Source organism: Methanosarcina thermophila TM-1 (assembly GCF_000969885.1).
GTDB classification, from domain to species: Archaea; Halobacteriota; Methanosarcinia; order Methanosarcinales; family Methanosarcinaceae; genus Methanosarcina; species Methanosarcina thermophila.
Window position 1 is genome coordinate 2,652,889 of the sequence record NZ_CP009501.1, and the last position, 57,671, is coordinate 2,710,559.

General features: G+C 41.4%; 49 protein-coding genes, 2 tRNA genes and 1 pseudogene (1 of these 52 running past the window's edge). 21 read left to right on the forward strand and 31 right to left on the reverse strand.

Annotated elements, in window-relative coordinates:
* Positions 1–57 precede the first annotated feature (57 nt).
* The gene (locus MSTHT_RS11545) at positions 58–588 is read left to right on the forward strand and encodes a nitroreductase family protein (RefSeq protein ID WP_048167910.1); all 531 of its coding nucleotides are present in this window, start codon (positions 58–60) and stop codon (positions 586–588) included.
* Between the two features lie 217 nt (positions 589–805).
* A complete protein-coding gene (locus tag MSTHT_RS11550) occupies positions 806–1,381 on the forward strand; it encodes a flavodoxin family protein (protein ID WP_048167911.1) in 576 nt (191 codons plus the stop codon).
* Here the strand turns inward: MSTHT_RS11550 and fdhD are convergent, their stop codons facing one another.
* The 5 genes from fdhD to MSTHT_RS11575 form a co-directional block, all read right to left on the reverse strand.
* Positions 1,382–2,149, reverse strand: a complete 768-nt coding sequence (gene fdhD, locus MSTHT_RS11555) for a formate dehydrogenase accessory sulfurtransferase FdhD (RefSeq protein ID WP_048167912.1) — start codon at positions 2,147–2,149, stop codon at positions 1,382–1,384.
* A gap of 86 nt (positions 2,150–2,235) precedes the next feature.
* A complete protein-coding gene (locus tag MSTHT_RS11560) occupies positions 2,236–2,595 on the reverse strand; it encodes a hypothetical protein (RefSeq protein ID WP_048167913.1) in 360 nt (119 codons plus the stop codon).
* 17 nt (positions 2,596–2,612) lie between these two features.
* Entirely contained in the window at positions 2,613–3,767 is a 1,155-nt protein-coding gene (locus MSTHT_RS11565) for a hypothetical protein (RefSeq protein WP_048167914.1), read from the reverse strand.
* Between the two features lie 67 nt (positions 3,768–3,834).
* Positions 3,835–4,839, reverse strand: a complete 1,005-nt coding sequence (locus MSTHT_RS11570) for a hypothetical protein (protein ID WP_231588085.1) — start codon at positions 4,837–4,839, stop codon at positions 3,835–3,837.
* Between the two features lie 40 nt (positions 4,840–4,879).
* Positions 4,880–5,884, reverse strand: coding sequence for a type IV pilin N-terminal domain-containing protein (locus MSTHT_RS11575; protein WP_048167916.1), 1,005 nt, complete (start codon positions 5,882–5,884; stop codon positions 4,880–4,882).
* A gap of 294 nt (positions 5,885–6,178) precedes the next feature.
* On the opposite strand from MSTHT_RS11575, the gene MSTHT_RS11580 reads away from it, so the two are divergent.
* On the forward strand, positions 6,179–6,664 hold the full coding sequence (locus MSTHT_RS11580) for a type IV pilin (RefSeq protein ID WP_048167917.1): 486 nt from the start codon (positions 6,179–6,181) through the stop codon (positions 6,662–6,664).
* A 341-nt stretch (positions 6,665–7,005) separates the two neighbouring features.
* Positions 7,006–7,515, forward strand: coding sequence for a type IV pilin (locus MSTHT_RS11585; protein WP_048167918.1), 510 nt, complete (start codon positions 7,006–7,008; stop codon positions 7,513–7,515).
* A 485-nt stretch (positions 7,516–8,000) separates the two neighbouring features.
* On the opposite strand, the gene MSTHT_RS11590 is transcribed toward MSTHT_RS11585, so the two are convergent.
* The 4 genes from MSTHT_RS11590 to MSTHT_RS11605 form a co-directional block, all read right to left on the reverse strand.
* Positions 8,001–10,850, reverse strand: coding sequence for a PAS domain S-box protein (locus MSTHT_RS11590; protein WP_048167919.1), 2,850 nt, complete (start codon positions 10,848–10,850; stop codon positions 8,001–8,003).
* A gap of 339 nt (positions 10,851–11,189) precedes the next feature.
* A complete protein-coding gene (locus MSTHT_RS11595) occupies positions 11,190–11,690 on the reverse strand; it encodes an inorganic diphosphatase (protein ID WP_048167920.1) in 501 nt (166 codons plus the stop codon).
* A gap of 406 nt (positions 11,691–12,096) precedes the next feature.
* Positions 12,097–12,684, reverse strand: coding sequence for a pentapeptide repeat-containing protein (locus MSTHT_RS11600; RefSeq protein WP_052721885.1), 588 nt, complete (start codon positions 12,682–12,684; stop codon positions 12,097–12,099).
* 173 nt (positions 12,685–12,857) lie between these two features.
* Positions 12,858–13,943, reverse strand: coding sequence for a NosD domain-containing protein (locus tag MSTHT_RS11605; protein WP_181952198.1), 1,086 nt, complete (start codon positions 13,941–13,943; stop codon positions 12,858–12,860).
* A 703-nt stretch (positions 13,944–14,646) separates the two neighbouring features.
* Here MSTHT_RS11605 and MSTHT_RS11610 point away from each other — a divergent pair.
* On the forward strand, positions 14,647–15,054 hold the full coding sequence (locus tag MSTHT_RS11610; protein ID WP_048167921.1) for a DUF1699 family protein: 408 nt from the start codon (positions 14,647–14,649) through the stop codon (positions 15,052–15,054).
* A 234-nt stretch (positions 15,055–15,288) separates the two neighbouring features.
* On the opposite strand, the gene MSTHT_RS11615 is transcribed toward MSTHT_RS11610, so the two are convergent.
* Entirely contained in the window at positions 15,289–16,470 is a 1,182-nt protein-coding gene (locus MSTHT_RS11615) for an AAA family ATPase (RefSeq protein WP_048167922.1), read from the reverse strand.
* 315 nt (positions 16,471–16,785) lie between these two features.
* Between MSTHT_RS11615 and MSTHT_RS11620 the strand changes: the two genes are divergently transcribed.
* The 3 genes from MSTHT_RS11620 (at position 16,786) to MSTHT_RS11630 (ending at position 22,383) form a co-directional block, all read left to right on the forward strand.
* Positions 16,786–18,327, forward strand: coding sequence for an FAD-dependent oxidoreductase (locus tag MSTHT_RS11620; RefSeq protein WP_048168565.1), 1,542 nt, complete (start codon positions 16,786–16,788; stop codon positions 18,325–18,327).
* Between the two features lie 127 nt (positions 18,328–18,454).
* The gene (locus MSTHT_RS11625) at positions 18,455–19,963 is read left to right on the forward strand and encodes an FAD-dependent oxidoreductase (RefSeq protein ID WP_048167923.1); all 1,509 of its coding nucleotides are present in this window, start codon (positions 18,455–18,457) and stop codon (positions 19,961–19,963) included.
* A gap of 416 nt (positions 19,964–20,379) precedes the next feature.
* Complete coding sequence (locus MSTHT_RS11630) at positions 20,380–22,383, forward strand: CHASE4 domain-containing protein (protein WP_082086835.1); 2,004 nt, start codon at positions 20,380–20,382, stop codon at positions 22,381–22,383.
* Positions 22,384–22,699: 316 nt separating this feature from the next.
* Here MSTHT_RS11630 and MSTHT_RS11635 read toward each other — a convergent pair whose 3' ends face one another.
* Together MSTHT_RS11635 and MSTHT_RS11640 are read right to left on the reverse strand one after the other, a co-directional pair.
* On the reverse strand, positions 22,700–23,380 hold the full coding sequence (locus MSTHT_RS11635; protein ID WP_048167925.1) for a dienelactone hydrolase family protein: 681 nt from the start codon (positions 23,378–23,380) through the stop codon (positions 22,700–22,702).
* 67 nt (positions 23,381–23,447) lie between these two features.
* Positions 23,448–24,101, reverse strand: a complete 654-nt coding sequence (locus tag MSTHT_RS11640; protein ID WP_048167926.1) for a phosphoribosyltransferase — start codon at positions 24,099–24,101, stop codon at positions 23,448–23,450.
* Positions 24,102–24,794: 693 nt separating this feature from the next.
* Between MSTHT_RS11640 and MSTHT_RS11645 the strand changes: the two genes are divergently transcribed.
* Entirely contained in the window at positions 24,795–26,888 is a 2,094-nt protein-coding gene (locus tag MSTHT_RS11645) for an MASE3 domain-containing protein (protein WP_231588086.1), read from the forward strand.
* Between the two features lie 285 nt (positions 26,889–27,173).
* On the opposite strand, the gene MSTHT_RS11650 is transcribed toward MSTHT_RS11645, so the two are convergent.
* Positions 27,174–27,989, reverse strand: a complete 816-nt coding sequence (locus tag MSTHT_RS11650) for a hypothetical protein (RefSeq protein WP_181952197.1) — start codon at positions 27,987–27,989, stop codon at positions 27,174–27,176.
* A 518-nt stretch (positions 27,990–28,507) separates the two neighbouring features.
* On the opposite strand from MSTHT_RS11650, the gene MSTHT_RS11655 reads away from it, so the two are divergent.
* The gene (locus tag MSTHT_RS11655) at positions 28,508–29,083 is read left to right on the forward strand and encodes a hypothetical protein (RefSeq protein ID WP_048167927.1); all 576 of its coding nucleotides are present in this window, start codon (positions 28,508–28,510) and stop codon (positions 29,081–29,083) included.
* Positions 29,084–29,175: 92 nt separating this feature from the next.
* Here the strand turns inward: MSTHT_RS11655 and MSTHT_RS11660 are convergent, their stop codons facing one another.
* Positions 29,176–29,394 (reverse strand): transcriptional regulator, encoded by a 219-nt coding sequence (locus MSTHT_RS11660; protein ID WP_048167928.1) that lies wholly within the window; start codon positions 29,392–29,394, stop codon positions 29,176–29,178.
* A 567-nt stretch (positions 29,395–29,961) separates the two neighbouring features.
* Between MSTHT_RS11660 and MSTHT_RS11665 the strand changes: the two genes are divergently transcribed.
* The 3 genes from MSTHT_RS11665 to MSTHT_RS11675 all read left to right on the forward strand — a co-directional run bounded on the left by MSTHT_RS11665 (position 29,962) and on the right by MSTHT_RS11675 (position 33,840).
* Positions 29,962–30,780, forward strand: a complete 819-nt coding sequence (locus MSTHT_RS11665; RefSeq protein ID WP_048167929.1) for a PRC-barrel domain-containing protein — start codon at positions 29,962–29,964, stop codon at positions 30,778–30,780.
* Positions 30,781–30,920: 140 nt separating this feature from the next.
* Positions 30,921–31,715, forward strand: a complete 795-nt coding sequence (locus MSTHT_RS11670) for a PRC-barrel domain-containing protein (RefSeq protein ID WP_048167930.1) — start codon at positions 30,921–30,923, stop codon at positions 31,713–31,715.
* Positions 31,716–31,872: 157 nt separating this feature from the next.
* Positions 31,873–33,840, forward strand: a complete 1,968-nt coding sequence (locus MSTHT_RS11675; RefSeq protein ID WP_048168568.1) for a PRC-barrel domain-containing protein — start codon at positions 31,873–31,875, stop codon at positions 33,838–33,840.
* A 162-nt stretch (positions 33,841–34,002) separates the two neighbouring features.
* On the opposite strand, the pseudogene MSTHT_RS11680 reads toward MSTHT_RS11675, so the two are convergent.
* Both MSTHT_RS11680 and MSTHT_RS11685 read right to left on the reverse strand, forming a co-directional pair.
* Positions 34,003–35,143 (reverse strand): annotated as a pseudogene (locus MSTHT_RS11680) (DUF362 domain-containing protein).
* Positions 35,144–35,244: 101 nt separating this feature from the next.
* Positions 35,245–35,652 carry a helix-turn-helix domain-containing protein gene (locus tag MSTHT_RS11685; RefSeq protein WP_048167931.1) on the reverse strand — a complete coding sequence of 136 codons (408 nt, stop codon included), beginning with the start codon at positions 35,650–35,652 and terminating at the stop codon, positions 35,245–35,247.
* Between the two features lie 239 nt (positions 35,653–35,891).
* Between MSTHT_RS11685 and groES the strand changes: the two genes are divergently transcribed.
* The 5 genes from groES (at position 35,892) to MSTHT_RS11710 (ending at position 41,186) form a co-directional block, all read left to right on the forward strand.
* Positions 35,892–36,170 (forward strand): co-chaperone GroES, encoded by a 279-nt coding sequence (groES, locus tag MSTHT_RS11690; RefSeq protein WP_048167932.1) that lies wholly within the window; start codon positions 35,892–35,894, stop codon positions 36,168–36,170.
* A 122-nt stretch (positions 36,171–36,292) separates the two neighbouring features.
* On the forward strand, positions 36,293–37,903 hold the full coding sequence (groL, locus tag MSTHT_RS11695; protein ID WP_048167933.1) for a chaperonin GroEL: 1,611 nt from the start codon (positions 36,293–36,295) through the stop codon (positions 37,901–37,903).
* 245 nt (positions 37,904–38,148) lie between these two features.
* Positions 38,149–38,976, forward strand: coding sequence for a ribonuclease H family protein (locus tag MSTHT_RS11700; RefSeq protein WP_048167934.1), 828 nt, complete (start codon positions 38,149–38,151; stop codon positions 38,974–38,976).
* A 153-nt stretch (positions 38,977–39,129) separates the two neighbouring features.
* Complete coding sequence (locus MSTHT_RS11705; RefSeq protein ID WP_048167935.1) at positions 39,130–39,756, forward strand: hypothetical protein; 627 nt, start codon at positions 39,130–39,132, stop codon at positions 39,754–39,756.
* A gap of 245 nt (positions 39,757–40,001) precedes the next feature.
* The gene (locus MSTHT_RS11710; protein WP_048167936.1) at positions 40,002–41,186 is read left to right on the forward strand and encodes a pyridoxal phosphate-dependent aminotransferase; all 1,185 of its coding nucleotides are present in this window, start codon (positions 40,002–40,004) and stop codon (positions 41,184–41,186) included.
* Between the two features lie 203 nt (positions 41,187–41,389).
* Here the strand turns inward: MSTHT_RS11710 and MSTHT_RS11715 are convergent, their stop codons facing one another.
* The 14 genes from MSTHT_RS11715 to priS form a co-directional block, all read right to left on the reverse strand.
* The gene (locus MSTHT_RS11715) at positions 41,390–42,154 is read right to left on the reverse strand and encodes a hypothetical protein (RefSeq protein ID WP_048168569.1); all 765 of its coding nucleotides are present in this window, start codon (positions 42,152–42,154) and stop codon (positions 41,390–41,392) included.
* Between the two features lie 313 nt (positions 42,155–42,467).
* A tRNA-Trp gene (locus tag MSTHT_RS14625) sits at positions 42,468–42,658 on the reverse strand.
* A gap of 131 nt (positions 42,659–42,789) precedes the next feature.
* Positions 42,790–43,926, reverse strand: a complete 1,137-nt coding sequence (locus MSTHT_RS11720) for an ABC transporter ATP-binding protein (protein WP_052721888.1) — start codon at positions 43,924–43,926, stop codon at positions 42,790–42,792.
* On the reverse strand, positions 43,923–44,600 hold the full coding sequence (modB, locus tag MSTHT_RS11725) for a molybdate ABC transporter permease subunit (protein WP_048167937.1): 678 nt from the start codon (positions 44,598–44,600) through the stop codon (positions 43,923–43,925). The genes MSTHT_RS11720 and modB overlap by 4 nt, the downstream gene beginning before the upstream one ends.
* Before the next feature lie 25 nt (positions 44,601–44,625).
* A complete protein-coding gene (gene modA / locus MSTHT_RS11730; RefSeq protein WP_048167938.1) occupies positions 44,626–45,444 on the reverse strand; it encodes a molybdate ABC transporter substrate-binding protein in 819 nt (272 codons plus the stop codon).
* Between the two features lie 499 nt (positions 45,445–45,943).
* A tRNA-Ser gene (locus tag MSTHT_RS11735) sits at positions 45,944–46,027 on the reverse strand.
* A 148-nt stretch (positions 46,028–46,175) separates the two neighbouring features.
* On the reverse strand, positions 46,176–47,513 hold the full coding sequence (locus tag MSTHT_RS11740) for a TIGR00375 family protein (protein ID WP_048167939.1): 1,338 nt from the start codon (positions 47,511–47,513) through the stop codon (positions 46,176–46,178).
* Between the two features lie 55 nt (positions 47,514–47,568).
* On the reverse strand, positions 47,569–48,336 hold the full coding sequence (locus MSTHT_RS11745; RefSeq protein WP_048167940.1) for a proteasome assembly chaperone family protein: 768 nt from the start codon (positions 48,334–48,336) through the stop codon (positions 47,569–47,571).
* A gap of 9 nt (positions 48,337–48,345) precedes the next feature.
* Positions 48,346–48,501, reverse strand: a complete 156-nt coding sequence (locus MSTHT_RS14140; RefSeq protein ID WP_082086836.1) for an RNA-protein complex protein Nop10 — start codon at positions 48,499–48,501, stop codon at positions 48,346–48,348.
* 6 nt (positions 48,502–48,507) lie between these two features.
* Positions 48,508–49,314, reverse strand: a complete 807-nt coding sequence (locus MSTHT_RS11750) for a translation initiation factor IF-2 subunit alpha (RefSeq protein ID WP_048167941.1) — start codon at positions 49,312–49,314, stop codon at positions 48,508–48,510.
* Positions 49,315–49,383: 69 nt separating this feature from the next.
* Entirely contained in the window at positions 49,384–49,572 is a 189-nt protein-coding gene (locus MSTHT_RS11755; protein WP_048168571.1) for a 30S ribosomal protein S27e, read from the reverse strand.
* Between the two features lie 9 nt (positions 49,573–49,581).
* The gene (locus tag MSTHT_RS11760; RefSeq protein ID WP_048167942.1) at positions 49,582–49,860 is read right to left on the reverse strand and encodes a 50S ribosomal protein L44e; all 279 of its coding nucleotides are present in this window, start codon (positions 49,858–49,860) and stop codon (positions 49,582–49,584) included.
* 438 nt (positions 49,861–50,298) lie between these two features.
* Positions 50,299–51,024 (reverse strand): DNA replication complex subunit Gins51, encoded by a 726-nt coding sequence (locus MSTHT_RS11765; RefSeq protein ID WP_048167943.1) that lies wholly within the window; start codon positions 51,022–51,024, stop codon positions 50,299–50,301.
* On the reverse strand, positions 50,990–52,252 hold the full coding sequence (gene priS, locus MSTHT_RS11770; RefSeq protein ID WP_048167944.1) for a DNA primase catalytic subunit PriS: 1,263 nt from the start codon (positions 52,250–52,252) through the stop codon (positions 50,990–50,992). Before priS ends, MSTHT_RS11765 begins: the two co-directional genes overlap by 35 nt.
* Before the next feature lie 590 nt (positions 52,253–52,842).
* Here priS and MSTHT_RS11775 point away from each other — a divergent pair.
* From MSTHT_RS11775 to MSTHT_RS11785, 3 genes are all read left to right on the forward strand, one after another.
* Positions 52,843–53,667, forward strand: a complete 825-nt coding sequence (locus tag MSTHT_RS11775; protein ID WP_048167945.1) for a formylglycine-generating enzyme family protein — start codon at positions 52,843–52,845, stop codon at positions 53,665–53,667.
* 361 nt (positions 53,668–54,028) lie between these two features.
* Positions 54,029–56,131 (forward strand): ribosome rescue protein RqcH, encoded by a 2,103-nt coding sequence (rqcH, locus tag MSTHT_RS11780; protein WP_048167946.1) that lies wholly within the window; start codon positions 54,029–54,031, stop codon positions 56,129–56,131.
* Between the two features lie 67 nt (positions 56,132–56,198).
* The gene (locus tag MSTHT_RS11785; protein WP_048167947.1) at positions 56,199–57,251 is read left to right on the forward strand and encodes an mRNA surveillance protein pelota; all 1,053 of its coding nucleotides are present in this window, start codon (positions 56,199–56,201) and stop codon (positions 57,249–57,251) included.
* A gap of 77 nt (positions 57,252–57,328) precedes the next feature.
* On the opposite strand, the gene MSTHT_RS11790 is transcribed toward MSTHT_RS11785, so the two are convergent.
* Positions 57,329–57,671, reverse strand: partial view of a DUF1614 domain-containing protein gene (locus MSTHT_RS11790; protein WP_048167948.1) — the 3' end only. The gene runs 377 nt beyond the window's last position; 343 of the gene's 720 nt are visible here — the last part of the coding sequence; the start codon falls outside the window, past its right edge — the gene reads right to left on this strand; the stop codon is at positions 57,329–57,331.

The following is a 57,671-nucleotide window of genomic DNA, read 5'->3' on the forward strand; positions in this document are numbered from 1 at the left end:
GGAAATTTACGGATTTCTACATACATTTTTTCTGCAAAGAAGAAAGGAGGGGTTTGCATGGATGTTTTTGAAGCAATTCACACTCGGAGAAGTATTCGAAAATACAAGGATAGACCGGTTCCCCAGGAGCTTGTTACCAAAATTCTCAGGGCTGCTATGAGTGCCCCATCCGCTGTTAATGCCCAGCCCTGGGTTTTTATAGTTATCGATGACAGGAAGCTCCTTGATGAAATCCCAACTTTCAGTCCCTATGCGGGCATGTGCAGGGAAGCCCCTCTTGCAATCCTTGTCTGCGGAGATATTACGCTCGAAAAAGCTCCTGGATACTGGGTTCAGGACTGCTCGGCAGCAACCCAGAACCTCCTGCTTGCAGCTCATGCTGCCGGTCTTGGAGCAGTCTGGACAGGGATCTACCCTATGAAGGATCGGATTGAAGGTTTCCGGAAAGCCTTTGAACTGCCTGAACATGTAATTCCTCTGGCTCTTGTACCGATAGGTTATCCTAACCAGAGACCAGAGCATGAGGATCGGTACAGAGAGGAGAAAGTTTACCATAACAAATACGGCAGAAAAAGAATGAATTTGTAAAATCAGTCGAATATAATTTTTCATATTTTTGCAGATAAATTGTAACAGGATAAAACGGTCACTCTTGGAATATTGTAAAAAAGAAGTCAAGTTAACATATATAAAAAAATGTTGTGACTTATTGATAATTTAGTGATAGCTACCTGGAAAACCGGAAAAAGCCTGAAAAGAAATATGGGTGGGAAGAAATAAATGACAGTACAGGAGGAACGAAAAAATGAAAGTTGTCGCATTTAACGGAAGCCCGAGAAAGGAAGGGAATACGGCTGCTCTTATAAAATACGTACTTGCAGAACTTGAGGGAGAAGGGATAGAGACCGAAATCATACAGGTTGGAGGAAAGCCTATTCACGGTTGCATCGCCTGTATGAAATGTTTTGAGAACGCAGACAAAAGATGCGCAATTGACAATGATATAGTCAACGAATGCATTGAGAAAATGCTCGAAGCTGACGGGATAATTCTGGCGTCACCCACCTATTTTGCAGACCTGACTCCTGAACTTAAAGCCCTTATTGACAGAGCAGGCTTCGTTGCTAAAGCTAACAACGAGATGTTCAGGCGTAAAGTAGGAGCAGCAGTCGTTGCAGTGCGAAGGGCAGGATCGATCCACGTTTTTGATTCCATCAACCATTTCTTTACAATCTCCCAGATGATAATCCCTGGATCAAGCTACTGGAATGTGGGGATGGGGCTTGCCGAAGGGGACGTCGAAAAAGATGAAGAAGGCATTCGGACTATGCAAATTTTAGGTCAGAACATGGCGTGGCTTTTAAAGAAACTCAATGCGTGATCACAAGCTTTTTGAAAATGGTTGGAGTTTGACCCGCCATTCGTTGGAAAAAATAAGCATTGATTCTTTTCTTAGCTGACCTACAAGGCATATGTTTGTTTTTTTTGCGGCTTCGACGCCTGAGTCGAAGGGCATGGCTTTGGTTGCGATAAGGGGAATTCCTGCCCTTGCGGCTTTTGTGACCATATAAGCAGGCTGCCTGCCCGTGGAAAGCAGATAATGCTGCGAAAGGTCAAAACCCCTGAGAAAGGCGGCTCCTACTGCTTTATCTAGGGCATTATGCCTTCCTACATCAACAATCTGGATTGCGAGCTTTCCTTTTCTGTCGATCAGGGCTGCCAGATGGGTTCCTCTAGTAAGTCTATAGATAGCGGATTCAAGGTGCTCTGTGCCTGCAAAAAGGGCTTCTGGGTCAAAGACAGAGTCCGATTCGACAATGGTTTCTTTGCTAACCTGTACTTTTTTTCTGGCTTCTCCGGCTGCTTCGGTACTGGGGGTCTGTTTTTCCTTCCGGGTGAGGATACGAACCTCACTTCCTTCCACCTCAATATTTTCAATTTCCCTGAAACTGAGAATTCCTTCTGTAATCAGGTGCCCAACTGCAAGCTCTTTTAGTTCGAGTGGGGAGGCAAAAAGGGTTGTAAAAAGATTACCATCAAGAATGATCTTAACGGCGCATTCCCTGGCAAGCAGTACTTCCGAATTTTCAACCCTGCCGTCGGAATGAACTCTTTTCGCAGGGTAAGAAATTGTGTATTTTTCAGGCATGTTTATCTATTTTTTTCCAGCTTATCCGAGTTTTCGGTGCAAACGGGTATGGGACTTATACGCCTTATATACCTTTTTCTTTTCCGTCAGTTAGGGCGGACTGCAAGATAGTTGATGTTTATATACTTCTTATCCCCATTTTGCTTGTCAATATTTAAATAAAATTTTAGATCTGAAGGATCATTTATTGATGTTTCATTGATATCTTGTTTATATAAATACCACTTTTTCCCACTCCCATCGCTTTGATGTAACGTTCTATCAAGTTCATTGCCTGCTAAAGTAATGTAATAATTACTATTAAGATTACACTGGTACACCATTAAGATTGTAACTGAATTGGGTTGAGATTCAAACTCTGTAAAACTATTAAACCCAAATGTCGATTCTAGCTGATTATTTAAATCATGCTCAAATGCATTATTGCTTGAGTAATCCTTTAACATTGCTCCTGTGCTCTGTGTTAAAAAATCACTTTCTGGATCATAGTCCTCAGCTTAGATAGATCTACATTGGTACCGGAAACGGTTTCAAAACAATACCACTGGTTTAATTTCATTGTATTTTCATTTTCTGATGTATCCTCTTCACTTTCAGATGTGTCATCACCTTCTCCAGACTCTTGAGAACCGAAATCTTCACTGCTCAAGCTGCTTCCAACTCTCAGAGCTGCCTCGATAACAGATTCATTTATACAGAGTCTATCGAGATTTTTGTTATCGGTGTGTATAAATTTAAAATATACACAATCGGGGTTTCGTTTTTCAATTTCATAGTCCCTGCCATACTCAAGTCCTGCGTTTTTTGCAGTTTCGCTGAGATAAGAGGTCCAGGCATCGGGATATTTTGTGGCAATTGTCAAACTAAAGGCTTTGAGATTCGTGTTTTCATTTTCACTGCTATCGTATACTTGCTTGCTACTCAGTCCCGTTAATTCAAGGGGAGTAATGGTATTTGAGGAAACAGAATCGACTTTACCTGAAAGCTGAATTGCACGAATATTGACGGTATAACTATTACTGCCTTTTATTGTTTCATTTATAGTGAATACCGGCGGCTGTCTCATTACAGAACCTGTACCATCTGAAAGAATCAGGGCTCCGTTTTCATACCTGAAAAACTGGTCAGGATACTGCTTATTCTGCAAATAGCAGGTAATTCCACCGCAGCTGAAGTTATAAAATTTCATTACCTCATTAGCGGAATTGTACAGGGTTATACTCATTACACACCTTTCTTTATTTACCTCAAGTTTGCCATCTGACCTCGAAGGCTCGAAAACAGGGATATCCCCTTTCCCCATACGGAAAGGCACAGTTATTGAGAAATCGTTTGCAGGATAGCTGTCTGATTCCATAAGCCTGGAAAGCATATCGATCCTTATTTTTAATTCCTGAAAGTCATTCCAAATCTCATACATATGATCCTGCTCTGCTTCATATTTCCATTCAGGAACATATTCAAGCCTGACTACTGAAACCATTGCAAATATGAGCCCTAAAAGCAGTACTGCCAGGATAATTGTTGCAGCAGCTGACTCAGACTTTGAAAAGCGGGAGAACATCCCCTGATTGGTTTCTCTGGTCTCTTTTCCTATAAAGGAGGCATTCGGAATCATTATCGAACCTTTTTATCTGATTTACTACTCTATCCTTAGATTTCCCTTGTCTTCTCATTTGTCCATTTTAACGCAAGCCAATTCCAGGTTCAGCTTTAATTACAGTTTCACTCAGGCGCACCCTGTTCAAGCGCGTTGAGCTTGATTCTGAAGGTGGTTTTGAAGGGAATGTCAAGCTTACGAAATTCTCGCCATTCTTTTCAGATAATGTTAGGCAATAATCCTCTGATTCTATATCTGCATCGTCGAGCAAACCTTTAAAATATTGTTCCCAGGCTTCGGGATGAGTTGTGCTGATAGTCAGCACGAATTGGTTTACATCTCCAACCTTATCGCTGTCGTAGAGGGATCTGTAATCGAGACCTGTAAGGCGTAGAGAACATTCCTTGTTTGAGGAAATTACCTGGGGAGGGACGTAAGGCTTCTGAAATATTCTTATAGCATTTATTGAAACGTCATACTCATTGGTTGGGGTTCTCGAAAATCGTATAGAAGGGTAGAGCGTCATAACTGACTGCTTTCCCTGATCAAGGATCAAGGCTCCACATTCATAACTGAAATTCTGATTAACGTAATATCTGTTTTGAGAATTGTAAGTGATGGTGCCACAATTAAGAGATTTGATATATGCTTCAGTGCCTGAAGGTTCTTTTACTACTATACCCATTGTGCAGCTGTCTTTGTTTACAGCAAGACTTCCGCTAGATTTTATGGGACCTACAAATGGGATCTCTCCCCCACCCATATGGAAAGGTACAGTCATAATAGGCTGAAGAGCAGAGGAGCCCGGATTCGAAGAACTAATATATGAGGAATCTGGATTTAAAGCCAGGACGACTGTCATCATATCGATTTTCGATTTGAGGTCTGCCATGTCCTCGTATACATTGTTCATATGAGAGTACTCAGCATCATTTTTCCACTCCGGGACGTACCCTATTCGTATAATGGCGAATACTGAAAATATAATCCCCAGAAGTAATACTACCCCAATAACAGTTGATGTTGCAGTTTCTGAATGGGAAAAAGACTTCTTTTCGGGTTTTTCCTTACTTCGATTATTTTTCTTCACCTTTTGTCCCCCTTGCTTCAGCATCCAGGCCTGTAATGAGTTACTCTATATGGATTCCTACGTAATCAACCGAGAACTCTTTTCCACTTTCTGCAGCTGCATTTCCACGAACTGAAAACCTGACCATAAGTTTCTCAAGTTCGTCGGTATTTTTTATGTAAGCTATATTTTTAGTCGGGTCATAGAGAGTATAAATTTTGTTCTCTGCTTCACAAACCTCAAAATTATGATGTTCTTTCAGGTTACCTTCTTTCTTGGAAGCTATTTGTTGCCAGTTATATCCGTCAGTAGATATTTCCAGTTTTAAATCTTCAAAGCTGCTTACTTCCAGTTTTAAATCTTCAAAGCTGCTGTCCCCTGTCTCGTAGATTATTTTTAACTGAATTTTCGAAAAATTTGGAATCCCCATCTCATCCGCATCTACCCCAAATGAATAAGTTTGAGAAGTCCATCCTGAGTCTGTAACCGCAGTGCTTATAGAATGTCCATCAATTTCGCTAACAAGCTCCATGGATGACCAGCCTGAGGTACTGTCATACACACTTCCATATGGATAAGGAGTTATCCAGTCTGGGATTTTTCCCGGGACTCGCTGGAGCGCTGTTCGCTGGAGCACCTGCTGGGAGGGCGTGTGCACAAGAAGCATGTCTATATAGACCCCTCTCTTGATGTTTTCATCATTAATCACTATGCAGTCCCCGAGCGTGAAAATATCATCGGGTTCATTTCCCTCTGGATCTTCAAAGTCGGACTTGCTGAATTCATACTGCTGCCCGTCAGCAACCACGATTATCTTGATCTCATCAAGATCAATAGCTTCTCCTCCGCAGTGTGTGATGTATAGTTTATTGTTACCCGTATCGATTTCCTCGAGCAGATCCGTTCTTGGAGTATGTGGGGGGTCTACAGCTCCCCCGTCAGAAAACACAGTCAGGGCTATTGTGGAAAAGGATAGAACGATTATACCTATCATAAGCAGTTGCCCATACACTTCTGAAACTGCCTGGCAGTTCTTGCCAATTGCCCTGCATTTTTTACCCTCCACTATGAGATCACCTTCTAAATTCAAGAATAACTTCTCAAAATGTTTCTAATAGATTATTAACCTGACTGTTAGAAAATTTTCTATACAATTCAAGTGCAAATAAATTTTTTGATTGAAAAAGGAGTAAGTTAACAGAAATTACCTTTCAGTACTTAATAAGAAAATTTATATAGATAGTGAGAATAAGAATATTTGAAGTTACAAAATTTGAAAAAAGTTCAATTACATTTCAAGTTTTAAAAGTATCCGGCAGGTTTTCCTGTCCGAATAACTTTAACCAGGAGGGAGAAACATATGGATTTCAAGAAATTGTTTATGAATAACAAAGCAGTTTCCCCTGTTATTGGCGTCATCCTGATGGTTGCAATAACCGTCATCCTTGCCGCCGCTATAGGATCTTCAGTGTTTGGACAGGGAACTGCACAACCCGCACCGCAGGCGAACCTCAATATTGAAGCAGATGGCATTACTGATGGACTTGCAACTATAAAAATTGAGCATCTTGGCGGAGACCCGATTAATTTTAGTAAATCAAAAGTTGTAGCATCTGTTAATGGTGGGAACTCTCAAACGGTTGCAGCTGATCTTGGCACAATTAGTATCGGTGATATCAAGAAACTTGCACTGAGAAATGCTGAATCAACTGCTGATCCAAAAGCGCCGATTGTAGATAACTCTGTTAATCCTGCTGATGCTGTGGCTTATGGTGATATTATCAATATCAAAGTTATTGATGAGGCAACTAACCAGCTAATTTGTGATAGAGACATAAGATTCTAAAATTTAGGCACCTGACATGGTGCTTTTTTTCTTTCTTTATTCAACTTGTCTTCTTCCGGATTTACTTCATTGTCTCCATAAATATTTTTTAGAGCAGTTTCTAATTTTCGAAGGCTTATGAAGCCATCAACAATCAGGTTTCTGTCTATACCATGTCCTCTAAGAAGGTTTACTGAGAATTAAAATTATCTTAGAATACATCTTAAAAAAATTTATATAGCAAAGAGGAATAAGATGGTATGAAGTTAAAAAATTGAGGGTTGCTTAACTATCATTTAAAGTGTTAAAAGTATCCGGCAGGCTTTCTTGCCCGAATACTTTTAGCCCGGAGGGAGTAACATATGGATTTCAAGAAATTGTTTATGAACGATAAAGCAGTTTCCCCGGTTATCGGCGTCATCCTGATGGTCGCAATAACTGTCATCCTTGCCGCCGCTATAGGGTCTTCTGTATTTGGACAGGGAACTGCACAGTCCGCACCGCAAGCAAATCTCGACATTCGAGCAGGTGATATCTACGTTAATGGTGGTAATGGGGCAGATACAGCAGCAAGTGTAAAAATCGAACACCTTGGTGGAGACTCGATTAACTTCGAAACCGCTGGAACCACAAAAATTATGGTATCTGTTGATGGTGATAACTCTAAAACACTTGATTCCAGTTCCATTAAGAAAGATCTTGGCGTTTTAAGTGTTGGTGATGTCAAGACCCTTAGATTAATTGAAGAGGACAATGATGCGGGTAAAGATGGACCTTATATCGAGGATGTTGTACGCGGTAGCATTGTCAATATAAAAATTATCGATCTAAAAACTAATCAGCTTATTTGCGACAAGACTGTACGGTTCTAAGTAAGGAAACAAGCACCTTTTATGGTGCTTATTTTCTATTTCTTCCATTCAATCGATTTTAACTGGAATTTTCTCGCTGTCTCTTGAGCAAGTACTTTTTACAGAACTACTTATACCTCTCGAAAGTTTAAATGTAACTTTTTGAAAATCGATTTTTCACTTATACTAAGTCTGCTGAAAAAAGAATTCAGCCAGATAATGCTAAAAAGTCATTTATTAAAAAATTAACAGTTCGAAAAGGAATTTATTAAATCAATGTAGTGGAGTTCTCTTAAATCTACTATTTAATCAAGAACTATTTTTTCATTTTTCTACTAATTAAACCAGAAATATGAGGTGTTCTATCTAAAAGTACTGTTCTCTAAGCTGTACTTTTAGCGGGGATAATTTAAACTACGGGATTAAGGAAAGAAAGGAATTACAAGCCTTCTCGGAATAAGGGGATGAAGAAGGGATTAATAAAGTAATTTTAAAAATAGCACAATTTATTCTCTTTTTTCTGCTACTGTGAACCTTATGGTGAATTCAGTCCCATTATTCCTTTTCAGTTTAAGTTCACCATCTAACTGCTCTACAAGGGAAGTTACCAGCTGTATGCCAAGACTATCAAGGTCTTCAATATCGAGATTTTCAGGAATTCCAACCCCGTTGTCGGAAATAGTTAGAATGAAACTACTGCCTGTACTCTGGCAGCTTTCATTTTCAGGTTCTATGGATTCTTCCCTGCGTAGCTTGATTCTAATTTCTCCTCTATCTCTGTCTATAAATGCATGTTTGAGGGAGTTGGAAACAAGCTCATTAATTATTATCCCCAGCGGGATTGCAGTATCCATATCAAATAAAATTTTCTCTTCCAGATCCATGTTTAAGCTTATGTCCGTATTCCCAAGCCTGTAGGTTTGAAAAAGAGTATCAGCGAGTTCCTGAATATATGGAGAAAAGTTTAGTGTTTCAAATCCTCCACCTTTATACAACTCTTCATGAATAAGAGCCATAGATATAACTCTATTCTGGCTTTCTCTAAAGGCTTCGAGAACTTCGAAATCCTTAATATTTTTCCGGTTTTTAAACTGTTCAGCCTGAAGGTCGAGCAGAGAGGAAATTACTTGAAGATTATTCTTAATGCGGTGATGGATTTCTTTCTTACGGGCAGTTTCGATATTAATAAGAGATTCTTCAGCTTCTTTTCGCTTGGTAATGTCAGTTAACATGCTCATAGCGCCTACATACTTGCTTTCCTTATCAAAAAGAGGTTTAGCGCTCAGAAGTACCCAGAGAGGGGAGCCATCTTTACGTATTAATTCCAATTCATAGCTCTCAATTATTCCCTGCCTCCTTTTTTCCAGATTTCTTTTGACGACAGGTCTACATTCTTCGCTGATAAAACCCCATATTTGTTTGCCAATAAAATCTTGCAAAGTGTATCCGAGCATGTCTGTCATTTTCTCATTAGCGTAAATGATTGTATTTTCGCTATTAGTTATGACTATACCTTCGCTCGCTGTCTCTACGATATTTCGGTACTTTTCTTCGCTTTCTTTAAGTTTTTCTGCTGCAATCTTGCTTTCGGTTATATCTCTGGCAATTATCAAGATTGCTGCAAGCTTTCCAGATAGGTCAAAAACCGGGGAAAGGGTTATTGAAACATTTATTATCGTACCATCCTTTCTTAACCTTGAAGTCTCATAATTGCGGATATTTTCTCCCCGTTTAATCCTTTCACTTAATTTTTCGGTTTCTCCAGTTAATATGGATGGTTCCAGGATGGTTATGGCTTTCCCCAGTACTTCTTCGGGTGAGTAACCATAAACTTGCTCTGCTCCTTTATTCCAGCTTGTAATAGTACCATCAAGGGACTTAGTTATGATAGCATCATTTGACGATTCCACAGCATTTGCCAGTATTCGAATTTTCTCCTCAGCTTTCCTATGCTCTGTTATATCCTGAGTTGTCCCTATAGCCCGGACAGGATTATTTTCCTCATCGAAAATAATTTCAAATTTTACATTGACTATGCGCTCTTTTCCATTAGCTAGAATTATCCTTAAATTAATGTCAGAAGGTTTTCCTTTTAATGCCTCTTTAGCAGCATTATCTATTTGTTTTCGATCTTCGGGATGCACATAATTTAAAAACATATCATAATTTACTTTCAATTCTTGAGGTTTAAGTCCAAAAATACGATATGTTTCATCAGACCAATGGAATTCCTTGCTTGCAAAATCCAGTTCCCAACTTCCAAGGTGAGCTATTTCTTGAGCCTCAGCAAGATTTTTTTCACTCTTTTTCAATGAATCATAAGCCTTCTGAAGCTCTTCTGTACGTTCTTTAACTAACTTATCTAAATTTCCTAGAATCTTTTTCCGTTCAGCTTCAACTTTTTTGCGCTCTGTAATGTCACTGGCAGTACCGAGCCATTCAATAATTTCTCTATTTTCATCCAGAATGGGAACAGCACGTGAAATTATCCATCCTATGTTGCCATCGGCTAACCAAACCAGATGTTCAAGTTCGTAAATACTCTTCGTCCTGATAGCCTCGTTAATGGCGGCAATTACATGCGACCGATCTTCAGGAGGGACATATTCCTGAAGCCAGGTATGGCTTGGGCTCTCTGTATTTGCAAGAAGACCTTGACCATAGAGATAATACATCTCACTCCAATCCGGGCTCATACGATATACCGCTTCCGAACTAGCCGTTATCAAAGCACGAATGCGCTTCTCACTTACACTCTGTGCCTCCTCAGCCTGCTTGCGTTCCATGAAACTTTTCTGGCAGGAACTTTCTATTATTTCCCATTTGCCTTCTCTTTTTATCAAAGCAAGCTGGTGATTCGAAACGATATCAAAAATTGTAGTGACATTACATATGTCAAGGAAATAAGTGCAAAGGGCAATTACCGGGTGTTTACCAGTGACAGATTCCAGTATTCCCTCTTGACCGCAGAAATCGCTTCCACTATACCTCAAGCCGTCATATCCGCTGGCAAGTGCCTTACTGATTTTTTCAATCAAATGCTTTAATGCCATCTGCGGATCTAAAGCATCCTCTTCTACTTGCTTGCAAGTATATGGGATAATCTCTATTTGCCCTTTCTCTAGATAAACATGAATGTCTGGAATAGCCACTTTTAAGGCTTCTTTTGCCTTTTCTTCGTCTAACTCAACTGGCAAAGCCCACAGGCAAAATTCGTTATTTTCCAGTCCTGCCTTGAAGTAGGGAATAAGTATATCCGTTAAATCTTCTTTTGTCCGGTAGAACTGGCAGAAATGTATCCCCCACGGTACATTCCCAATAATATCAATGCCCGAAATTCTGTTATTGTTTTTCATAAATATTCTCTTATCAGATGAAAGTCAAACTATCTTTTCCAGCATCATTTCTGTATCTAATGTTTTATTTATTCTATTGTATTTAATTACTTTTATAGGGAGTATTTTTATAATTTAGATATATAAGAGTTGTTTATGCGAATATAGTTACAATAAATAACTGTTCTTCGTGTCTATCTCAAAAAGTTTTTACTTTAATTTTGGATAATTTATGCATTATCTTTAACAAGGTATAGTTCCATACAGCATACTTTTTATATCGTCTCAAAAGAGTATATTTTATGTCATCCAGCCGTAAAAGCAAGATGATGATTTCTCAATCTCAATGATTTGATAATTTCATTGTTTTTTTTGTTCAATATAACGGGCTTTAGCTTCCTTGAGTGTTTCAACGGCTGTTTCGAGACCTCTCCAGCCGAAAACAGTCACTTGTTTGCCCTCTAATTTTTTGTAATTCTGGAAGAAATGAGTAATCTCTTTAAATAGATGAGGTGGAACCTGGTCCGTTGTTTCAATATAATTCCACATAGGATCATTCTTCGGAACACAGAGGATTTTTTCATCTCTTCCTTTATCGTCTTCCATATCAAACAGTGCTACGAGATGTACATCTATTACACAACCCGGAAAGGTAGGTTCCCAGGTTAAAACCATAGCATCTAATGGGTCACCGTCAAGAGCCAGGGTATCAGGGAAAAAACCATAATCTGAAGGATATACCATTGACGAAGAAAGCATTCTGTCGTATTTAATTACTTTTTTTTCTTTATCGTACTCGTATTTGTTTCGGCTTCCTTTCGGGATTTCGATAATTACACTTTCGACCGGTCGTTCAGTCATGTAAGCACTTCCTGCTTATTACTGGTTGTTAAATCTTGCTTCAAAATATTTGCAATTATTAATGTGCTCATAGATCATGTGTCCTGATAAAGTCATAATATTAAAAGATGACTTATGCGGATTAATTTCTTTATATGAACAAATAAATAAAAAGGAAAAAACACAGATTTAAAGTTATACTGGTAGCAAATACAGATTTAAAGTTATACTGGTAGCTATTTAAAAATGAAATAGAGTAATGCGTAAACTCTGTATCTTCAATCACTTCTGCTTATAGGGGCATAAATACTGCATAGATATGAGAAACATAGATAAGGGAAAGGTTATCTCGAAATCACGTTAAAATACTGCTTCTACAGAATAATACAAAGCAAAAAGCTTCGGTAAAAGTTCTGTTAATCCCCTATTATTTTTTATAATTATGTCTTTTAAAAAGGGCGGGACATTTTTCTTTCAACGATATTAGCAGTTTTTCATCTAATTTTGCGTTATAAAGGGTTCTAACCTTCGAAAGCTGCTCAATTGACAGACTGTATGCTTCTTCAAGGATAGCAGCTTTAAGGGTTGCTCCCTCAAGGCTAATGCCTTCAAGATTTGCCCCTCTAAAGTTAGCTCCTTCGAGACTTGTTCCTCTAAGGTTAGCATTTTTAAGATTTGCCCCTTCAAGGTTAGCCTCTTTAAGATCTGCTCTCTCAAGGTTTGCTCCTTCAAGTTTACTCCCTTCAAGATGAGCTTTTTCAAGGTTAGCCGCTTCAAGCTGAACCCATCTGAGGTCAGCCCATATAAGATAAGCTCCCTCAAGGTTAGCTTCTTTAAGGTTCGCCTCAAAAAGATCAGCCCCTTTAAGGTTAGCATTTGTGAGGTTAGCTTTCCTGAGGTCAGCCTCTATGAGGTTAGCTTTTTCGAGGTCAGCCCCTTGAAAGTTTGTTCCTCGAAGGTCAACTCCCTTAAGATTAGCTTCTCGCAGATTTTTCTTTCCCGCAATACCCACCATGTACGATTAATCGGATCAGAATTAAAATAAAAGTTGCCATGCCATGAAAATATTTTCCTTTCATCAGGCTTCAGTCCTGAAAGCTATACTGATTTCAATCTGAATTTATTGTGCCTGCTTTTTAGGCATAATCATTTACTCTCAGACCTGATCTTTTTGGTTTAAGGCACTGCTTACTTTACACTGATATAATTATAAGTGGTCTTGTTACTGCCTTTCTTATTCTTAACTTCTAAGCTAACGGTGTATTTTCCGGCTTTGCCGTACTTATGCACAGGATTTTTGGCGGTTGAATAATATCCGTCTCCAAAACTCCATTTCCATGAGGTAGGTAAGCTTGTACTTCTGTCAGTAAACTTAACCTTCAATGGGGCTTTTCCTGAGGTAGGAGATGCTGAAAAAGCAGCAACCGGGGGTTTCAAAGATATAAGAGGGAGATAATCAATGGAATTGCCCAGTATATATGGCTCATCTGCAAAACCGTCTCCGTTCTTATCAGAATGGGTCTGTGAAAAGCTCCTGCCTGAGGGGGTTGCCCAGTAGTTGCCTCCTCGATACGGGCCGCCTACAATGTTTTTCCCGGCTGTTTTCGTAGTGTTAAATATGCATTCAACCCCTTCAGGAGCATTTATATTTACGGTATTATTAAAATAATTATTTGTAACAATACACGGGGCATCAATAAGATATAATCCATTATCACAGTTTGTAATACGATTTCCACTAACTGTCAGGGTTTCGAACATAAGATCAAAGGCATATATTCCTGTCTGGCAATTAAAAATATCATTATTGAGAATGTGTTCGCTTCCACTATTCATATAAAATCCAACATCTGCACCTATACTAAAATTAGATATTTTGTTATTTTGAACTGTGCAGTAAAAAGCTCCATTGGTAGATTCGATGCGGCTAAACAAAAAACAAACGCCTGAGTATTTACCCGGACCTCTTATATCAAAATTTTTTATTACAACATTACTTTCGTAAATGTTAAAGGCGTTATTCTTAGCTTTAATTATTGCTTTATGCGGACTGCTTGATACTAGAGTCAGATTTGCGGTTGAAATCTCTATATCTCCGTTATATGTCCCCGGTTTTACAATTATTGTATCGCCCGGTTGCGCATTATTTACTGCCCTTTGAATCGAGTCTCCAGGCTCTACATAAATAGTTGCAGCAGAAGCACTGCCAGCAGCAGCTCGAAGTGTAAAAAGTACTGTTAATACCACTAGGATAACTATTTTTGTTTTCTGCAAGACCATAACCCCGATAAATTTACTTAACACCAGTAAAGTCCTTAGTATTCTCGTCTTAACTGACCGCGAGAAGCCTGATTGTCATCAAAATTTAATTAACTCTTTGATGACTAATTCTCCAGATAATATCTAATTATTCAGAACTTGATTAATTGTAAAGCAATTAATAATCAAAAACTCCCGCTTTTTTAACTTATTGATTAATTAGTAAATTTTTAACACTCTGTTTTGAGAAGATGAACACTCTGTTTTGAGAAGATGAACACTCTGTTTTGAGAAGATGAACACTCTGTTTTGAGAAGATGAGATCCTTGGGCAATTTAAGCCGACAATGACCTTAATCTCCGAGACTTACATTATCATATAATTTTACTTATATTTATATATATTTACTAATCCGTTCTCAAATACCTTAAGCTTCCATTTAATTAACAGAGCTTGATAGTAAATATCTTATAGGACTGTGTAAACTGGTCAAGCTACTTTTTATTTGATAACCTTAATTTTTGTACTCCAGATAAACTCCTGAATTCCAATAGCTTTCAGCTAGCTTGTCCTTTTAGTTAACTGGGAAATTAATGGAAGCAAGAAGGCAGGAAACTATGTAAAAATTAATAGAACAGTAGGATAAATATTTATAGTCAGTGTAAGTAGCTTATTATCGATATAAAACGTAAAAAACTTTGTAGTGGGGAAAAAAACAATGAAAATTAGAGTTGTTAGCTCAAGAGACGAAATTTTTACACTGAATCCAAATGAAAGAATAGTGCATCTGGCTTTCAGACCTTCGAACAAGGATATTTTTGGACTGGTTGAAACCTGTCCGAAGATTGAGGCTATTCAGCTGCCTAAATCATACAAGGGCACAATTTCAAAATCTATAGAAATGTTCCTTGAGATGCAAAAAATCCAGCTTATTGAGGGTGATGTATGGGGTCACAGGAAGGATATTAACGAATACTACACCATTCCATCCTCAGTTATTGAGAAAATAAAGGAAATGAAAATCGAAGGTAAATCCAGTGAGGATATTGAAGCAAAGGTCTCAAGGGAGAGCAAAATCAACCGTGAAATGGTTGCCTATATCATGAACAAAGATGCTCTTGCCTGAACCCGCAAAACAAAATTGTCTTTAAACTCTTTAGAGGAGATTAGGTAGTATCCAGAGATAGTCCAAAGGTTTCAGCCCTCTCAAAAACTCACATTCTCAGGTTTACTTCCTGATCTCCAGCTTAGAATTTTCATTTACAGAAACTTTGAACACTTCCATGGGTTAAAATTTAGTTTATTTTTATTTCAGGGGATTTTTGAAGAATTTTTTTCTTTTTGTCACTATATTTTATACCTATTTTTTGATTTCCTGGCTGCGAAAATCTTCTCTGTCAAGAATGACGATTCTAAGGGAACTTTCTTCAGGGCACAAATTGAACGTTCTTCCGTTTTCAATGGGGAGATTTTCAGGATTCCTGTGCCCGTGAACCTGATAAGTATTTTCATCTGTGTTTCTATTGAAACTCGCAGCAACCAGATATGCATCTTCGGGTTCCCCCATGCCGTTAATCATCTGATTGGCTCCTATAAGAATCAGGTTTTCAGGAAGGTTACTCAGCCCTCCATGAGTTACGAGCAAGCATTTGTTATGGAATTTATAGTAAGCACATAATCTCAATTTCTTACATAAGATGGAAATATCGTTATTTGTAACGCCTGCCTGCTTCATTTCTAGAATATTATGCACTCTGTTCTCTAGCCCGGAGGTCTGGGTTTGTTCTCCGCCTTCTGCCAGGATGCAAAAACATGCTTCCTGTTCTCCTTCGAGCAGGATAACGTTATTCCTGTCCATTATGGAGGTAAGAAATTTAACAACTTCAGTGTTCTCAGAGATTTCAGCTCTACTGCCTGTGTAATCTCCCAGAAAAATATACAGGTCATTCTCATTTATCCCGCATGTAAGGTACTCCTTAAGAGCCCTATAATTCCCGTTTATGTCCCCTATGTGATGGATTCTTTTATAATGGGAGAAGTCATCAGCCTTATACAGGAATTTTTCATTGAATTCTTGCGGCTTTATTACTGTAACGAACGAAGGTACCTTTTGTCTGTTTATTGTGGAGTACATCTCATCAATTACAGCCTCGGGCACAATCTCATACTCAGGTCTTTTCCTGTTTCTTTCCTTTGCAATCTCAAGAGAAATGTCCGAGAAATCAATACAGATGGCTTTATACCTGTAGGTTTTGGCAAGCTTCCTGTACTTTGCAATATCTGCATTTCCCGCATTCGTTGCGTCAAGGACTATGAAATCTCCTTCTTCCATATGGCTTTTTATAAGCGAGTAAATGAGCCCCCATGCCCGGCGATTGATCTTTTGAGAAATAACTGGTCTTCCGGTGACAGACAATACAGGAGGCTTAAGGAGCAGCCGGATGCTGTCTGAAGAAATTGTATAAGGTTCAAGGTTATTTTCCCTGACAAAAGCTGATTTGCCGGAGCCGGGCACTCCTCTCAAGAACACTATATATCTCATGTCATACCCCGATACCTCTTATAGACCCCAAATAGACAGATAGTTTTCATCTCTGTTTTAATTTCTGATTTTCCAGGTTCTTATTTGTGTTTTAGTTCTGCCTATTACAGTAATACCTGAGTTAATGTTACTATTGATTTTTAATATTTGATTAGATAATTTTATGGTATCCGTTTGAGAACTGATACAGGGGAGAACCGTGAATAAAGGGGGTTTACACAGCTTGAGCCAGTTTTTGGGCTTTGCTGCTTAGAGTGCATGACTATCAGAGAGCTTAGGTGCGCGGGTTTCCTCAAGATCTTTATGGTGGAAGATATGGCAGACAACAAGAAAGCTGACTATATCCTGCCTGGAAGGGCAGAGTCTTACTGGCTGGCAACCACACCTGAATCCAGCTATCCTCCTCTTTCCGGAGATATTCATATAGATGTGGCAATTCTGGGAGGCGGGATAGTGGGTATTACAACTGCTTTCCTTTTAAAGGAAGCAGGGCTATCATCCGTGGCAGTGATCGAAGCGGATCGGATTATCAAAGGGGTAACAGGGCACACAACTGCGAAAGTTACATCCCAGCACGGTCTGATCTATGACCGCCTGATCTCAAAATTCGGAAAAGAACAGGCTCAGCAGTATGCAGACTCCAATCAGGCAGCCATAGAGAAGATAGCTTCCATAATAAGTTCAAAAGGCATAGATTGTGATTTTGTCCGCATGCCGGCTTACGTTTATGCCAGTTCAGAAGAGTCGATTGTAAATATCCGGAACGAGGTAGATGCAGCTCAAAGCCTCGGGCTCCCGGCTTCATTTGAATCTGACCTTCCGCTGCCTTTTAAAACGTATGGTGCAGTCCTTTTCGGCAATCAGGCTCAGTTTCATCCCAGAAAATATCTCTGTGCCCTGGCAAAGGAGATTGAGGGTGATGGATGCCATATCTTTGAAAAGACGAGGGCATTGAAGCTCGAAGGAGATGGCCCTATAAAAATAATAACGAATAAAGGGATCATCAAAGCAAACAAAGTTATCCAGGCAACACATTTTCCGATTCATGACAAACCCGGGTTGCTTTTCCAGCGCCTGTATCAGTCCCGCTCATATGCGCTGGGGGTTCGTATTGAAGAGCCTTTCCCACAGGGAATGTTTATCAGTGCCGAAGAACCCATCAGATCTCTGCGTTCCCAACCTGCAAGGGAGAGCGAACTGATAATTGTATCAGGAGATGGGCACAGGACTGGGGAGGGGAATGAAATCGACCACTATCAAAATCTCGAGAAATGGATAAGATCGATCTACCCAGTCAACTCCATCGATTATCACTGGTCAACTCAGGATGTCATATCTGTTGACCATGTTCCCTATATTGGTCAGATTACCTCTGGTAACGAGAACCTGTATATCGCAACAGGGTTCCGGAAATGGGGTATGACCACAGGCACTGCTGCAGCGATGATTCTTACAGATATGATTCTCGGAAAGTCTAACCCCTGGGAAGAGGTATATAATCCTTCACGATTCAAACCTCTTGAATCGGCTAAAACTTTTTTCTCACAGGTTGCCGAAGCAACCAAAGGCCTTGTGGGAGAACGGATAATTCCTACTCATGAGAACGCCTCACAGATCTTGCCTGGAGAAGGTGCAATTGTCAAGATCGAAGGAGAAAGAGTTGCAGCATACAGGGACGAGGCAGGGGTGCTCCATACTCTTGACCCTTCCTGCAAGCACATGGGATGCATTGTCTCCTGGAACAGTGCGGAAAAAACCTGGGACTGCCCGTGTCATGGTTCCCGCTACAGCGCAACTGGAAAGGTAATCAAAAGTCCTGCAGTATATAGCCTTTCGGAAAAGAAAGTCAGGGAGTAAGATTCCAGTATCTTTTCAGGGCTGCGTGATTGCATCGGGCGAGGTCATTATCCTATAAGCGTTTGCCCTTTATCGATGAGAGAAGTGTTCGATCTAGATAAACTAGAACAAAGGTTAAGTGAAAAGTATGACACATGGGGAAAATACGGGTTATACTCTGCCTGGCAGGGCAGAATCATACTGGCTGGCAACTACCCCTGAATCCAACTATCCTGCTCTTTCAGGGGATATTAATGTTGACGTAGCGATAATCGGGGGAGGGACAGTCGGAATTACTTCGGCTTTTCTTTTGAAAGAAGTGGGAATGTCTGTCGCAATTATTGAGGCAGACAGGATAATAAAAGGAGCTACAGGCTATACAACAGCAAAAATCACATCCCAGCACAACCTGATTTATGACAGACTGATCTCAAAATTTGGAAGGGCAAAGGCGAAACAGTACGCTGAGGCTAATCAGGCAGCAATCGATAGAATAGAGTATATAGTTCGTTCATGGGACATATCCTGTGACTTTGCTCACAAACCGGCGTATGTCTATGCAGGTTCTGAAGAATCTGCACAGAAAATTCTGGATGAGGTCCGAGCAGCCAGGAGCCTGGGACTTCCAGCCTCATTTGAAAGTAGTCTACCATTGCCTTTTGAGACCTACGGAGCAGTCCGCTTTAACAGACAGGCGCAGTTTCATCCTCGAAAATACCTCTGTGCCCTTGCCAGAGAGATTGAGGGAGATAATTGCTATATTTTTGAGAAAACTCGGGCACTCGGGATAGAAGGAGGAGAGCCCGTAGTAATAAAAACCGATAGGGGAACAATAAGAGCTGATGATGTAATTCAGGCAACGCATTACCCGATCCTTGACAAACCAGGAGAACTGTTCAAAAAATTATCTCAATCAATGTCATATGTACTTGGACTACGCATTCAAGAAACATTTCCGGATGGAATGTTTATAAATGCCGAGGAGCCTACCCGATCCCTACGCTCCCAGCCTGCTGAGGGAGGTGAACTTGTGCTTGCAGTTGGCGACGGGCATCCTACAGGGAGTGGAAATCCAACACATCAGCACTACAAGCAGCTCGAGGATTGGGTAAGGGCGATCTATAATGTAAGGTCTATTGACTATCACTGGTTAACTGAGGATGTAGTATCTGAAGATGGTGTGCCGCTTATAGGAAGGCTTACTCCGGACAGCGAACATTTCTATCTGGCTACCGGATTCGGAAAGTGGGGCATGACAACTGGCACTGCGGCAGCAGTGATAATCACGGATATGATTCTTGGCAGGGATAATCCATGGGTTGAGGTATACGATCCATCAAGGTTCAGAGAAATATCCGAACTCATTGCCCAGGAAGATCTCCCAGAAGTCGAACCAGGTCAGGGCGTACTTGTTGAAAAAGGAGAGGACAAAATGGCTGTATACAGGGACCCTCAGGGCATACTTTATACTCTCAATCCTGCCTGCAGGCACATGGGATGCACGGTATCCTGGAACGATGCTGATAGAACCTGGGACTGCCATTGCCACGGTTCTCGTTATAATGCCAGGGGAGAAGTAATTCAGAGTCCTGCCGTTTATGGGCTTCTGGAGAAGAAAGTAAAGGAACAGAACCAGTATGGTGATTTCGAGGAATAACCTATCTGTCTGAATACATCCTAAGCGGCATAGTTCCCAAAGTTTTTTTAACCTATTGAGCTTGACTCTTAATTTTTTTCATTTATAATATATTCTTACCATACGATGAACTCTATTGAATATATTTCTATGTATATCCCTGTGTATTAAGATTAAATTTTGAGAACAATTTCCTACATTATTCTCTCTGTAGCTGCAAACAATTTGAAAACTCGAGAAAAGTATTCTTTTCTTTAAATTTATCTCATATTTATCCTAAATTTTATATACTGTTCTCCCCTTTATACATTAATACATTTTATTTTTTCTTATTTATAGGCTGTGGGGTGTCCATAATAGATATTAGCAAAAAAGTTTTTATAATAACTATTTTGATTTTTTCAATCTTTGTTGCGGCATTTACATTAACTCATAACATGCAGCTCTCGAACTTTCTGGAGCTTGAACATAATGATACATTGGAGAATGTAGAAAGAGTGCAGAATGTCGTTTCAGCTGAACAGGAATACCTGGATTCCATTGTGCAGGATTGGGCATGTTGGGATGATACTTATGAATTTATTGAGAATGGAAACCCGCAATATATCGATGTAAATCTTCAGAATCAGACCCTTGCAGGAATCAAGATTAATGTGATGATTTTTGTAAATGAATCCGGAGACGTGGTCTATGCAAAATCAATAGATATTGATACCGCAGAAGAGGTATCGGTCCCTCAGGAGTTACTTCAACTGATAAAAGACGGAACTCTTCTTACAAAAGCAGAAAATGATACTATAAGCGGTTTTGTTTTGCTTCATGAAAACCCTATGTTTATTTCCTGCCATCCTATTCTTACAACAAAGCACCAGGGGCCTGTGAGAGGCACTTTGATTTTCGGAAAGCTCTTTGATAATACCTATCTTGACTACTTTGAAGAAGTGACCCTTTCTTCCCTTTCGATGTACAGGGTTGATAAGGATTTGCCTCCTGATTTCCAGACCAAACTCAAATTTTTTTCGGAAAATCTTGACAAAACTATTGTTGAGCCCCTTAGTGAGGAGAGAGTAGCTGGCTATTTTGGATTACAGGATATCTCAGGCAAGCCTGCAATTATTATGAGAACGGATTCTCCAAGAGAACTTTACTCACACGGCGAAAAAACCCTGAATAACGTGTACCTTTTCCTTCTGCTAACCGGACTTGTGACCGGAGCAGGAATCAAGTTTGCATTTGACAGATTATTCATCTCAAGATTAACAGGAATTGATAATTTCGTTACCCGGATCAGATCAGAGAGGGATCTTTCCCAAAGGTTGTCCCTTGATAATAATGATGAACTCTATTGCCTTTCAAGAGAGATTAATGGAATGCTAAATGAGATTTACCTTGCAGAACAGGAATTAAAGGCACAGGAACGAGAAAAGAAAGTCCTGCTCGATTCCCTGAATGAGCTGGTTATTTTCGTAAGCTCTGAGCTTAAAATTATCTGGGTAAACAGGGCTGCCCTTGAATGTATGAACATAGAGCTTCAAAAAGCAGTTGGAATGTCCATTAAAGATATTCCTGGTACAGTTGGTCTTCTGTCCAGCTACCTGAATTTTGAGCGGATCTTTGCAACAGGCAATAAAAAATCAGGGGAATTTACTACAGATGATGGCAGAACCTGGTATATTCAAGCAATTCCTGTAACCGGAGAGGATGGAAAAGTTATAGGCATCCTTGAGATGTGCAGGGACATTACGGAAAATAAAAAAGCTGAGCAGCTGCGGAAGAAAGAGGTCAACCATAGAATTAAAAACAACCTGCAGATTGTTTCGTCTCTGCTTGATCTTCAGGCTGAAAAGTTCAGTGACAGAAAAGTCATTGAAGCTTTTAAGGAAAGCGAAAGCCGTATTCTATCGATGTCTCTTATTCACCAGGAACTCTACGAATCTGGAAAACTGGATTCTCTTGATTTTTCGTCCTATCTCCATAAACTTATAACCGATCTTATCAAATCATACAACACCAAAACCGGCGAAATTCGCGTAAAGCTTGATCTCAGTACTGTTTTCTTCGAAGTTGATACTGCAGTTTCCCTGGGCATTATAATAAATGAAATGTTTACAAATTCTATTAAGTACGCTTTTCCAGCAGGAGCAGGTGGGGAAATCTCGATTTCTCTGGTCAGAGAAGAATCTATAGAAGAAATAACAGGGAATAATTCCACTGACACAGTTCTCTCTGAGAGCCCAGAAAAGCTTTCCGGAACGAGTAAAAATTATAAGCTTATTTATGCAGACAATGGAAAAGGGTTTCCGGAAGAATTCGATTTCAGGAACCCTGAAACTCTGGGGTTGCAGCTAGTAAACGCTCTTATAAGCCAGATAGAGGGCAGTTTAGATCTGGAAAGGGGAAACGGAACAAAGTTTATTATACATTTTAAAAGTGAGCTTTAGGTCTGCAGCAGATAACAGGATTGAAACAGGGGCGAAGATATAAACGGCTTTACAGGAAATCATTAACCACGAAAAGCACGGAAAACGCAAAATAGAGAAAATATGGGTACAACCCGTCATGCTTTCCGTGTATTCCGCAGTTATCCGCAGTTATGAAGTAAGCGAAAATATCTTAGAAGGTATTTTTAAACTATTTTACCTTAGAAACTTTATTTTTAATCTGTTTAAGCTTATTTAGAGGTTCTCTACAGAACCGAATAAACTAAAACAAGCAAATCGTTATTTTTTACCCATTCAACAATTCGCCACTTACCTGTTATTTCTCTTCCAGAAGATATTTTTTAAACCATTCTCCAGCCAAATCTGCAACTTCTTCCAGTGCGCCCGGCTCTTCGAAAAGATGAGTTGCTCCGGGAACGATTTTAAGTTCTTTTTGCTCTGTCTTCAACCGGTCTAACGCCCACTGATTCATCTCGATTACCTGAAAATCCCGCCCGCCCACAATAAGCAGTGTTGGAGCCTTTACATCTGGCAGAGCTTTTTCAGCAAGATCAGGTCTTCCTCCCCTGGAAACGACTGCTTTTACAACATCTGCATGCTCTTTTGCAGCTATGAGTGCGGCTGCAGCTCCTGTACTGGCGCCAAAATAACCTATATTGAGGTTTTTAGTATCAGGATTGCTCAAAAGCCAGTTTGTAACCCCAACAAGCCGGCTTGCAAGCAGGTCAATATCAAACCTGAGATGAGCCGTTACCATGTCAATTCTCTCCTCTTCGGCTGTCAACAGGTCGAATAGCAGCGTTCCGAGGCCTTCCTTCTGAAGTTCCTGCGCAACAAACCTATTCCGCGAGCTAAAACGACTGCTTCCGCTGCCGTGTGCAAAAACAACAATTCCTTTCGCTCCTTCAGGAATAGTGAGATTCCCTTCAAGTGTGATAGAATCAATTGGGATTTGAATCTCATTACTGCTCTTACTTTTACTCGATAATTCGCTCATGCAAATCCCCCCAAAAAGTTCTGCTATTAATCACAGATTCGGATATAAGCAGATATTAATTCAGTTTTCATTTAGCTGGAAGAGCTCTTGCTTTTTCCAGGAGTTCAATTACTTCTTCGTCAGTTGTCTGTCTGAAATCGACGTACCAGGCTCCAACTCCATAGAAAGGTTCAGGCGTAGTCACACATATTACTTCGTCTACTTCCTTTTTGAAAAACTCGCATGTATCGGGTGCAGCTGTGGGCACTGCAACAACGATTTTAGCCGGGTTTTTGGTTTTAAGGGCAGCTGCAGCTGCACGCATTGTTGCACCTGTAGCAAGGCCGTCATCTATCAAAATTACAGTCGCCCCACTTATATCGGGCTTGGGTCTATCTCCACGATAAAGGCGTTCCCTGCGCTCAAGTTCCCTGAGCTCATTCGCAGCTACGGTAGCAATTACTCTATCGGGTACGTGAAACGACCTGACAACATCTTCGTTCAGCACACGGATATCGTTGGAAGCAATAGCTCCCATTGCCAGTTCTTCATTTCCAGGCACTCCCAGTTTCCGTACTATAAACACATCCATCTTTACATTCAGTTCCTTTGCAACCTCAAATGCCACTGGGACGCCCCCGCGTGGGAGTGCGAGTATCAACACATCCGGACGATTTGCATATTTAGAAAGCTCTTTTGCCAGCCTTCTTCCAGCATCCACTCTATCTTTAAAAATTGACATATTTTCCCTCAACCCTGTTGACTGAATTAATTGATAAGATAAACTATGATAATTATATTATATGTCCAAACTCTTAAACGTATAAGTATAAAATTAAGCTTAAAATATTATATAATTACTTCTTTATATGAAGTGAAAGCCAGAAAAAATTATATTTTAAAAACAATTATTCTTTTTCCCAGATGTGTCGCCCATGTGGAATCAAAAAATTCCATCAGGGCTTAAAATATTTGATGCCAATATATATTTTGTCTGCATCTTATTTTTTGAATAATTAATTTAAAATAATTCATGTCCTTAATATATTGTGGAGTTAGGAAGTAAGTCGAGTATGTAATAATTAAAAGAATTGCCTGGAGGCCTATCCTGCTCGGAATCGATATGTCTGGGGGGGAAATATCATCTGGGCTGCTGTATTGGGGGGATACGGTAAACGGGATAAGAGCCTCCGGGCTTCTCCTTAATCTTTTTTCTGCATCCGTCCTGCTCTTCCCTCTCCATTCATCCTTGTAAGGCTTTGCAGGTCTAAAACTATACCAGGTTTTATTATGGGTTTAAAGCTGCTTTGTACGCCTAAAAATTTAGTGTAAACAAACTCAATTATTATAGATACTTATAGATACTTAACCCTTCAAGGCTTATATATAATGGGGGTAACTGAACATCTTAGACGTCAGGGAAAACACGCTAAAAGTGGATTTCTATGAGGTAGTGGTCTGGGTCACTATACTTATTTTGCTTTACTTAATTAGCCTTAGCAATTATCTCCTGTTTTATACAGTAGTAGAATTGTTCATTGTCTACGTTGCATATGTGATATTTCTCATAGTATGGAAATCAAGATCCCGCCTGGAGAATCGGTATCTTATTATTCTGGGAATTGGATATTTTTTTGTCGGAGGCGTCGACTTTTTGGGCACTCTTGCATTCCATGGAATGGGAGTGTTTCCAGGGTTTGACACAAACCTTACCGTTCAACTGCATATAATTGCAAGATTCCTGAGAAGTGCTACTTTCCTGATAGCTCCGCTGCTTTTAATATACACTGGAGAAAGGCTGGGGAATGTCCAAACTCTAAATAATGCAGCCTTTGCCTGGAAGACCTTTCTCATATATGCAGTAATTACCATCGCCTGCGTAGTTTCGGTCTTCTTTTTACAGGGTTTCCCGGATTCTTATCTCCTGGATTCAGGGTTCACACAATCCAAAATAATTAGTGGATACTTTATTTCTTTCATGCTTCTCTTCTCCCTGTTCCCTCTGTATATAATCAGGGATAGATTTGAAGAAGATGTTTTCAACCTGCTCTCAATATCCATAATCCTGGCAATTCTTTCAGAATTGTCCTTTATGTTTTACAGTCAAATGGATGAAGCTTCAAACGTTATAGGTCTCATTTTCAAACTCCTGTCCTTTTACCTGATTTATAAAGCAATTGTAGACATCGGATTTGAAGAACCCTGCAGTTTGTTCTTCAGGGAGCTTAAACACCGGGAAGAGGATTTAAGGCAGAAAGCAGCTTTCCTTGGGGATGAGTACAGTCATATTTGCAGGATGATAGGCAAGAGGTACTTTATTGAGCCTCGAAGCATTGAAAAGGGAGACGACAGAAGGAATCAAGAAGAAGATTCAGGCAGTTACCGCTCTTTCATGCAAAATCTCCAGGGAATTGGTTTCCAAATCAGTAATGACTTTAAGATAACTTTCATGCACGGTCCTGTTGAGGAAATGACAGGTTATTCCAAGCAGGATCTAGTTTCCGGACAGGTCGATTGGCAGGAAATAGTCGTAGCTGAAGACCGACCTACTATTTTTAAAGAAAGGAAGAAATTGAGATTAAACCCGAATTCTATTGTTGAAAGCGAATACCGAATACAGAAAAAAGATGGAGAAATAAAATGGGTCAGGGAAATCATCCAGAAGATTCCGGAAGAACCTGAAAACTCAGGGAAATTTCAGGGTTTGATTTATGATATCACTGAACGCAAGATGGCAGAAGAAGCTCTGGAAAAAATAGACAAGATCCGGATAAGAGAGGTTCATCACCGCATAAAGAATAACCTTCAGGTAATTTCATCCCTTCTCAGCCTCCAGGCAGAAAAATTCGATGACAAAGAGGTAATTGAGGCCTTCAGGGAAAGTCAGAACCGGGTTGCATCCATAGCAATGATTCACGAGAAGCTACATGAGAGTGAAAGCATGGACACTCTCGATTTTTCAGATTACCTTAGAAATCTAACCGCAGATCTTTTCAGATCTTACAGAGTGGGGAATAACAATATAAACCTCAAGCTGAATCTCGAACCGGTTTATCTGGACATGGGCACTGCAATCCCGCTGGGGATTATTGTAAACGAGCTTATCTCAAATGCCTTCAAGCATGCTTTCCCTGAGAAAAAGGAAGGTGAGATTAGCATAAATCTCTGCAGGATTGAAACTTTTGCTGCAAGATATGGGATTCCGGATCAGGATAAAACCAGTCCGACAGGCAATGATTGCCCAGATGATAACTATCCAAATAATAACTATCGGGACGTACAGCAGGACTATCTGGAAAGAGAGGAATATGCAGTTGATGGGTATTCTAAATGTTATAACAATTTCAATTATATACTCACTGTAAAAGATAATGGAAAAGGAATCCCCGAAGAGATCGATTTTCAAAATACTGATTCCCTGGGGCTTCAGCTCGTAAACATTCTTGTAGAGCAGATCGATGGTTATATCGAGCTTAAAAGGTACCCGGGAACAGAGTATACTATCTGTTTTAACAATAAAGAAAATTAAGGTTGGAATTCAGGGTGAGATTCTCTACTTTATCTTGGAAAGGGTCTTCTCGCCTTCCAAGATAAAACGAGATCAGCAATTTTACCGATATAGCTGATGATCTTACAATTTGTCAGGTCAAAGAAAATATTTAGAAACCCGGGGATGGGTCACCGGAACCCTTTAATTTTTCCCCTGGAAATTTTTAATTCAAATACGAAATTAATAAGAAAAATCAGTACTCCCCTGGAAACTCAATAACCCCAGGGGATTGAATAAACTTCAAAATCCAATATTTTCCCGTGTTTAAGTAGCGTCAGGGTTTTCAGTTTCTTTCTCGACAGGTTTCTGGGCAAGTTCGTCCCATTTCCCGTCGATTATGGCAGATGTAACATTCCTGCCTGAGACTGTGATTTCTATTCTATGAGGAGTAAGAGCCTCAGTTACGATCTGACCTGTCCGATCCCCATAACCTCCGTGCCTGTTTGTAAAAGTATAGGTTAAAATATGCTGTTCTGGAATCGACTCTAGAATCTCATGATTTTCAAGCTTCAGGTCGAAGCCGTCGAAGCTGTACGTAGGAGCACTCTTTATCCAGTTTTCTGCTATTTCTTCGGCTTCCTCAGGCGAAGTGGATACGGCATAGGCACGAAGCTCGAGAAGTGCCGAATCGATCTCCTGAAGACCTTCAGGCATATATTCTGAATAGTAAGGATCTACAATTACTGTTTTTGACCTATTTTTCTCAATCAGGCTTATTTCCACTGTCCCGACATCTGTAACTATGGGTTGTCCTTCCTGTGGGGTGTAACGGTCTTGCATCTCAAAAAATCCATTTCTCTCAAACAGGTTTACAAGTTCCTCAAAATCAGTCTCATTAAAAGGTTTCTCATATATTTGCTTGGATTCCCCTTCCATGCCCGATGTTATAAATACAACATGCGTATTGTTTACAGTCAAGACCTGTAGCTGCATTTCTGGAAGCGTAAAAGCCCCATAGGTCTTGTGGATTATTGTCGTGTTTTCTGGGCTTTCTGTTGTATTTTCTGGGATTTCTGTTGTGTTTTCTGGGCTTTCTGTTGTATTCCCTGAGATCCCTGATTGTTCTGGTTGTCCTTCCATACATCCTGCTGAAAAAGTTATCAAAATTATGAATAGAATGAAAACTATTTTATTAATAGAGTCCCCCTCCCTCTTTACACCGTTCGGGTTTACTGCTTTTAACTTCTTATTAAGATCTGAAAATTAATTTCTTACATTGTATTATTAAGACGGGGAATTAATTTCCTACTTTGTCTTATTAAGACTGAAAATTAATTTCCTACTTTGTCTTATTAAGACTGAAAGTTAATTTCCTACTTTGTGAAATTTTGTTTTTTATTCAATTATTGTGTCTTTATACAATTTGTTTTTTTTGTTTGACTGGTATATTAGTTATTAATCCCTTTTGACTTTCTCTCTGTGTATATCCTGATCAATTTAAAGAACTTCCTTAATCTGTTAAGTAACATTCTGATTCGCACTCAGAGGCATAATTATTTAATTTCAGGCTGCCAGTTAGCATTAAGACAATCCTGTTACTTCCTTTTGATGCCCTGATTCTCAAAATGTCCGTTTTAACAGAGGCTTGTGGTTGTTCTATGAAACGCAATACAAAGGAATGGAAAGAAAAAAGAACTGAATTTCTCAAAGGTAAGACCTGTGCATGGTGCGGATCTTCCGATTCCCTGTGTATACATATTCCCAGAGCTTATTCTCCGGCTCAGGTCAAATCTGAGATTTACAGTGCTGCATATACAAGGTTCAAGGAGATTTACAGGCAGAAATACCAGAAGTTCGATCGCATCCCAACCGGCAAACATCGGCATAAAAGCCACCCTTACTGGCATAAAGCCTCAACTGTACATAAAACCGAGCCTGATCATACTGACCTTGAGGAACAATTTACCGACGTTCTTCTTGAGGACACGGAAGAAGGCAACTTTAAAAAGCTGTATCACAAATGGCTTGAAGAATCTGGGATTAATGAATTAATTGAGGAGGAAGTTAAAAAAGCAGAGGAGGAATGTGAATCTCTGGCAAATGCAATTGTGCTCTGCAAACGCTGCCATTTTGCAAGCCTCAGGGGTATGAATCTCTGTCCTGTATGCAGGAAAAAATACAAATCCGTAAACTATGAGACCTGTTTTGACTGCTTGCCTGACGAGAAAAAGTGAGATTTCGGGAGAGGCAAAACCGATAGGTCTACGGAAAATTCAGAATCTCCTTATAAATCGTTTTTTGAGTCTTGCTTCAGGAAAAACTCTTTTCAAAAAAGAGCCCAGCCGCTTCCTCCACATGCCTTGCATGTTCCAATCTCAAGAGTTCCGGATCCGTTACAGACTGGACATGCTATTGCAGGCTGAGCAACAAGTACGTCACCCTGTCCCCCGCAGGCTTCACAAACTCCGCCATTGGCATGCCCGGTCCCGTTGCAAAGAGAGCACTTTTCCGGAGCATATTCAGTATCTATATAGGTATGGAGCATCCTATCACCTTCGAAGGTAAGATTATAGAAGTAATTGTCAAAAAATCCTTTTGATATGTATTTTTGGCTTTCTGGATTAAAAGAGCTTTCAAAAAGATAAAAAGGAAAAAGTTATAACTTATTTACCGGCTTTTCCCTTCTTTCAGGATCTGCAGCCTGCCCGGCGCGAATTGTTAAAATATTTTATGAGTGATCTAGAACATCAAAATTATTTGGTTCATGGAACTACTCATAAATTCCTCCTTCTAAGTTCTATATTTTTTAATAGCTAGTCTCATCAATATAATTAACCGCAGGAGTATTCTTTCCCGGCATTTTAGACGATTTGCCAGCCTAGGGTCCTTAAATTTAATAGATAAATTTTCCAAAAAATCTCTCCATTTCTATTTTTTCTTTATAATTTTTATTCATAAATTTCTACTTAATAACATAGTGTATTACTTTTAACCATTCCGGTAGTTTTAAGTAACATCAAAAAAATAATATTAGTTAGGGGTAGGTTTCGGAGCTGTGTCTGGGGGCGCAGGCTCTGGAATGGTGTCTCCTGAAGCTTAGGGAGTTTTAACTATGGCAGATAGGGATAATCCAGAGTTTTTGTCAGCTAGCACGATAAAAGGGGATAAGGTTATCAGCAGTACGGGAGAGGATCTGGGGAAAATTGAAGAACTGATGATTGACATTCAGAACGGAAGAGTAGCGTATGCTGCCCTTTCTTTTGGGGGATTCCTGGGTCTTGGCGATAAACTGTTTGCTATTCCCTGGCAAGCTCTTACACTAAGAGTACACGAGCATGCTTTTTTACTTGGCATTCCTAAAGAAACCCTGGAAAAGGCAGAAGGTTTCGACAAAGATAACTGGCCTTTAACTACTCATAAGGAGCTTTCCAATACCTACACCTACTATGGGTATCGACCTTACTGGCAGCCTGCAAAGACGGAACAAACCGAAGCTCCGGAAGAATCCAAAACGGAAAGGACTGCCCGGGCGGAAACTAGAGAGATCAGGCGTAGAATGAATTTTTTGTCAGCAAGTGAAATAAAAGGGGAAAAGGTCGTCAATAAAGAAGGGGAACATCTTGGGAAGATTGAAGATTTGATGATCGACCTTCAAGACGGAAGAATAGCTTATGTTGTCCTTTCTTTTGGGGGATTCCTGGGGCTGGGCAATAAGTTGTTCGCTATTCCCTGGCAGGCTCTTTCACCAAGACCTGATGAAAATGTGTTTGTCCTTGATATCCCTAAGAAGACCCTTGAAAATGCGGAGGGTTTTGATAAAGATCACTGGCCTGTAACTAATCGTGAATGGCTGTCCACTGTATATCGTTTCTATGGATACCAGCCTTACTGGCAGGAACAGCGTATAGAGAATCGGCCGGGTAATCTCTGATACCTTAATAGGGTAGATAGGTATTATCAATTACTGGCAAATAGGGGGTTGGAACTGATTTAATTGGGGTAGAGGTTTGAGGTTATGCCTGGAGTGCAGGTTTTTAATACTGCATTTCCTGAGTTTGGGGGCTGGAGAATATGGCAAATAGAGATAATCCAGATTTTTTGTCAGAAGGTACGCTAAAAGGGAGTAAGGTCATCAACAAGGCTGGAGAGGATATTGGGAAGATTGAAAAGTTAATGATCGATCTCATAGATGGAAGAATAGCCTATGCCGTATTGTCTTTTGGCGGAATCCTTGACAGGAGGGATAAACTCTTTGCCATTCCCTGGCAAGCTCTTAAATCAGAAATGCATGATCATGTTTTCATTCTTGATATCCCCAGAGAGGCTCTGGAAAAAGCTGAGGGGTTTGATAAGGACAACTTGTCTTTAACCCGTGAGGAACTTTCTGGCGTCTATACTTATTATGGACATCAGCCTTACTGGCAGAATATAATGGCAGAACAGACCGAATTGCTTGGAGAAACCGAGCCTGAAAGAATGATTCTAATGAGAAGAGCGGCAGGTAAAAAATATCCAGATTTTTTGCCTGCAGACACGATAAAAGGGGAGAAGGTTGTCAGCATTGCTGGAGAGGATATTGGGAAGATTGAAGAGTTAGTAATCGACCTCCAGGCTGGAAGAGTAGCATATGCCGTACTTTCTTTTGATGAGTTTCCGGGTATGAGCGGCAAATTTTTTGCTATACCATGGCAGGCTCTTCAGGTAAAATTTCAAGAACATGCCTTCTTACTTAATGTCCCTAAATATACTCTTGAAAAAGCAGAAGGTTTTGATAAAGATCACTGGCCTGTAACTACCTATGATTGGCTCTCTAAAGTATACAGCTACTACGAATATGAGCCTTACTGGCAGACACCGAGATTATAGCCGATCAGGTAGACCTTAGCCTTAATTGGGCAAACAGACCAGGCATTCATTACTGATAAACCAGATGTGAAACAAATTTATCGGGGGGAAAATTCGGAATTTCGTCTGGGTACAGGCGTTTAAATATATGTTTGTAAAACTTTGGGGGTTAAAAATTATGGCAGATCGAAATAATCCAGATTTTTTGTCAGCAAGCACGCTAAAGGGAGATAAAGTCGTTAACGCAGCTGGAGACGACCTTGGAAAGATTGAAGAATTAATGATCGACCTTCGTGATGGAAGGTTAGCGTTTGCAGTGCTTTCTTTTGGAGGATTCCTGGGGCTGGGCAATAAGCTGTTTGCTATTCCTTGGCAGGCTCTTAAATTAAAACTTCATGACCATGCCCTCGTCCTTGATGTACCTAAAGAGACTCTTGAAAAAGCCGAGGGCTTTGATAAGGACAAGTGGCCTGTAACTTCCCATGAGTGGCTGTCCACTGTATATAATTACTATGGATATCAGCCTTATTGGCAGACAGGAGCGGCTGCAGGAATGCCTGAAGAGATTGAATCCGAGAGGATGACCCGGGCTGGAAGAACGTCTACAGATAGGGAAAATCCGGATTTTCTGTCGGCAAGCACGCTAAAGGGGAATAAGGTCGTCAGTTCTACTGGAGAGAATATTGGAAAAGTTGAAGAGTTTATGATCGATCTCCAGAATGGAAAAGTAGGGTATGTTGTGGTCTCACATGGTGGAATCCTGGGTATAGGAAACAAACTTTTTGCTGTTCCCTGGCAGGCTCTTACACTGAGAGTGCATGAGCACGCTTTCGCTCTTAATATTCCCAAAGAGACTCTCGAAAAATCGGAAGGCTTTGATAAGGATAACTGGCCCTTAACTCGTGAAGAACTCTCCAGAACCTATTCCTACTACGGATACGAGCCTTACTGGCAGGCAGAAATGGCGGCACCTGCAGCAGGAGCTGCGGCAGCAGCAGGAGTGGCTGCAGCTATGCCGACTGAAACCGAATCCGAACGGGTATCCCGGATGGAAAGAGAGCCTACGCCGGTAGGAACGGAAGAAGAGAGAGCGGCGCAGCAAGAGAGAGAAAGACTTGAAGAATTAAGGAGAGCGCAAGAGGAGAAAATCTCGCAGTTAGAAAAGCAGCGGATGGAAGCCGAGAAGCAGGCAGAAGCTGAGAGAGATAGGCTGAAGCGGCTGGAAGCAGAGAGGATTGAAGCAGAGAGACAGGCGCAGGCCGAAAGGCAGAGGCTGGCAGAGCTGGAAAAAGAGCTGCAGGAAGCAAGAAGGCAGGAAGAAAGAGAAAAAATATCCCGGCTCGAAGAAGAGTTGAGGTCGGTACAGACACAGGAAGAAACCCATCGAGAGAGACTCACTCAACTGGAAAGAGAGTGTGCAGAAGCCCGGAAACAGGCTGAGATTGAGAGGCAGAGACTGGTTGAGCTGGAAAGAGAACGTGCTGAAGTAGAAAAGCAGGCGGAGGCTGAGAGAGAAAGGTTAACACAGTTTGAGAGAGAGCGGGCAGAAGCCGAAACTATGGTTCAAGCAAGGGGCACAGAAGGTAAAGTGACACCTGACTTTTTGTCGGCAAGCACGATAAAAACGGATAGGGTCATCAATCCAGCCGGAGAAGACCTTGGAAGGATTGAAGAGCTAATGATTGATCTCGACAATGGCAGGGTAGCGTATGCTGTCATGTCTTTTGGCGGATTCCTGGGTATGGCCGATAAGCTGTTTGCTATCCCCTGGGAAGCTCTATCTCTCAGGCCGCGTGAACACGCCTTCGTCCTTAATATTTCCAGGGACGTTCTGGAAAGAGCAGAAGGCTTTGATAAGGACAACTGGCCCTTAACCCGTGAGGAACTCTCCAGAACCTACACTTATTACGGATACCAGCCTTACTGGCAGAGAGGTGTGACGGCAGAAGTATCCAGAGAAACCGAGCCACAGAGAGCTGCTCGTACTGAGAGAACAGGAACCCTGGAAACCGCCGAAGAAGTAATGGCGCGGCAGGAAAAAGAAAGGATAGAACGTATGGAAGAGACCGAAACTGATGAGGAGAGAAGGCAGAGGCTGGAAAGAGAAAAAGAGATCGCAGCAAGACGGGAACGCAAGTATCACTGAAGTGATAATTAACAGGGTGAAGTGATAATTAACGGGGAGGCATGTTAAATGTCTCTCTGGATTTAACTGGATACGGTAAAGGTGTAAACCGGGGTTAAGTCGGTTTATAGCGGCTCATTCTTTTCGGTTTACAACCTTATTTACAATTTTTCAGGTTTATTTTCATATTTTTCCAGTTAGATTTTCTTTTGCTGTCATAAGCCTTGCAAGCAGGGATTTTTTGATTTCTACCGCGTTGCTAGGGCACAGTTCACGGCAGCAGTAACATAAAATGCACTTATCCTCATTAATCCTGTAACTTCCATCATCGAGCTGTTCTACGGCATGAGGAGAGCAGTTTAAATAACAAGCTCCGCAGTGTGTACATTTTCTCCTGTTAATCCTGGGATAGATCTTATAATATTTGCCAAGGCTGCGAGTAAGAAAGGAAGGGGCTGTGCTGACTCCTCCGCTGGACGGTTTGAATTTGATTTTGACTTCTTTTAATGGGGTTCCTACAACAACAGGGCACTGATTTCCAAAGCCCTTTTTCATAGCTCCTGCAGTCGTGGGAATTTTAAGAGGCTCAAAGCCTATCATTTCAGCAGCCACAATGTCAAGGGAAACACAGTCCTGGCTTGCCAGAACTACTCCTGAGTTTATGGGTTTCCCATGAGAGGGACCATCCCCTTCCATGCCTATAATCCCATCCATGACGGCAAAAGCGGGCATAACAACTGAATACACATCGGCAACGGCTTCGCCAAAAAGTTCCCTTTTTCCAAGAAGATGTGCCTCTTTCCGACACTTCAGAGGCAAGGTCCCAAAGAAGTTTTTGACCGCACCTGTGTAGTAAGTAAGCTCATGAGTCTTTAATTTTGGAAGGGATATCACAACATCGGCTTCAAGGACAGGATTTGCGATGTATAGTTTGCGAAACTGCAGGGAATCAGGCACATCTACAAGGGTAAAGCCTGCGGTTTCAAAGTTAACTACCTCTGCTCCGGCTTTTCGGGCGGCTTCTTCTATGCCTGAAGCTCTCAAGGCTTTTGAGGTGGCTCCCGGTCTTGAGATGCCAGCTCCGTCCCCGACTACAGGTTTCCCCCCGGCTTGAAGCACAAACTCGCACATTGACGCTACAACTGAGGGATGGGTGGTTACTGCATTTTCGGGAGAACTGGCTGCAAGGATATTTGGTTTTAGAAGCACACGGTCGCCTGGCTGGATTATATTTTCAAGACCTCCCACCAGTTCCAGGGCTTCGGCTATAGCTTTTTTTTGTTCCAGAATAATCAGGGCAGCGTATTATGGATACTCGATTCACGGCTGGAGAATAAATGGGTTTATTATTAAATTTCTTTCCGGTACGACTTAATTGGCATCTTTCCGGGCTCTTTTCTTAATTTTCATTAATTTTTAATTTCTTTACCGGTTCTTTATTCCTATTCTAGAATCAATTTCTTCAGCCATGTATTCGAGTTCATCGAAAATTCTTTCCGAATCTTTTCGCATTTCTTTTACTGCAGCTTTCAGGCTGCCTCCTCTCAGGTATATCAGGCGTTTTTTTCTGTAAACTAGCCCAGAATCGTTGAGATTCCTTAAATGATGGTTTACTCTTGATATTTTCATCTCAAGGTCTTTAGCAAGGGCTTCTGAAGAAGTTACTTCATCATTTGAAAGTTTATCAAGCAGGGCAAAAATTATCTTGGTCGAGGTGTTTTCTATGTCTCTTCCCGAGGTAAAGCCGAAGCTATTGCAAAACCACAGGAGGTCCTCTTCCAGACTTTTAACACGCGGTTTCTCAAGGTGTCTGAGTATTATCTGCTGAACCATCAGTTTATATTTTACAATATCTCATATATATATAGTTTATTTGTATTTTGTCGATATCATCTCGATTTTCTATTAATCATGTTTATTTTTCTGGTAATTTTTAAATATAAGTTTCACATTATATGCAGATTGTTGGGCGCACAAGCGCTCAATATATCAACCAATCCCTTAATGACTCATAGCTACCATTTAATGTTCAGCTAATATAGGGTCACTTACGCATAAGGAGGAAAATTAGAGTGATTATAAAACCTATTGGCGAACGAGTTTTAATCAAACACATGAAGAAAGAAGAAGTCACAAAAGGCGGTATCTATATCCCTGAGTCCGCACGGAAGGAAAGAAAGGAAGGGTTCGTCGTTGCAGTGGGAACCTTCGAGGATGGAAAGGAGCTTCCTCTGAAGAAAGGTGACCATGTACTCTATGGGGGGTATCAATCAGACGAAATTGAAATTGACGGTGAAAAGCATCTTTTTGTCGATTTTAAGGACATCTTGGCAGTAGTTGAAGAAGAATAATGTTGAATGACGCTGATTCTGAAGAAAAGAGAATAAAAGCATATTTTTAGTAATCCAGGAAAATTAAAGACACATTCAAACTCGATTTAGGAAAAAATCTGTTTTAATCTAGGTGAATATGGATGGCTCCAAAGCAGATAATGTTTGACGAGAATGCGAGAAAGGCAATCTTAAACGGTGTGGACAAAGTTGCAAATACCGTCAAGATCACTCTGGGACCGAGGGGACGTTATGTTGTACTGGACAAAACTACAAAACCTGTGGTCACAAACGACGGAGTAACTATTGCAAAGGAAATCGAACTTCGCGATAAGTTCGAGAATATGGGAGCTAAACTTGTTAAAGAAGTCGCTTCCAAAACCCAGGATACCACCGGCGATGGAACAACTACTGCAACCCTTCTTGCTCAGAGCATGATTAGGGAAGGCCTGAAAAACATCAGTGCCGGAGCAAACCCGATAGAAGTCAAGAAAGGCATAGAGATTGCAACAGAAAAGGTTGTTGACTATCTCAAGAGTAAGAGCGTTGAAGTAAAAGGCAAGGATAAAGTCTTACAGGTAGCCACGATTTCTGCAAACAATGATGAAGAGATAGGCAGTTTGATTTCCGATGCCATGGAGAGAGTCGGCTACAATGGGGTAATTACGGTTGAGGATTCCAAAACAATGGACACAAGCCTGGATGTTGTGGAAGGTATGCAATTCGACCGGGGCTTTGTCTCTCCATACATGGTAACCGATTCAGAGAAAATGATCTGTGAGTTCGAGGATCCTTACATCCTTATCACGGACAAGAAAATCAACAGCATGAAGCAGATTGTCCCCGTACTTGAAAAAGTCGCCTCTGAAGGTCGTTCTTTACTTATTATTGCCGATGACGTTGATGGAGATGCCCAGGCTGCCCTGATCCTTAATATCATCCGCGGAGCATTGAAAGTCTGCGCTGTCAAAGCTCCAGGTTTCGGAAATGAGAAGAAAGATATGCTTGAGGATATTGCCATATTGACCGGCGGGCAGGTAATTAGCGAAGACAAGGGCATGAAGCTTGAGGAATTCCAGGATTATATGCTTGGAAGTGCAAGGAAAGTCACTGTTGACAACAACAAGACTACTATTGTGGAAGGCAAGGGTGACAAGAAAAAGATTGATGAGAGGGTCAAACTCATCGAAGCCCAGATTAATATCTCAGACTCAGAGTACAGGAAGACTGAACTCAGAAAGCGCCAGGCAAAGTTAGCAGGCGGAGTCGCAGTAATCAAAGTCGGAGCTGCAACCGAAACCGAACTGAAAGAGAAAAAGATGAGAATTGACGATGCTCTCAATGCCACAAAAGCTGCAGTTGAAGAAGGCGTAGTTACCGGGGGCGGAATAAGCCTGTTCCGTGCAGCTGCTACTCTGGATTCCCTGAAATTCGATGACGACAGGGAGGTAGGTGTAAATATAGTCAAGAGGGCTATCGAAGAGCCGGTACGCCAGATCGCTGCAAATGCAGGAAGGGAAGGAGCTGAGGTGGTTGCAACCATAAAAGCTGAATCAAACGAACTGTACGGGTACAATGCAAAGAAAGACATCTTTGAAGATCTTTTCGAAGCAGGTGTCATCGACCCCACAAAAGTAGTCAGAAGCGCTCTTCAGAACGCCGCCTCAATTGCAGGAATGGTACTCACAACCGAAGCCCTTGTCACTGAATTCGACGAAGAAAAGGATGAAAAGACCGCTGCAATTATTATCTAAGCTTGATTCCTTTCATCTCTTTTCTTTTTTATTTTTTCCATTCTTCTTCTCTTTACGCTTCGTTTTGCTCTTTCTTTTGTTTTGCTTTTTCTTTTGTTCTGTTCTATACGTAACATATTTCTAATATCGTACTTTATCAATAGTCATAACTAATCCGCAGCCTTGTCGTGTTACTGCTTACATATTTGGCTGTATATCCTGGCACAGTTCGTAAGAATATTTCTATTGGGAAGGTGAAAACAAGCATGTTTGAGGTTTACTGCGATTCTTCCTTTAATGAAGGGGAAGACTCTTATATCGGCTGTACGGTGCTCCGGGACGGGAAGCAGATCCACCAGTCTACAACAAAGGTCCCGAATGCTCCAAAAAATAATCTTGACTGTGAACTTGCAGCCCTTAACTTCGCTGTAACCCTGACCCAAATTTTTTCTGAGGGCGACCGGGACGTTACCATTTATAATGATTCTACTGAAGCCGTAAAAATTTTCCAGAAGGAAAAGCAGGAAATTGAAAGGAAATTACCCGGTTTCAATATTAATTTTGAGTATATTCCACGCGAAAAGGTAAATCAGGCAATCGCTGACAGCTTGTCTAAAAAATTTCCGATCTTTTTCCTGAATGTTCCAACCTGTGAGGTAGAGTCTTTTTCTCGGAGAGAGGATATCCTATCCGATATTGCCCGAAATGGGCGTAATATTCTTTATCTCGAGAAAGTCGAAGAAAAATCTACAAATAAAAAAACCTGCTACAGGCTGATTATCCGTACGATTGACAAAATTCTTTCGGATGACCGGCTTTATCTTATAAGAAAAGGAGGTCCCGGCACTCAGGTAAAAGTAGCAGAAGAAATAAGAAAAGACCTGTCCGACCCGCTGGTTCTCTCTTCACTGGAAGCAAAAGGTGTCAGGCTTGAGAATTCCTACTTCCTGCTGACAGATGAAACCTGGGGGCTTCGGAGCACGGATAATCAGACCTGCTCCATTCTTCCAAGCTCGATTCCTCACAGGATTATCTGCGATGAGGTGGACCGTTCCCCTCAAAATCTCTTAAGAAGAGCTGAACGCTTCAGGTAATTTTGTTTCACTGAACCTCCTTTTACCAGTACTTTTTTCTAAAAAATTTGCTGTCCAGCTCTTTTTTGAAAAGGATTGTGAAGAAGTTCACGGGTTTGCAGTAACTAAATATTTATGAGTACTTCGACCTATATACATAGGGGGTATGAAATAATGATAAAATATCCTGAGAATGAGATGCAGCAGCAGGGGTTGGGAGAGAAATACGAAAGAAAGGCTGAAGGAAACCCTGAAGAACCGAAGAAACCAGAGGATGAGGGAGTTCCGTATGCTGGCATTTTAGAAGATGAGAAGTGTATAACCTGTCTCGATATGCCTGAGGAGCAACGCAAAACTTTTATCCTGGAAATCCAGCAATTTGCAGAGAAGATACTCAGAGCCCACGGAGTTCTCAATGAAGTTGCGGATCTTTTAAAGAGTGAGTGGTTCCTTAAACTCCAGAAACCCGGGATTGAGAAAAAACTGGTTATTGCGAAATCTGGAGAAGAGATTTTCATAGGGCTTTATACCTACTCAGACGGGATGCCTGTTCCTGATCCTAACCTTGTTTTGCTTTCACAGAACGGGTTCTGGTACCCGCAGAGAATCGAGGAGAAGTTTGAGGAGACCGTTTCTTCTTTCTTTACAGGGGCATATGGGGATTATGACTTCCTTAATATTATCCCCGAAAATGTCAAAAAGTTCCAGGATTTTCAGCGGGAATTTACAAAAATGCTTGAGAGTCAGGGCTGGGATAGTCCGGATACAGAAGTTCTTGAGAAAATCATGCCTAGAAGTTAAGCTACCTTATGAAATTGGTTTCACATAAGCAATTAATTTATCACTCGGCTTTTATAGGATTTAACTTTTTTTCACTGTGCTACCTAAGAAATTAACCTTTTTCTTTTTGTTCTCTCAATTCTGATCCGGTTTTTTTCCATAGAATATTTAAATCTTGAAAGCATACGCAGTTTCATATAGCTTCAGCGGTTTACTTGCATTTACTTCAGCCACTTTCACAATAATTGATTTTCAGAAGGTCTTTTATGTTTTCGATAAACTCAGAATGCATTCTATCAAAAAAATCTGAAGATATCCCTCCTTTCTATGTTATGGAAGTGCTGGAAAGTGCCCAGGCTCTGGAAGCTGAGGGGAGACACATAATCCACCTTGAGGTCGGAGAGCCTGATTTTCCTACGGCTCCGCACATATGTGAGGCTGCTTGTGCTGCTATTTCCCGGGGAGCTACAAAATACACTCACAGCCAGGGACTTCTTTCGCTCAGAGAGGCAATAGTTGAGTCCTATCACCAGAAGTTCGGAGTTGACCTGAGCCCGGATCAGGTTATTATAACTTCGGGCACAAGCCCTGCTCTCCTGATGGTTTTTATGGCTCTGCTTGAGAAGATGGATGAAGTGATAATGTCAAATCCTTATTATGCCTGTTATCCGAATTTTGTTAAATATCTTGGTGGAACCCCTGTTTTTGTCTATACGAGCGAGAAAAATGGGTTTGCCCTCGAGCCGGAAACTGTAAGGCAGTGTCTGAGCCCAAACACTAAGGCAATTCTGATAAACAGCCCTTCAAACCCTAGCGGGCACGTCATGTCTCCAGAAAGCTTGAAGGGGCTTGCCGAGATTGCGGATGAGAAAGGTATCCCTATTATTTCGGACGAGATCTATCAGGGTCTGATCTATGATGGAGACGACCACACAATTCTGGAATACACAAGAAACGCTTTTGTCCTGAACGGCTTTTCCAAACTCTATGCAATGACCGGCTGGAGGCTCGGATATATTATCTGTCCTCCTGAGTGTGTCCGTGCAATCCAGAAAATCCACCAGAATTTTTTCATCTGCGCCAACTCCTTTGTCCAGGAGGCAGCAATTGCAGCCCTTAAGGGTCCGCAGGAATACATTGCTGAGATGGTGCAGACTTACAATACGCGCCGCCAGTATATGCTGAAAAGACTCATAGAAATGGGGTTTGAAGTCCGCAAAGAGCCTATGGGAGCTTTTTATGTCCTTGCCGATGCCCGCAAGTACTGCAGCGATTCTCTTGCATTAAGCCGCCGTATCCTCAACGAAGCTGGCGTTGCAGTTACCCCCGGAATCGATTTCGGAAACGGGGCAGAAGGCTACCTGCGTTTCTCCTATGCTAACAGCATTGAGAATATAAAAGAAGGTATGGACAGACTGGAAGCTTTTTTACAAAAAGAACTTGAAGGATGAGAATTTTTATAATCCGATTCATGATCGAATTATGATAAATTTTCTTTTTCTTTTAAACCTTTTTTTAAAATCCCTTTATTTTTAAACCCGTCTCTTCTTTTAAATTTTTTTCTTATTTTCCCCCTGCATTTTCGAATATTATTTACATCGTTTTAATACTTTGTTTAGAGTGCTTTAAGCCATTCTTCTCTTTCAGCACACTCTTAATATCCGGATAGGATGCTCTGGATCTTTCCATTCTTTTCCGGGCAGAAAAGCCCTGTTATTATCCAGGTTCCATACGTGAAATGTGTCCCCATGATAAAGTAGAGTTCCCTTTCTTTCATGAGGTCGGAGAAATGCTCTTTTATTTTCTTCTCAACGGCAGCCGGCTCGTGTACTTGCCTTATAATGTTCCGGACGGTTTCATTGAATTCCCAGTCGAGCAGGATTATTCTATGTCCTCTGCACGCCTCTTCTCCTTCACACCTGAAAAAAAACCTGATCTCAACCGGCATTCTGGCGGTTTTCTCCCCTTTTTCCAGAAAATCTCCCATGAGATTGAAATACTGCTGCCGGTCATAGGCTTCGGTGCTGTTCACATTTATCTCGATATTCAGGATTTCAGGCTTTACTATTCCAAGGCTCGCTCCCTCAATATTCAGCTTTTCTATAGACGTTACGAGCGGCAGGACAAGCTCTTTAATTTCCCGCTCTTTAAGGGGCTTCTCGAGGTTCGTGTGGCTAAGGACTTTCTTGCTCTCCCACCTTATGTCGTGCTCAGGTTTTGTAACTGTGACCTCAAGCAGATCATTTTTCCTGAAATCAACCAGTCCTTCCCCATACCTGAACCCCAGAGGATAGAGCCTCAGCAGTTCTCCCTGTCTATTGATGCCTATCACTCCTACGGCATGTCCTTCCCCATCCTTTTTGCTTTTCTCAGGGGTGGCTCTGACAAGGACGGCTACTTCTTCTTTTTCGCGCTTCAAAGTGAGAACCTCGCTTGTATTGAACAGGTTTGAGCAGGTAGAAGAAGATTGGATTTTCAAGTTATTAACCATTGGGGGAGTTACATGAAAGTATTACTTCTTAAAATTCTACGTACTTCGAAGTGTTATAAAATTAGATTCGTATATCTACCGAACCTGATACTAAGACACTAAAAGAGTTTGTGCATAGTGGAAATATTAAGAGAAAAACGACGGGGTAAAAGAAAGCCATAGAATGAAGAAGTTAAAAAGTAAGCGTGGGATAAAATGTTAAAAGAGTAGCAAAGCAGAGCAAAATTAAATTAAAAAAAGGTGGGGCTGGTGAGATTCGAACTCACGATCGACGGGTATCTCCGAACAACTGCTAGTACAGTTTCTGGTGAGCATCTATCAGTGCTCCAACGGCTCCTCATTGTCCTGCCCCGTCGGGAAAGACTCGGTAGACCCGTTGTTCATCATTTATCCGCTGGAGCCCATCGCCTTACCAGACTAGGCCACAGCCCCTTAACAAGAATCTCAAATATCTTTTCTATTTTAAATAGCTATCGGCAGGAAATTAAGTTTTTAGGGAAAGAGGTATGGTTTGAAAAAAGCGGATATAAATATTTTATCACAGTAGATATGCTATTTGTGGGTTATGCGCTGCGGAATGCAACCACTTTACTCATCTCCAGTTTAACCAGGCATAAACTGCCTTCATGCAGCTTCACGGAATCAACAAATTGTGCAGGTGCTTCCGCAGTCAGCGTTTTATTTTGTCTAAGAAGTTTAAGTTTGATTCGCTTTCTTGGTCCTTTATTGAGGATATTGGTGATATGTGCAGAATAAATGTTTTCATTCTGATCTTCAGAACCGAAATCAGGCAAAAGAAGAGTTATGTTCTCAGGATGTATGCCCCAGGAGACTTTTTCTCCGGGTTTGAAGTTTGCGGATGAGACTCTAATCATCATATCCCCACTTTTTAATACTATACTTTTTGACTCTTTATCATATCTTTCCACTTCAGCTTCATCAAAAATATTTGACATCCCGATGAGTTCTGCCACATGCCTGTTTTCTGGATGATAAAAGATCTCTTCCGGAGTTCCAAACTGCTGGATTTTTCCCCCATGCAGAATAAGAATCCTATCAGATAGAAGGAAGGCTTCCTCAAGGTTATGAGTAATAAATAACAATGGTATCTTAATCTTTTTTTGCAAGGCTTTTATTTTTTCAGCGAGCTTGGTCCTTATTTCCATATCAAGTGCGGAGAAGGGTTCATCCAGAAGTAAAATCTCAGGTTTGGGAGCAAGAGCTCTTGCCAGAGCAACTCTTTGTTTCTGCCCGCCTGAGAGTTGAGAGGGATAACGCATTTCCAGTTCCTCAATATGGAGAAGACTCAGCATCTCCATAACCCTCTCTTCTCTATCCTTTTTTTCCCAGCCTTTGAGCCCGCATTCTATGTTTTTTCTAACGCTCATGTGGGGAAAGAGAGTATAGTTCTGAAACACATATCCAAGATTGCGTTTCTGGATGGGCAGGTTAATTTTCTGGTCTTTGTCGTAGTAAACTTTATTTCCGACAGTTATTTTCCCACTATCGGGTTCCGTGATTCCTGAGATGCACTTAAATAATGTTGTTTTTCCTGATCCAGAAGGCCCAAAAAGTACAACAAGTTCTTTTCCCATCTCAAAGCTGACATCCAGCATAAAAGCTTTCTTAATGCCTTTTTTTCTATAGATTTCAGCTTCACTATATCGTTTTTTAAGGTCAACTTTAACGCCCAAGCTCATACCTCTAGTTTTCCTACGAATCTGCCGGTCAGGGCGATGGTGAGCAGTGATATAAAGACCAGGATTAAAACCAGCACCTCGGCAAGTTCGTTATTGCCTGCCTGAAATGCGCTGTATATTGAAATCGACATTGTGTTCGTTTTTCCCGGAATATTTCCTGCCAGCATGAGGGTTGCACCAAATTCTCCAACAGCCCTGGCAAAACTGAGTATCAGCCCTGCCAGTATTCCCTTTTTTGCGAGAGGGAGCGTTATTTGCAGAGCAGTCTCAAGTTCACTTTTTCCAAGAATATAGGCAGCATACTCTATTTCTCTGTCCACTGCTTCGATGGCTGCTTTCGCAGTATATACCATAAGGGGAAGAGAAACTGTATAGGCTGCAATAACTGCTGCCTGCCAGGTAAACATAATCCCCTTCCCCAGAACATCGAAAATCATCTGTCCTAGAAATCCATTTCTTCCTATCAGAATCACAAGAATGTAACCGATTACTGTAGGGGGAAGCACAAGAGGAAGGCTCACGAGCAATTCCGCAAGTCCTTTTCCCCGGAAATCATGCCTTGCAAGCACATACCCTATGGTTACGCCACTGAACAGTACGAGAATGGACGATATGGTTGCTACCCAGAGCGTGAGAGATATAGGAAACCATATCTTGTCCATCATGAAGATCACTTTTTTATGTTTTTAGCTTATACTTTTATTCGGATACGGGAGTAAACCCATAATTCTCCAGTATTTTCTGCCCTTCTTCTCCGGTTACGAAATCAACGAACTCCTGTGCCTCTTCTTTGTTATCAGAGGCAGAAACCACGGCTATCGGATAGCTAATTGGGGTACTTACAGTCACATTGGTAACGATTTCTATTGTTCCAGGTTCTGCAGTCTTTGCATCGGTCATATACACAAAACCTGCGTCTACTTCCCCTCTTTCAACGTATGTAAGAACCGCTTTGACATCTTCGGCAAGCACAAACTTGTTTTCTAGCTGGTTCCAGATTCCTGCTTCAGTCAATGCGGTACGTGTATAGTTTCCGACAGGAACAGTTTCAGGATTTCCAATTGCAATCCTTTCCACATCAGGTGAAGTCAGGCTTTCTATTCCAGTTATATTTAGGGCACTGCTTGCAGGAACTATGAGCACAAGTGAATTCTGGCCGAAGTCTTTCCTTGTAGTGTTTTCTATTAATTCCTTCTCGGCAAGTATATCCATGTTTTTCTGGTCAGCCGAAGCGAAAACATCAACTGGAGCTCCTCCTTCTATTTGCTTACGCAGGTTTCCTGACGCTCCAAAGTTGAAATTCACATCTATTCCAGGATTTTCTGCTTCAAACTGGGGTTCCATATCTGAAAAAGCTTCGGTAAGGCTGGCAGCTGCAGAAACTATAATTTCAGACTCCTGCTTAGAAGTCGGAGTATCTGCGTCGTCTTCGTTTGCAGTTTCGCTTCCATTATCAGTACATCCTATTGCAAGGAATACCCCTAATAACACTAACAGAACTACAAGTTTTTTTCTCATAACTTAACCCATACAAAATATTTTATAACTAAATGCTTACGGTTGACCTCAGAATAGATGACGATGAACCTTTATAAATGTAAATCACTTTTTTTATTTTTCTTCATATCGTTTTCTTTCAATCGTAAGATTATTTTATGATAAACCGTTATGTTTTAACAAACATAACGATCCTTCTGTATCTTTATAGTATAAAAAGCTCACGAGTTTGTGAATGTTTGAAACTCATTTTTGCACACAGTACACGAAATAAGTTTGTCAATATCAGTTTTTAATTATCTCATTTTCTAAACTTTGTAGTCCTACAAAAAATCGGCTCATCATCAGATACCGATTCAAGAAGCCTATTTTTTTCCGTGGGACATTCTAAATTATGGAATTGAGTATCCGGAGTAATCGTGGAATTGCAGGAGAAAAGGCGTATTGTAAAAGAAAAGTAACTGAATTAGTTCGATTTTTTTAAAATTGAGTTAATAAATTTTTTAGTTTAGAAAATAAGCGCCCAGGGCAAGATTCGAACCTGCGCTCTCCCGAGGGAGAAACGGTTTTCGAGACCGTCGCCTTACCACTAGACTACCTGGGCATTTGTTTTAAGATAAGAAAAATTTTCGGGAGTTGCCCGATGTTTTTTAGTGCATCGTTTTTAAGATGCCGGGTTAGTGAATATACTTTCTTTCATATATATTTTGTCATCGGCAGAATCTGTAACTTAAATTTTTGAAAGTGATCTCTTAAAAATCGAAAAGTGAACTCTGGCCTGAGCCTTCAGGTTCTTTTCCGGTTTCGGCAGTTTCTTTCCTGGGCTTTTTCCCCATCTTCTTTGCGGTCTTGCTTTCGCTTTTGGGATTAAGCTTCTCAAGGTCTGCAAGTGAAAGCTGTCCATTGTGGGTTTTTTCCTCTTTGAGATTTTCAGGCAGCTCAAGCCAGCCGTACTGACCTCCACCGCCGGGATGAATTATCACATTACCTTCCCTGAAGGCGAGAATCGCGTTTACTATCTTATCATTTCCTACGATTTTCAGTTCGTCCGGTTTGGAGTAGATAAGGGCATTGACTTCATTTCCAAAGCGTTCTATAAGCTTATTCCAGGCAGTCTGTACGCCTTTTGTCTGGACGCTTGCATGCCCGAGCGCCATCTGGATAATTTCGGCAAGAGGAATGAGATGAAGGTAAGGGGGACGGTGATCGGGGTGCTTCGGCTCTTTAAAGTCTGCAAGTTCATTTATTCGGTCGAAAACCCCTTTCTTTATGACGCCTCCGCAAATTGGGCAGCGCCATTTATTCTCAACGGCTTCGGGAAGTGCGTACTGGGTAAAACATTTGATGCAGGCTGACCTGTTGTATTTTCCCTCCTCGGGAAAGAACCCAACATTCAGGGTGGCTTTATACCCCTCTTTCCTGAGAATGGCTTTTTTCAAGCCGTCAAAAGTAATTTCAGGCACATCAAATTGCGTGAATTCTCTTGCCAGTTTATTGGTCGAAGGAGAGTGTGCATCGGAATTTGAAAGAAAGGTCAGGCGGTGCAGTTCCTCTATCCTATCGGCATAATCGCTGTCCGCACTCAGGCCGAGTTCCAGAAAAGAGATATAATCCGTCATATCCCCGTAGCAGCTTTTCAGGCTATCATGGTAGCCGTAAAGTGCAGTCCAGGGTGTAAAAGCGTGACAGGGACCGATAAGTGCTCCTATGTCTTTTGCAATTTCGGCAATCTCACTGCCGTCCAGCCCAATATTCGGGCGTCCATCAGCTTCAATGTTACCATAAGGAGCAATGCGTTCAGCCAGCTCTTCAGCTTTCGAGATTGAAGGTAAAATGAGAAGATGGTGTACGCGATTACTGTCTTCTATCTCCGTGGTAGGAATAAAATAAATCTCATCGATATGGATTTCTTCATCCGAAACGGCAACCTTTTTGATTTCTTCGAGCCACTTCGGATGAGTGCAATCGGCAGTACCGATCAATTCTATTCCTTTTTTTGAAGCCTCCCTGGCAATTGTCGGCAAGTCCATTTTCCCGGAAGTTGCCATGGAGTACTTTGAATGGAGATGGAGGTCTGTATTGATTTTCATTTACTTACCTTTTCCGGAAGCCCTGATTATGGGGCTAGTTTTGTCAAATGCGTTTTTACCCTATATAACGCAGGTCTTCTTCGGATGGTTTGATTTCCTGGATTTGCTGCTCTTCTTTTTCCTTCAGCTTTTCAAGGATGCTTTCCATTTCCTCAGCTTTCTTCTCAAGGGATTCAGTATTTACCTCGATATCGAACAATTTGCAGATTACTTTCAGAAGGGATTGAGCGCTTTTAGGATCCATCAAATATCCTGGAGTCATGCCCATGAGGCAGGCAGCGTCAATACCTCGCATCTTGCTGAAAGCTACAAGCAAGCCTGAGGCTCCGACTATTCCTCCGCTGGGTTCCGATTCCCTGAATTCTACCCCATATGCTTTGATTTCTTCAATCAAGTCTGTATTGTTAGCGACCCCAAGGACGGTTTCCTCATAGGTCAGTTTGCCTGTCGGATATCCTCCGAGCGTATAAATCCTTAGCACTCCAAGTTCTTCTGCGATGTCAAGGTAGAGAGAACAGAGCTCATAATGCCCCTGTGTGGTTGTGCTCTGATGGTCTCCTACAAGGAAAAGCACATCATTCTCTTTCGCTTTTCCGAGGTATATAGCGTTGCTTACCGGACGGACCGTACAATCTTTATTGACCAAAACCTGAGGTGGAAAATGCGGAGAATAAACTTCCATAATTTTTTCAGCCCCAAGTTCGTCTACAAGATGCTCTGCCACTAATTTGCCTACGAGTCCTACTCCTGGAAGTCCAACTACAAGTATAGGGTTTTTGAGCTCAAGATTTTCTTTCAGGCGGACAAGTGTACTTCGCTGCATAACAATTCCTTATCCTTTCTTTGCCATTCTGCGGTACTTACCATAAGGGTCCTGAGGAGAAAAGCGAGCTGGACGTGCGGGGAAAGTTATTCCCCCACAAATCGGGCAAATTTCCCTTAAAGTGTACCTGCCGCAATTTTTGCATTTGCGGATCTTTTGTCCCAAAAGATATCACGCCTTTGCTGATTCGATGTGCCGCTTGAAAGTCCCATGCCCGCCAAGCTTGGAAATGGTATCCACTGCTGTCTGGGCAGATTTTTTAAGGACTGATTCAGCTTTCTTGTAATCTGGGGCAATTACTTTTATCCGATATCTCGGAGCCCCTATGTAACTTATTTCGAGCCTGACATCTTTTCCATCAACGTCGCTGATAGAATTTGCAGCATTGAGAGCCTGCCTTATGACTTCTATGCCGTTTGGAAGGTTACAGGTCAGATCCACATAGCCTGCGATGTCGACAAAAGGCAGTTTGATATTTTCCCCTGCTATTTTGATTATGCTCTTTAAATGTTTCTTATTGATTTTTATTCCTTTGAAAGCTTTCTCTCCTTCAATAGCAGCTTCTTCAAAGGCCGAGTATGCACTTCCAAACTCCTCCACGAGTTTTTCGTGCAGAGCTTTCAAGCTATTCTCATCGGTTTTCGTTTCTTCAGCCACGAACTGGAGCCATTTAGCGGCTTTTTGCTCATTTTTCCATTCCTGGATCTTAGCGCGCCGCTGGTGCTCGTTAACATCTTTCAATGAAAGGTCTATGTGGCCGCGGGAAGGGTCTACGTTAAGAACTTTGCAGACAATCTTCTGCCCTTCCCTTACGTAGTCCCTGACGTACTTGACCCAGCCTGCTTTAATTTCGGAGATATGGATGAAACCTTCCTTTCCTCCGTACTCCTCAAGCTCGACATAGGCTCCGAAATCCGTCACATTCTTCACAGTACAGACAACGAATTCTCCGACTTCGGGCCAGTTATCGTTTCCCATTCGTACCACTTCTCTTATTTTTTATTTTATTCATTATTCTAGTCCGATAAAGTGCTTTTAGCTTTCCGCTTATTCAAGCACTTCTAGAATATGAGTGGTAATGGTCGATTTGCCACCGGTGGGTTCAGCAAGGGTTCTTCCACAGACAATGCAGGTGATTTTACGGCTAGCACTTCCAAATATGACCTGTTCGTTTTCACAATCGTTGCATTTTACACGCAGGAACCTGCTCTTTGGTCTCTGGATATAATCTACCACCATTTTATCTTACTCCTTAAACTCGAATCTCTTTGCCCTGAAAGCAGGTGGCTGAAAGGCTTTTTTACATACTGTGCAGCGGTACCTTAACCAGATCCGTTTTGTGGGCTTATCGCCACCAGGCACCTTGGAGAATTTACCACTGTTGCCTATACCTTCCTGTCTTCTCTTCTGTCTTGCAATATGGGTCATGGATGATTGCTGTCCCTTCTTGACTCTTTCAATAACAATTTCCTGATGGGTCTTACAGGACGGGCAGTAAGTTCTCACTCTCTTTGGAATCTTCATTCTTTACACCTTTTAATGATTATTGGTACTGAAGCTTTCCTTCTCCGGCTTTTGCGGGAAGACAATATATCTAATTGAATTTACATATACGCACGGCGTTTGCATATGGCGTTTTGATCCTGGGAAGATCTTATTTGGGAAGCCTTTGATTTGATGAACTTGAAATTTTTAAGATTTTTTAATCTGTTATTGGTTTATTCATCCCGAAGGGGAAATGCAAATCTGATCATTTAATTTGATTTATCCCAATGGGAATAATATAATCCTGTTGTGCATGCCATAGGGTCAAGCTACACAGATGCTACACAAATATAGCTACACATATAAATACTCATACTATTGTCTGGTTTTCCTGCTTCAAGTGAAAGCCTTCAGCGCTTTAAAACTGGCTGCCGTCCATTTTTTCCAGGCTTAATATAAGCTGTAAATCTCAGGAAATTAATTCTTTCCAGGGAATGAATCTTTTCCGGAACTTTCCTGTGCGGCAATCAGTTTGGCTGCGTTTCGCTTTATCAGCCCAGTAGCATTGAGCTGCGGCAAAACAACGACTTCTTCGGCACTAACCGTGTAGTTTCGACCGTCTGCACCTGTGAAGGTAGGCAGATCCTTCAGTATTCGCACAACAACGTATTCTTCATTTATATTGTTTTTGTCCGGCTCTGCTCTGATTCCTCCTGCGGTTACGATAGCAGGAGTCCCCATTTGTGCCTCCGTTTTCCCACTGAAGCCGGCAGAGATCTGCTTTTCCACTCGGATTTCGGGCCAGACTGCGACATTGTCGGAATCTGGGTACAGAATAGGACCTAATAGTTCGGTTTTTGCGGCTTCGATCCCCTTGAGTACAAGGTCGTAAAGTCTTTTTTCCGCAGGAAGCATCTTTTCTATATCCTTTGAAATAGGCTTATCCGCAAAGTACTGGATTGTTGCCATTTCAGTAACTTTTCCTATCCGCTTCATAAAGATAGTCTCAAGGGCAGAAAGAGCTCCCTCATACTCATCACGAAGCATCTTGGATTCCGGAGAACGAGAATTCTCTATTCTTTTTATCTCTCCTTCAAGCTCTCGGATGTATTTCTCAGCTTGCAGATAAAAATCAGCCGGAATTCTCTTTAATCTCTGTTTTTCTCCTTTAGGTATGGCTTGGCTGATCTCTTCTAAATCCATACTCCGCAACACCTCTGCAAATTAAATAAATTGCCGCATATTCAGGAACTTCCTGTTTGCCTTCCTCTACTCTTAAATCCCTACCCTTTAACTGCACCGAAAAAGGCTTTGAAACCGTTACTTTTACCGGTCTTTCTCCAAAAATAACAGCATCATTAAGCGGATCAAATTTCTCTAATTCGGATAAAGTAAGTTTCTTAACCAGCATCCCTGACCCGCCGTGCAGTGAACCCGGCACCCGTATCAGCCGTTTAATATCAGCAGTCACAGGCTCATCTATACTGGCTCCAAAATCTACGGCATACTTTTGAACCGATTGTCTTACCAAATATTCAAAGATTTTTCCTGAATTTCTAAGGAATCCAAAATCAACTCGACCCCGGCTCAATATGCTATTAAGAGCTTTTTCATCCGTTCCTATCTTTATTAATTTGTTTATAGTCTCTTGACCTATTAGTATTTCGTTTTTTAAGTTTTCGCGCAGATCTTTAAACATCTCTTTTTTACTTTCTTTGCTAACTTCCTTTTTTAAATAGTCGACTATGTACTCAGCAATTCTTTTCCCCCATCCACAATCATATCCATTAATTACTTTTATTGTCACTCCCTGCTTTTTTCCTTTATATGTTTTAGACCCAGTTCCAAAGTCCCCAAATAATTTTTCTTCTGTAATTAAGTAGTCGTAATTTTCTTTTAAATCTTTACCACTTATGTAATTAATTATCTCTCTACGTGATGAACTATTTAAAGTGATTACTTTTGGATGCTTCACGTGAAGATGATATCCTCTCCCACCGGAAAACACCAGTTCAATTTCCCGCTCCGAAAATCCGAAATCGTCAAGAAGAAAATCCATGAGCTTGAAAGTTTCCTTTTTCACAAGTTCAAGCATATCCACATAGTTTTTCGAGGCATTTGGTAGGTGGTCAGCATCAAGGTCAAAAATCAATTCTGCCCCGAGCCAGTTCTTCTCATTCATCTTTCTGGCATCAGGATATTCGTAATACGCAGTTGAATAGTAAACATGCGCAGGAGCCATGCCGTAAAGATAGTCAAGAGTTTCGCCAGGCGAGCCGAATGCCTTATGCCTGTGCATCTTTCCAGGCATATCATCATAGAAGATGAAAGCCCATTCTCTGTTAGGCAGGTGGTCTGGGAGACCTATTTCGGCATTTTTGTAATAATTCTGGAAGCGGGTTCTCAAAAAGCGGGCGGTTCGACTGTCCATGGTTTCATAGCTTCTGGGTTTTTGGATCTTGGTTAGGTGTTTTTGATCAGGTATATGGCTTAGGAGTTCTGATCAGGGTCTAACTCAGGGATTTTGATAGGAATTTTATCTCGGGGTTTTAACCAGGGATCTAATACAGGGATTATATTGGGGATTGTTTAAGGATTTTGATCAGGGTTTTGATTAAGTTTTTGTTTTAGGATTTTGGTTGGGTTCTCCTAAGATAAATCAATCTCATATTTTACTTTTGGTTACATTAGTTTTTTTAAAATAGTTTAACAGTTAATCCTAGTTTATGAAAGTTTTTTTATTGTTTTTCTCCTTAGAATTGGAGTATAACGTTTTTTTAATACAGAAATCGAGAGTATAACGCTTTTTAATACAGCATTTAGTGGCAGGAAAGTTTAATTTTAATGACAGGAACAATAATAGATATCGCAAAATTATAGAATATGATAAATAAAAAGTTAAAATAGACATGGCAGCAAAGGTTGAAGTTGAAAGCTGGAAATAGAAGCCTGTAACCAGTTAAAGTAAAATCTAACAAATAATAGCTGATTAACTAATGAAAAATTTGGGATGTGGGTCTTTTGGGAAGCAAATCCGGTATTATGGGTTACATTAGTGCAGTTAGAAGTTATCTGAAAAAAGAGGAACCTGAAGAAACCGAAGAGTCACCTCTCTTCGCACAAAATGATAATCCTAGTAGTACTGAAATCTTTGTCAGTCCTTCTACAGGCATGCAATTTGTACTGATCCCAGCCGGGGAATTCGAGATGGGCTCACCCTCTGAAGAGAAAGAGAGGTCAGATTCCGAATCTCCGGTCCATAAAGTAACAATTCATAACCCTTTCTATCTGGGCAGGTCGGTTGTCACACAAAAGCAGTGGAAAACAATAATGAAAAACAATCCTTCGCACTTCAAGGGCGATGACCGCCCGGTTGAGATGGTTTCCTGGGCAGATGCTCAGCAATTTATCATGAAGCTAAATGAAATAGAAGGAACTGATAAGTACCGCTTACCTTCAGAAGCCGAGTGGGAGTATGCCTGCCGGGCTGGCACACAGACAAGATGCTTCTTTGGCGAGGATGAGTCAAAACTTGATGAATACGCCTGGCATATTGAGAACTCAGGTAGTAAAACTCATGCAGTCGGTCTAAAGAAACCAAACCCCTGGGGACTTTACGACATGCACGGGAATGTCTGGGAATGGGTGCAGGATAAATGGCATGATAATTATAACGGGGCTCCGTCGGATGGTACTGCATGGGAGGGAGGTAATAGTTCCAATCGTGTTTCTCGCGGGTGTAGCTGGCTCTGCAATAAAGAATTTTGCCGTTCCGCTGGTCGCTTCAAGCGCGAACCAGAGAGTCGTTTCGCCAATCTTGGGTTTCGAGTTTTGAGGGAATTATAAAGCTTTTTTAAATTGCTTTCCAAAATTCTTAATATATTTCTACTCAATGTTTCTGCTCCGTTATTCAATAATTATGATGGTTCATGGAGAGGGAGTACAACTTATGTAACTACGACCAGTTATACAGATTATTACTATGGAGTCTACCGCTGGCGCGTTTGGGCTGTTGATTCGGCAGGTAGAGAAAGCGAAAAAGTGAATGGCGGGGGTTTAGTAGTTATTGACCTGCTGGCAGTTAATTAGATTTTGAGAAAATCGATTTACACCCTTCCCGGGTTAAAAATGAAAGTAGGATCTTTGGAAAGGCAAAGACATCTCTGCCACAAACACTTATACGAAAAGCCTCTATTATATCCACTTCATGAAACAGGATATGTCAAGCGCGGATGTTGCTGCAGTTGTTGCCGAACTGTCAGCGGGTCCAAAATCCATTATTGATGCGAAGATCGGGAAGATTTACCAGCCCACTAATGAGGAGATCCGCATCAATCTTTATGTTTTTCACAAGGGCAGGGACAACCTGGTTGTTGAAGCAGGAAAGCGAATTCATCTAAGTAAGTATATCAGGCCAAGCCCTAAACTTCCACAGGCTTTTCCGATGCTGCTCAGAAAATACATTATGGGAGGCAGGATAGTATCTATCGAGCAGCACGATTTTGACAGGATAGTAAAGATCGGGATCGAGAGAGGAGGAATAAGGAGTACCCTTATTGTGGAGCTTTTCGCCCGGGGGAACGTGCTTATTGTCGATTCGGAAAACAGGATTATCCTGCCTATGAATCCTGTAACACTTAAGGATAGGCGGCTTAGGAGCGGAGAAATTTATGAACTGCCAGAGGCTCAGCTGAACCCGCTGGAAGCCAGGGTTTCAGACCTCATGGAGGCTTTTTCCAGGTCTACAGCAGATATTGTCCGCACGATTGCCACAAAGTTCAATCTAGGAGGGGTTCTGGCAGAAGAAGTGTGTGCAAGGGCAGGAATTGACAAATCAAAGCCTTCGAAGGAAGCAACTGAAGAGGATGCCTCGCGGCTCTGCAATGCAATGCATGAGCTCTTTTCCCCGCTTCTCAGAGCAAAGACTGAATCAGGAGTTGGAGCCGGGATTCCTGAACTCAGACCCCAGCATGTGAAAAAGGAAATTAACGGAAAGCTGGAAACTTTTGATGTGCTTCCCTTTGACCTTATTCACTATTCCGGGTATGAAAAAGAATATTTCGATTCTTTTAACACTGCGCTTGATGAATTCTTTGGAAAAAAAGCACTTGAACAGGTTGAAGAGGTAAAAGAGGCTCAGAAAAAAGAGAAAACTCTTGGTGTTTATGAGATACGGCTTCTCCAGCAGGAGGAAAGCCTTAAAAAGTTTGAAAAAGAGATCGAGAAGAATAACATCCTTGCCGAGACAATCTACGCGAATTACCAGCTTATCGAAGAGCTTTTTTCCGTGCTTAACGGTGCAAGGGCAAAGGGCTATTCCTGGGATGAGATACGATCCATCCTTAAACAGGCTAAGAAGACCGTTCCTGCTGCACAAAAGATTACAAATATCGACCCCAGAATCGGGACTATAACAGTGGACCTCGATGGGAAGAGTGTTAATCTTGATATTCGGAAGACAGTTCCACAGAACGCTCAGGAATACTATGAAAAAGTCAAAAAGTTTAACAAGAAAAAAGAAGGCGTTCTCAAAGCTATCGAGGATACCAAGAAGGCTATGGAGAAAAAAGCCGTGGCAAAAGCCGCAAAGGCAGGAAGGAAACTTCAGGCATCGCGGAAAAAGCACTGGTATGACAGGTTCAGATGGTTCGTGTCCTCGGACGGCTTCCTTGTTGTAGGGGGCAGGGATGCCGATACCAATGAGGAAATTTTCAAAAAATACTTGGAAAAGAGAGATCTTGTATTCCATACCCAGGCACCTGGTGCTCCCCTTACCATTATTAAGACAGGCGGAAAAGAAGTTCCCGAATCTACCCTGCGGGAAGCGGCACAGTTTGCTGTTTCCTACTCCAGCCTGTGGAAAGCCGGACATTTCAGCGGCGATTGCTACTTAGTCAAAGCCGAACAGGTTACAAAGACCCCGGAATCCGGAGAATATCTTAGAAAAGGGGCTTTTGTTATCCGCGGGGAACGTAATTACTTTAAGGACGTTCCTCTGGGCGTTGCAATTGGTCTTGAACTCAAAGAAGGCGAGACCAGAGTAATAGGCGGGCCTGCATCTGCTGTCCGGAAGCATGGGGATTATATCCTCGAAATAATCCCTGGGAGTTTTAATCAGAACGATATTTCAAAAAAAATCTACAGGATTTATGTGAATGAACTCAATGATCCCCGCTTCGTGAAGCAGATAGCTTCTCCTGACCAGATAGCCATGATGATCCCGCCCGGAGAATCAGACTTAAAGAGCCAGAAACCTGAAGGACGGGAGAGGGAGTTGAGTCCGGAGAAGAATACAAAACCCTCGAAATAGAGCACGAGCCTGAGGACAGCGGAGAGGAAATTAAAGAGGAGATTGAAATTCATGGAGTGAAAAAGGCATGAGAGTTACAAACCGCTCCCTCCGAGGAAGGGAAGGGGAAATTGCAGTAACAGCCGAAACCCTCGATGATCTCTGGCATCTAAAATACATAATCGAAAAAGGGGACCTGGTCTTTGCGGTTACCAAACGGAAAGCCGACACAGCAAGTGATAAGATTCGCCCTGAAAAGGTTGAGAAAGTAAAGGTAAGACTCGGAGTCAGGGTTGAGGAGGTCGAGTTTCATAAGTTTGCAAATCGGCTGAGGGTGCACGGAATTATAGAGCATGGGATGGATGCAGGCTCCTATCATACTCTGAATATCGAGATTGGAACCAATCTTTCTATAATCAAAGAGCACTGGAAAAACGATCAGCTCCAGAGAATCCAGGATGCTGAAGAAGCTTCAAAGCGTCCGAAAGTCGTCATTGTCGCCATAGAAGAGGGCGATGCAGATATTGGCTTTGTGCACCACTATGGAATAGAGCTTTATTCTCATATCAGGCAGTCCTCAGGCAAGCGAGAATCCGGTTTGAGGAACGAATTCTTCAGGGAAATTGTAGAACAGCTCAGGCATGCTGTTCCTGAGGAAGCATCTATAGTCGTCGCTGGCCCTGGATTTACCAAAGAAGATTTTGTTCAATATTTTAAGGAAGTAGAGCCGGCTATGGCTTCAAAAGCTCTGATCGAAGATACTTCCATGATAGGAATGTCCGGTTTTCAGGAAGTTCTTCGCAGAGGTGCAGTGGACCGCATTATGCAGGAATCCCGTATAGCCCGTGAATCTGCACTGATGGAAGACCTTATCCGTGAAATCTCAATGGACGGCAAAGCTGCCTACGGTCTTGCCGATGTTAAGAATGCCCTTAATTACGGGGCTGTGGAAACCCTGCTTATTGCTGACGAAACCTTACGGGAGGGACGAGAAAAAGGGGGGGATATCGACAAACTCCTTATGGAAGTCGAACAAGCCCAGGGGAAAGTCGTTGTTTTCAGTACAGCCTTTGAGCCCGGAGAAAAACTCCAGAAATTGGGAGGAATCGCAGCCCTGCTTCGTTTCAAGGTGAGTGGCTGATTCTGACTTAACCGGAACTGGAGGGTTAAAGATGTCTTATCAATTTTATTCTTTTTTGCAGCTCCGGCTTTAGTCTTTTATATCAGAAGTAGGGCAATGAATCCGCTTAAAAAGATTCCATCAAAAGTTCCTGCCCCTCCAATGCTTGCAACTGGAGCGCCCAGATTCTTAATTTTTCCAAGATTAAGTAGATCAGCACCTATGAGCGTTCCAAGTACTCCTCCTGCATAGGCTGTGACCACGCGGCACTGGTCAACCGGGCAATCAGAAATCGGAACTGCAGACGTCAGCAAAATCGCAGCAAGGGCGGCTGCAAGGGGTGGTACCAGCGCAGGTGTTGCGATACCTATCCCGCGAATAGGCCTTGCTACGGAATAGGTTATGATTGAAACTATCAGGACACCGGCTGCTGCAAGCAGA

Bases quoted from the DNA above. Each gene is read 5' to 3' on its own strand.
- MSTHT_RS11545 (WP_048167910.1), top strand. From the start codon at position 58: ATGGATGTTTTTGAAGCAATTCACACTCGGAGAAGTATTCGAAAATAC.
- MSTHT_RS11550 (WP_048167911.1), top strand. From the start codon at position 806: ATGAAAGTTGTCGCATTTAACGGAAGCCCGAGAAAGGAAGGGAATACG.
- fdhD (WP_048167912.1), bottom strand. From the start codon at position 2,149: ATGCCTGAAAAATACACAATTTCTTACCCTGCGAAAAGAGTTCATTCC.
- MSTHT_RS11560 (WP_048167913.1), bottom strand. From the start codon at position 2,595: ATGTTAAAGGATTACTCAAGCAATAATGCATTTGAGCATGATTTAAAT.
- MSTHT_RS11565 (WP_048167914.1), bottom strand. From the start codon at position 3,767: ATGATTCCGAATGCCTCCTTTATAGGAAAAGAGACCAGAGAAACCAAT.
- MSTHT_RS11580 (WP_048167917.1), top strand. From the start codon at position 6,179: ATGGATTTCAAGAAATTGTTTATGAATAACAAAGCAGTTTCCCCTGTT.
- MSTHT_RS11585 (WP_048167918.1), top strand. From the start codon at position 7,006: ATGGATTTCAAGAAATTGTTTATGAACGATAAAGCAGTTTCCCCGGTT.
- MSTHT_RS11590 (WP_048167919.1), bottom strand. From the start codon at position 10,850: ATGAAAAACAATAACAGAATTTCGGGCATTGATATTATTGGGAATGTA.
- MSTHT_RS11595 (WP_048167920.1), bottom strand. From the start codon at position 11,690: ATGACTGAACGACCGGTCGAAAGTGTAATTATCGAAATCCCGAAAGGA.
- MSTHT_RS11600 (WP_052721885.1), bottom strand. From the start codon at position 12,684: ATGGTGGGTATTGCGGGAAAGAAAAATCTGCGAGAAGCTAATCTTAAG.
- MSTHT_RS11610 (WP_048167921.1), top strand. From the start codon at position 14,647: ATGAAAATTAGAGTTGTTAGCTCAAGAGACGAAATTTTTACACTGAAT.
- MSTHT_RS11615 (WP_048167922.1), bottom strand. From the start codon at position 16,470: ATGAGATATATAGTGTTCTTGAGAGGAGTGCCCGGCTCCGGCAAATCA.
- MSTHT_RS11620 (WP_048168565.1), top strand. From the start codon at position 16,786: ATGGCAGACAACAAGAAAGCTGACTATATCCTGCCTGGAAGGGCAGAG.
- MSTHT_RS11625 (WP_048167923.1), top strand. From the start codon at position 18,455: ATGACACATGGGGAAAATACGGGTTATACTCTGCCTGGCAGGGCAGAA.
- MSTHT_RS11630 (WP_082086835.1), top strand. From the start codon at position 20,380: ATGCAGCTCTCGAACTTTCTGGAGCTTGAACATAATGATACATTGGAG.
- MSTHT_RS11635 (WP_048167925.1), bottom strand. From the start codon at position 23,380: ATGAGCGAATTATCGAGTAAAAGTAAGAGCAGTAATGAGATTCAAATC.
- MSTHT_RS11640 (WP_048167926.1), bottom strand. From the start codon at position 24,101: ATGTCAATTTTTAAAGATAGAGTGGATGCTGGAAGAAGGCTGGCAAAA.
- MSTHT_RS11650 (WP_181952197.1), bottom strand. From the start codon at position 27,989: ATGGAAGGACAACCAGAACAATCAGGGATCTCAGGGAATACAACAGAA.
- MSTHT_RS11655 (WP_048167927.1), top strand. From the start codon at position 28,508: ATGAAACGCAATACAAAGGAATGGAAAGAAAAAAGAACTGAATTTCTC.
- MSTHT_RS11660 (WP_048167928.1), bottom strand. From the start codon at position 29,394: ATGCTCCATACCTATATAGATACTGAATATGCTCCGGAAAAGTGCTCT.
- MSTHT_RS11665 (WP_048167929.1), top strand. From the start codon at position 29,962: ATGGCAGATAGGGATAATCCAGAGTTTTTGTCAGCTAGCACGATAAAA.
- MSTHT_RS11670 (WP_048167930.1), top strand. From the start codon at position 30,921: ATGGCAAATAGAGATAATCCAGATTTTTTGTCAGAAGGTACGCTAAAA.
- MSTHT_RS11675 (WP_048168568.1), top strand. From the start codon at position 31,873: ATGGCAGATCGAAATAATCCAGATTTTTTGTCAGCAAGCACGCTAAAG.
- MSTHT_RS11685 (WP_048167931.1), bottom strand. From the start codon at position 35,652: ATGGTTCAGCAGATAATACTCAGACACCTTGAGAAACCGCGTGTTAAA.
- groL (WP_048167933.1), top strand. From the start codon at position 36,293: ATGGCTCCAAAGCAGATAATGTTTGACGAGAATGCGAGAAAGGCAATC.
- MSTHT_RS11700 (WP_048167934.1), top strand. From the start codon at position 38,149: ATGTTTGAGGTTTACTGCGATTCTTCCTTTAATGAAGGGGAAGACTCT.
- MSTHT_RS11705 (WP_048167935.1), top strand. From the start codon at position 39,130: ATGATAAAATATCCTGAGAATGAGATGCAGCAGCAGGGGTTGGGAGAG.
- MSTHT_RS11710 (WP_048167936.1), top strand. From the start codon at position 40,002: ATGTTTTCGATAAACTCAGAATGCATTCTATCAAAAAAATCTGAAGAT.
- MSTHT_RS11720 (WP_052721888.1), bottom strand. From the start codon at position 43,926: ATGAGCTTGGGCGTTAAAGTTGACCTTAAAAAACGATATAGTGAAGCT.
- modA (WP_048167938.1), bottom strand. From the start codon at position 45,444: ATGAGAAAAAAACTTGTAGTTCTGTTAGTGTTATTAGGGGTATTCCTT.
- MSTHT_RS11740 (WP_048167939.1), bottom strand. From the start codon at position 47,513: ATGAAAATCAATACAGACCTCCATCTCCATTCAAAGTACTCCATGGCA.
- MSTHT_RS11745 (WP_048167940.1), bottom strand. From the start codon at position 48,336: ATGCAGCGAAGTACACTTGTCCGCCTGAAAGAAAATCTTGAGCTCAAA.
- MSTHT_RS11750 (WP_048167941.1), bottom strand. From the start codon at position 49,314: ATGGGAAACGATAACTGGCCCGAAGTCGGAGAATTCGTTGTCTGTACT.
- MSTHT_RS11760 (WP_048167942.1), bottom strand. From the start codon at position 49,860: ATGAAGATTCCAAAGAGAGTGAGAACTTACTGCCCGTCCTGTAAGACC.
- MSTHT_RS11765 (WP_048167943.1), bottom strand. From the start codon at position 51,024: ATGGATTTAGAAGAGATCAGCCAAGCCATACCTAAAGGAGAAAAACAG.
- priS (WP_048167944.1), bottom strand. From the start codon at position 52,252: ATGGACAGTCGAACCGCCCGCTTTTTGAGAACCCGCTTCCAGAATTAT.
- rqcH (WP_048167946.1), top strand. From the start codon at position 54,029: ATGAAACAGGATATGTCAAGCGCGGATGTTGCTGCAGTTGTTGCCGAA.
- MSTHT_RS11785 (WP_048167947.1), top strand. From the start codon at position 56,199: ATGAGAGTTACAAACCGCTCCCTCCGAGGAAGGGAAGGGGAAATTGCA.